Annotated in this window: 12 protein-coding genes and 2 pseudogenes; 3 read left to right on the top strand and 11 right to left on the bottom strand. The window is 70.8% G+C overall.

The window, feature by feature from the left end; all coding sequences use genetic code 11:
* The 5 genes from NQU54_RS30030 to hemA form a co-directional block, all read right to left on the bottom strand.
* A partial coding sequence (locus NQU54_RS30030) for a type I polyketide synthase (protein WP_441005757.1) occupies positions 1-14,971 on the bottom strand: 14,971 nt, incomplete at its 3' end.
* A 91-nt stretch (positions 14,972-15,062) separates the two neighbouring features.
* Entirely contained in the window at positions 15,063-33,257 is an 18,195-nt protein-coding gene (locus tag NQU54_RS30025; protein ID WP_257633785.1) for a type I polyketide synthase, read from the bottom strand.
* 249 nt (positions 33,258-33,506) lie between these two features.
* Positions 33,507-34,574, bottom strand: coding sequence for an arylcarboxylate reductase (locus NQU54_RS30020; protein ID WP_257633784.1), 1,068 nt, complete (start codon positions 34,572-34,574; stop codon positions 33,507-33,509).
* Positions 34,571-35,200: a hypothetical protein gene (locus tag NQU54_RS30015; protein ID WP_079153254.1), complete on the bottom strand. Its 630-nt coding sequence runs from the start codon at positions 35,198-35,200 to the stop codon at positions 34,571-34,573. Before NQU54_RS30015 ends, NQU54_RS30020 begins: the two co-directional genes overlap by 4 nt.
* Before the next feature lie 538 nt (positions 35,201-35,738).
* Positions 35,739-36,965 carry a 5-aminolevulinate synthase gene (hemA, locus tag NQU54_RS30010; RefSeq protein ID WP_257633788.1) on the bottom strand — a complete coding sequence of 409 codons (1,227 nt, stop codon included), beginning with the start codon at positions 36,963-36,965 and terminating at the stop codon, positions 35,739-35,741.
* A gap of 281 nt (positions 36,966-37,246) precedes the next feature.
* Between hemA and NQU54_RS30005 the strand changes: the two genes are divergently transcribed.
* Both NQU54_RS30005 and NQU54_RS30000 read left to right on the top strand, forming a co-directional pair.
* Complete coding sequence (locus NQU54_RS30005; protein ID WP_257633783.1) at positions 37,247-38,788, top strand: class I adenylate-forming enzyme family protein; 1,542 nt, start codon at positions 37,247-37,249, stop codon at positions 38,786-38,788.
* Entirely contained in the window at positions 38,785-40,326 is a 1,542-nt protein-coding gene (locus NQU54_RS30000; RefSeq protein ID WP_257633782.1) for a long-chain-fatty-acid--CoA ligase, read from the top strand. Before NQU54_RS30005 ends, NQU54_RS30000 begins: the two co-directional genes overlap by 4 nt.
* A 171-nt stretch (positions 40,327-40,497) precedes the next feature.
* Here NQU54_RS30000 and NQU54_RS29995 read toward each other — a convergent pair.
* The 6 genes and pseudogenes from NQU54_RS29995 to speB all read right to left on the bottom strand — a co-directional run.
* Positions 40,498-41,418, bottom strand: a pseudogene (locus NQU54_RS29995) (extracellular catalytic domain type 1 short-chain-length polyhydroxyalkanoate depolymerase); the annotation flags it as partial.
* A gap of 107 nt (positions 41,419-41,525) precedes the next feature.
* The gene (locus tag NQU54_RS29990) at positions 41,526-42,308 is read right to left on the bottom strand and encodes an SGNH/GDSL hydrolase family protein (protein WP_257633781.1); all 783 of its coding nucleotides are present in this window, start codon (positions 42,306-42,308) and stop codon (positions 41,526-41,528) included.
* Between the two features lie 168 nt (positions 42,309-42,476).
* Positions 42,477-42,992, bottom strand: coding sequence for a GNAT family N-acetyltransferase (locus NQU54_RS29985; protein ID WP_257633780.1), 516 nt, complete (start codon positions 42,990-42,992; stop codon positions 42,477-42,479).
* A 176-nt stretch (positions 42,993-43,168) separates the two neighbouring features.
* Positions 43,169-44,617, bottom strand: coding sequence for a gamma-aminobutyraldehyde dehydrogenase (locus tag NQU54_RS29980; protein ID WP_257633779.1), 1,449 nt, complete (start codon positions 44,615-44,617; stop codon positions 43,169-43,171).
* A gap of 49 nt (positions 44,618-44,666) precedes the next feature.
* A pseudogene (locus NQU54_RS29975) lies at positions 44,667-44,897 on the bottom strand (cytosine permease); the annotation flags it as partial.
* A complete protein-coding gene (gene speB / locus NQU54_RS29970; RefSeq protein WP_174884425.1) occupies positions 44,890-45,852 on the bottom strand; it encodes an agmatinase in 963 nt (320 codons plus the stop codon). The gene speB and the pseudogene NQU54_RS29975, both read right to left, overlap by 8 nt.
* A 111-nt stretch (positions 45,853-45,963) precedes the next feature.
* Here speB and NQU54_RS29965 point away from each other — a divergent pair, with 111 nt between their 5' ends.
* Entirely contained in the window at positions 45,964-47,424 is a 1,461-nt protein-coding gene (locus NQU54_RS29965) for a PucR family transcriptional regulator (protein WP_257633778.1), read from the top strand.
* Positions 47,425-47,485: the final 61 nt, after the last annotated feature.

The following is a 47,485-nucleotide window of genomic DNA, read 5'->3' as shown; positions in this document are numbered from 1 at the left end:
TGATGAGCAGTTGCCACAGCTCTTCGGGCGTACGCACACCGCCCGGGAAGCGGCAGCCCATTCCGACGATGGCGATCGGCTCGTCGTCGGTCGTGCCCTTGCGCACCGACGGCGTGACCCGGGCCCGGTCGACGGCCGAGGTCCCGGCCTGTTCGGAGCCCATCACCTCGCCGAGGATGTGGCGAGCGACGGCGATCGGTGTCGGATAGTCGAAGACCAGCGTGGCCGGAAGCCGAAGCCCAGTGCCGGCGTTGAGGCGGTTGCGCAGTTCGACCGCGGTGAGCGAGTCGAAGCCGATCTCGCTGAACGCACGGTCGGGAGCGATCGCGTCCGATTCCGTATGGCCGAGCACCGCTCCCGCGTGCTCGGTCACCAGCTCCAGCAGGACGTTCTCCCGCTCGGACGGGGGCAGTCCCGTGAGACGCCGTACGAGGGCGGTGGCGCCGTCCTGGCCCTCGACAGTGGCGTCGATCACTCGGCGGGCCGGGGCACCGATGAGGTGGCGCAGCAGTGCGGGTGTGGTGCCGGGACGGGCGTGTTCGCGGAGCACCGCGACGTCCATGCGCGTCGGCACCAGCAGGGCGTCACCGGCCGTGTGTGCCGCGTCGAAGAGGGCCAGCCCCTCGTCGGCGGACAGCGGGGTCATCCCGAACCGGGCCATCCGGGCCATGTCGACCTCGTCCAAGTGGCCGGTCATATCGCTGCGCTCGGCCCAGAAGCCCCAGGCCAAGGAAACCCCCGCAAGCCCACGCGCCCGACGACGCGCCGCCAGAGCATCCAGGAACATGTTCGCCGCCGCATAATTCCCCTGCCCCGCCGCACCGAACGTCGCAGCCGCCGACGAGAACACCACAAACGCCGACAGATCCACATCCCGCGTCAACTCATCCAGATGCACCGCCGCATCCACCTTCGGCCGCAACACCGCGTCCATGCGCTCCGGCGTCAACGACTCGACCAGACCGTCATCCAGCACACCGGCCGCATGCACCACACCACGCAACGGACGATCCACCGGAATACGCGCAAGCACACCGGCCAACGCCTCACGGTCCGCGACATCACACGCTTCGAACACCACGTGTGCGCCGATTTCGGTGAGATCGGCCTCCAGCTCCGCCGCACCCGCCGCGTCGCGGCCGCGTCGCGACACCAGCACCACGCTGCGCACCCCATGGCGGGCGACCACATGACGCGCCACCAGCCCACCCAGCACACCGCTGGCGCCCGTGATCAGTACCGAACCGTCGGGCTCCCACACCGGCTCGCGCTGAGACGCCACGGGAACCAGGGCCCGGGTCAGCCTGGGGGCGGACAGACCTCCCCCACGCACCGCGATCTGAGGCTCTCCGGTGGCCACCGCGGCACCGATCGCCTCGGCGGCCCACTCCAGGCTCTCCAGATCCACCAGCACGAATCGGTCGGGATGTTCGGCCTGCGCCGAGCGCACCAAACCCCAGACCGTGGCGGCCGCCGCATCCGGCACATCCTCGTCCGGCACGGCCGCCACCGCACCGCGCGTCACCACCACCAGTCGCGCGTCGGCGCACCGCTCGTCGGCCAGCCATGCCTGGAGCGCGTCCAGTGCGCGATGCGTCGCCTGGTGTGCCACGGACACGAGGTCGCCGTCCGCCTCGACGGTGTCGGTGGCCGAGGCGGTGAGGAACGGCAGGAGTACGAGGTCGGGGACGGCCGTGGCCGATGCGTCGGACCGGAGCAGTGGGCCCATGTCGTCGTACTCGTCGATCCGGCCCCCGCCGGATTCGAGTGCGGTGCGCAGCTCTGCGCCGTCAGGGCCGACGACCGTCCAGTGGGCCCGGTCCGGCTCGGCCCCGGATGAGCCTGCCGGGACGCTCAACCACTCCACCCGGAACAGTGACTCATGGGGTATCCGGCCCCCGGTGAGCTGCTCCGCCGTGAAGGTACGGGTCACCATCGCGGCCACGTCGGCCACCGCGTGGCCCGATTCGTCCGCCAGCAGGATCGACACGCCGTCGGGCCGTTCCGGCTCCGTGGCGAGCCGTACGCGCAGGGTCGTCGCGCCGGTGGCGTACAGGGACATCCCGGTCCAGCGGTACGGGAGCCGGACGCGGCCGCCACCGTCGTCGGCCGTCAGATCGGCCACGGCGTGCAGGGCCGCGTCGAGCAGCACCGGATGCAGACCGAAGCGGCCGGCCTCCGAGCGCATGTCCTCCGCCAACGCCACCTCGGCAAAGATCTCCTCACCGCGACGCCACGCATGGCGCAGGGCCTGGAAGGCGGGTCCGTACTCCACTCCGCCGAGCGCGGCCGCGCTCGGATACCGTTCGGCGATATCGATCGGCTCGGCGTCCGCCGGTGGCCACTGACCGAGCCCGGTTTCCGTCGGCGTGGTGGGCCCCTCCGTGATCAGCACACCGGTGGCATGGTGCGTCCACGGCAGGTCGGCGGGCCCGTCCTCGAAGCGCGAGTAGAGGTTCACGGTGCGTCGTCCGGAGTCGTCCGGGCCGCCGACCGTGACTTGCAGCTGAACGGCGCCGCGCTCGGGAAGGGCGAGGGGCGTTTCCTGCGTCAGCTCCCCCAGGTGGCCGCAGCCGGCCGCGTCACCGGCTCGCAGCGCCAACTCGACCAGGGCGGACCCGGGGAGCAGCGCGGTGCCGTGGATGGTGTGATCGGCCAGCCAGGGGTGCGACCGGAGGGAGAGTCGACCGGTGAACAGATGTCCGCCGGACTCGGGCAGCTCGACCGCCGCGCCGAGCAGGGGGTGGTCGGCGGAGACCAGCCCGGCCGAGGACACATCGCCCGCCACCGCCGAAGGCTCGACCCAATAGCGCTGGTGCTGGAAGGCGTACGTCGGCAGATCGACCCGCCTCGCCGTCGTGTCCGCGAACACCCCAGGCCAGTCGACGGACGCGCCGCCCACGTACGCCTCGGCCAAGGAGGTGGCGAAGCGGTCGAGACCGCCTTCGTCGCGGCGCAGGGACCCGACAGCCGTGACCCGGGTGCCGTGGTCCTCGGCGGTCTGCTCCACGCCCATCGTCAGGACGGGGTGTGCGCTGGCCTCGATGAACGTATCGAAGCCGTCAGCCAGCAAGGCGCGGACGGTCTCGTCGAAACGCACGGTCTGACGCAGATTGCGGTACCAGTACCCGGCGTCCAACGCGGTCGTATCCAGCGCCCCACCGGTCACCGTCGAATAGAACGGCACCGACGACGACCGAGGGCTGATCCCCGCGAGCTCTCGCAGCAACTCGTCCTCGATGGCTTCGACATGGGCGCTGTGGGAGGCGTAATCCACAGGGATACGGCGTGCCCGGATCCCCTCGCCCTCGCATACGGCCAGCAGCTCGTCCAACGCGTCCGCGTCACCGGAGACCACGACCACCGACGGCCCGTTCACCGCCGCCACCGACAGCCGCTCACCCCATGGGACCAGCCGCTCCCGCACCTCCTCCACCGGCAGCGACACCGATACCATGCCGCCACGCCCCGACAACGCCCGCAACGCCCTGCTCCGCAGAGCCACCACACGCGCCGCATCCTCCAACGACAACGCACCCGCCACACACGCCGCCGCGATCTCACCCTGCGAATGGCCGATAACAGCGGCAGGCTCGACACCGTACGAACGCCACAGCCCCGCCAACGACACCATCACCGCGAACAGAGCAGGCTGCACCACATCCACCCGCTCCAACGCCACCGCAGCACCCTCACCACCCCGCAACACATCCCCCAGCGACCAGTCCACAAACGGCGCCAACGCCGCCGCACACTCACCCACCCGCTCCGCGAACACCGGCGAAGACTCCAGCAACCCCGCCGCCATCCCCACCCACTGCGACCCCTGACCAGGGAAGACCAACACCGCACGACCATCAGCACCGGCCATGCCCCGGATCAGCCCCGAGGCGTCCCGGCCCTCCGCGAGCGCCGCCACACCGTCGACCAGTCCATCCCGGTCCCCGGCCAGCACCACCGCACGGTGCTCGAACGCACTGCGCGTCGTCGCCAGCGACAGCCCGACGTCCTCGGCCGAGAGCTCCGCCCGCTCACGCACATGGGCCAGCAGCCGGTCCGCCTGGGTGCGCAGGGCGGCCTCGGACTTGCCCGACACCAGCCATGGGGTGCCGGGTATCTGCCCCACCCCGCCGACCGGCCCGTCCACCACGGGCCGCTCGGGCTCCGGATCCCGCGGCGGAGCCTGTTCGAGGATGATGTGCGCGTTGGTGCCACTGACGCCGAAGGAGGACACACCCGCCCGCCGCAACCGACCGGTCTCGGGCCACGGCGTGGCCTCGGCCAGCAGTTGGACGGTGCCGGGCGACCAGTCCACGTACGGGCTGGGCTCGTCCACGTTCGGCATCCCGGGCAGCAGACCGTGCCGCATGGCCAGCACCATCTTGATCAGACCCGCTACGCCGGCGGCCGCCTGGGTGTGCCCGATGTTGGACTTGATGGACCCCAGCCACAGGGGCTGGTCGTCGGTGTGTTCACGCCCGTACGTGGCCAGCAGTGCCTGCGCCTCGATCGGATCGCCCAGTGTCGTACCCGTACCGTGTGCCTCCACGACATCCACCTGCCCGGCCGTGAGCCCGGCGTTGGCCAGCGCCTGGCGGATCACCCGCTGCTGGGACGGCCCATTGGGCGCGGTGAGGCCGTTGCTGGCACCGTCCTGGTTGACGGCGGAGCCACGTACCACCGCCAGCACCTCATGGCCGTTGCGGCGCGCGTCCGACAGCCGTTCCAGCAGCAGCATGCCCACGCCTTCACCCCAGGCCGTGCCGTCGGCGGCGGCCGCGAACGGCTTGCACCGGCCGTCGGGCGCCAGGCCCCGCTGGCGGCTGAACTCGACGAAGCCACGTGGGGACACCATCACCGAGACGCCACCGGCGAGCGCGAGGGAGCACTCACCCTGCCGCAGCGACTGTGCCGCCAGGTGCAGCGCCACCAGCGACGACGAGCAGGCAGTGTCCACCGTGACCGCCGGGCCCTCGAAGCCGAAGGTGTAGGAGATGCGGCCGGAGACGACGCTGGCCGCGTTTCCGGTGGCCACATAGCCCTCGGTGGTCTCGGGGGCACGGTCGAGCAGGGACACGTACTCCTGGCCGTTGGTGCCCATGAACACACCGGTACGGCTGCCGCGCACCGTTTCGGGGTCGATTCCGGCCCGTTCCCACAGCTCCCACGACGTTTCCAGCAGCAGCCGCTGTTGGGGGTCCATCGCCAGCGCCTCGCGTGGCGAGATGCCGAAGAAGGACGCGTCGAAGCCGCTCACCTCGGAGAGGAACGCGCCCTCGCGTACGTAGCTCTTGCCGAGCGCGTCCGGGTCCGTGTCGTACAGCCCGTCGAGGTCCCAGCCACGGTCCGTGGGGAAGGCCGAGACGGCGTCCTCTCCGGCCGCCAGCAGCCGCCACAGATCTTCGGCGGAGCGTACGTCGCCGGGGAAGCGGCAGCTCATCGAGACGATCGCGATCGGATCATCCGTCGCGGTGGACTCGGTCGTGGCCACGTCGGCGGTCGCGCCGTCCGTCTGCTGGTGGCTGCCGAGCAGTTCGGTGAGCAGATACCCGGCGAGCGCGGTCGGTGTGGGGTAGTCGAAGACCAGGGTGGCCGGGAGTTGGACGCCCGTGGCCTCGCTGAGCTGGTTGCGCAGGCCCACCGCGGTCAGGGAGTCGAAGCCGATCTCCATGAAGGCGCGGCCGGGCCCGATGGCGTCCACACCACTGTGCCCGAGTACGGCGGCCACATGGGCACGCACGAGCTCCAGCAGGCTTCGCTGCCGTTCGGCTTCGGGCAGTGTCTCCAGACGGCGGACGAGTGCCGAAGCCCCCTCGGTGTAGGCCGTTTCGGTGTCGCCGGGCCGGGTGGCCGCGGCCAGCTTCCGGACTTCCGGGACTCCGCTGAGCAGCCGGGAGAGCCGCCGCGCCTCGAAGGTATCGGCGAAACGCTCCCAGTCGGCGTCGACAACGGCGAGTGCGGCGTCCGAGTGGGTGATGGCGCGCTCCAGCGCCGCCAGAGCGAGCCGTGGATCCATCGCGGTCATGCCATTGCGCCGGATGGTGCGGCTGACTTCGGCGCTGCTGACGGCCATGCCGTTGTCGGCCCAGGGCCCCCACGCCACCGAAGTGGCCGGCAACCCCGCACCACGCCGCCACTCCGCCAACGCATCCAACACCGCATTCGCCGCCGAATAATTCGCCTGCCCAGCAGCACCCACCACCCCCGAAAACGACGAAAACAACACAAACGCCGAAAGACCCAACTCACACGTCAACTCATGCAGATGCCACGCCGCCTCCGACTTCGCCCGCAACACACCCTCGAACCGCCCCACCGACAACCCATCCAGCACCCCGTCATCCAGCACACCCGCCGCATGCACCACCGCCGTCAGCGGAAACTCCACCGGCACCCGGGCCAACACCCCGGCCAACGCCTCACGATCACCCACATCACACGCCACCACCGTCACCCGAACACCCACCCCACGCAACTCGGCACACAACTCATCCACACCCTCAGCCCCAGGACCACGACGCGAAACAAGCAGCAGATGCTCCGCACCCGAACCCGCCAACCACCGCGCCACATGCCCACCCAACGCACCCGTACCACCCGTCACCAACACCGTCCCCGACGGCACCCAACCCCCAACACCACCACCACCGCCGACCGACGCCCGGACAATACGACGCGCAAACACCCCCGACGCCCGCACCGCCACCTCGACCTCACCCACACGACCACTCACCACGCCCACCAGACGATCCGCCACCCGCGCATCCCACACCTCGGGCAGATCCAGCAGACCGCCCCACCGCTCCGGCACCTCCAAACCGGCCACCCGGCCCAGCCCCCACACCGCCGCCTGCTCCACCTCGCGCACGTTCTCGGAACCAGACACAGCGACCGCGCCGCGCGTCACGGACCACACCGGAGCGGCCACACCCACATCGCCCACCGCCTGCACCAGCGACAGCGTCAATGCCACGCCCAGGGGCACCGACCGGTACTGGTCATGTCGGCCCTCGGCCAGCGCCAGCAGGGACAACACCCCTGCGACAGCGGTCGCTTCGGACCCGGCCAGCGCTTCGCGCAGCCGCGCCGCCACCGCCTCACGGTCGGTGTCATCGGGCCCCAGCTCGACCCTCACCGGCCACACACCACGCCCGGTGAGGGCATCCACACATGCCGACACCCATGGGTCGGCGGCCATCCCCGCGGGGACCGCCACCAGCCACGTCCCCGTCAGCGTCCCCGCTCCATCGGACACCGGCGACCACGACACGCGGTAGCGCCACCCGTCCACCGTGGCGCGCTCACGTCCACGGCGACGCCAGGTCGAGAGCACCGGCAGCACCGCCGCGAGCGATTCGCCGGCGCCGCTTTCACCCGTCACCGCCAGCGTGTCCGTGAGCGCGGGCAGATCCTCACGCTCCACCGCGTCCCAGAACTCGGCGTCCACGGCATCCGTGCCCCCCGTCTCAGTCGTCGAGACGGACGACTCCAGCCAGAAGTGCTCCCGCTGGAAGGGGTACGTGGGCAGCTCGACGGGCCGGGGGCCCGCCGGTGCGAGCAGCGCGGCCCAGTCCACGGAGCGGCCCCGCACATGGATCTGTGCCAGCCCCTCCATGACCGAGGCGGTCTCTTCTCGACCGGTGCGGAGAACAGGGGTGAATACGGCGTCCGGGACGCACTCCTGCCCCATCCCGGAAAGGACTCCGTCCGGGCCCAACTCCAGGTAGGTGACCGCTCCTTGTCCGGCCAGGGTCTGCACCCCATCGGCGAAGCGCACGGTCTCTCGGACGTGCCGCACCCAGTACTCGGCCGAGCACAGCGCCTCGACGTCCGCGACCTGGCCCGTCACATTCGACACGACCGGGATACGCGGAGGCGCGTACGACAGTCCCTCCGCCACCTGCCGGAACTCCGCCAGCATCGGCTCCATCAACGGCGAATGGAAAGCATGCGAAACACGCAACCGCTTCGTCTTGACGCCCGCGGCCTCCAGCAGCCCAGCGACCTCCATCACCGCGTCTTCCACACCGGAGATCACGGTCGAGCGCGGACCGTTGACCGCCGCCACACTCACCTCGGCCTCACGACCGACCAGCAACGGCAGGACATCCGCCTCGGCGGCCTGCACCGACACCATCACCCCACCCGACGGCAACGCCTGCATCAACCGCCCACGAGCCGCCACCAGCACACACGCATCCGCAAGCGACAACACACCCGCCACATACACCGCCACCAACTCACCAATCGAATGCCCGGCCACAAAATCCGGCCGCACACCCCACGACTCGACCAGCCGGAACAGCGCCACCTCCACCGCGAACAACCCACACTGCGTAAACCCGGTCTCATCCAACGCATCCGTGTCCGCATCCCCGAACACCACATCCCGCAGCGGATGCGCCAACTCCACGTCGAACAGCGCACACACCTCGTCAAACGCGTCGGCGAACACCGGGAACGCCTCATACAGCTCCCGGCCCATCCCGACCCGCTGACTGCCCTGCCCCGAGAACAACACCGCCAACTTCCCCGGCACCACCGAACCCCGCACCACACCAGCCGCCGGAACGCCCTCCACCAGCGCCCCCAACCCAGCGGCGAACCCCTCACCATCACCCGCCAGCACCACCGCCCGCTCTTCAAGGGCCGACCGGGTCGTGGCCAGCGACAGCGCCACATCGGCCACCGACGCCTCCGTCCCGGCCTCACCCCGGGCGTAGGGCAGCAACCGCTCCGCCTGCGCCCGCAGCGCACCCTCGGACTTCGCCGACACCACCCACGGCACCAGCCCCGGCTCCTCGGGGCCCTCGGTCACAGGCTCGGCGACCGGCTGCTCCTCCGGAACGTGTTCCAGGATCACGTGTGCGTTGGTGCCGCTGATACCGAACGACGACACACCCGCACGCCGCGGGCGATCCGCCTCCGGCCACTCCGCCGCATCCGTCAGCAGCCCCACCGCGCCCGCCGACCAGTCCACATGCGACGAGGGCTCATCAACATGCAGCGTCCTCGGCAAAACCCCATGCCGCATCGCCAGCACCATCTTCATCACACCCGCCACACCCGCGGCCGCCTGCGTATGACCGATGTTCGACTTGATCGAGCCCAGCCACAACGGCCGGTCCTCGGCCACCCGCTCCTGGCCGTAGGTCGCGAGCAGCGCCTGCGCCTCGATGGGATCGCCCAGCTTCGTCCCCGTACCGTGCGCCTCCACCGCGTCCACCTCGGCGGCCGACAGCCGGGCGCTCTCCAGCGCCGCCCGGATCACCCGCTGCTGGGAGGGGCCGTTCGGCGCCGTCAGACCGTTCGACGCACCGTCCTGGTTGACCGCGCTGCCCCGTACCACCGCCAGCGCCCGGTGCCCGTTGCGCCGTGCGTCGGACAGCCGCTCCAGCAGCAGCACACCGACGCCCTCCGCGAGCCCCATTCCGTCCGCGGCCCCCGCGAACGCCTTGCAGCGGCCGTCGAGCGCCAGGCCCCGCTGGCGGCTGAAGCCGATGAGGGCGCCGGGGTTCGGCATGACGGCGACGCCACCGGCGAGCGCCAGCGAGCACTCCCCGTTCCGCAGCGCCTGGGCCGCCAGGTGCAGCGCCACCAGCGACGACGAGCACGCGGTGTCCACCGTCACCGCGGGGCCCTCGAAGCCGAAGGCGTATGCGACGCGTCCGGACACCACGCTGGCCGCACTGCCCGTCATCAGGTGGCCTTCGGAGCCCTCGGGCGCCTCGTGCACTCGCGGTCCGTACTCCTGGTAGTTGGAGCCGATGAAGACGCCGGTGCGGCTGCCGCGCAGCGCGAGCGCGGGCACACCGGCGCGCTCGAAGGCTTCCCATGAGGTCTCCAGCAGCAGCCGCTGCTGGGGGTCCATCGCCAGCGCCTCACGAGGCGAAATACCGAAGAACGCCGGGTCGAACTCGCCCGCGCCGTAGAGGAATCCGCCCTCGCGCACATACGTCCTGCCGGGCGCGTCCGGGTCCGGGTCGTAGATGCCCTCGATGTCCCAGCCCCGGTCGGTGGGCAGCCCGCCGATCGCGTCACCACCGGACACGATCAGCTGCCACAGCTCCTCGGGGGAGGCCACTCCGCCCGGGTAGCGGCAGCTCATCGCCACGATGGCGATGGGGTCGTCGTCGGAGTCCGCGGGCACGGCCCGGGTCGCCGCCACCCCGGCCGCCGTGTTCGTGAGGGCGGGGACGTCGGCCTCGCCGTCGGTCGCCGCCCCCGTCAGCTCGGTGAGGATGTGCTCGCTCAGTACGGCGGTGCTGGGGTAGTCGAAGGCCAGCGTGGCGGGCAGGCGCAGCCCGGTGGCGGCGTTCAGCCGGTTGCGCAGCTCGACGGCGGTCAGCGAGTCGAATCCGAGGTCCTTGAAGGCTCGTTCGGAGTCCACCGCGTCCGAGGTGGCGTGGCCCAGGACGGCCCCCACCTGCGCGCGCACCAGTTCCAGGACGGTGTGCTCACGCTCGGTGGGGGTCAGTCCGGCCAGCCGCTGCCGCAGGCCCGAGGAGGCGTCGGCCGAGGCGTTCGCGATCGCCCCGGCGCCGTCGGCGCCCTCCTGGATGCGTCGCATCGCGGGCAGTTCGTCCAGCAGCGGGCTGGGGCGGGCGGAGGTGAAGACCGGGATGAAGCTGTCCCAGTCGATATCGGCGATCGCCAGGTGGGTCTGGTCGTGGTCAAGTGTCTGCCGCAGTGCGGCAACGCCGAGCGCCGGGTCCATGAACCGCAGTCCACGCCGCCGCAACTGGTCCAGGTCCAGGGCCTCGGGCATGTTGTCGCCGGTGGCGTCCCACACTCCCCAGGCCACCGAGGTGGCCGACAGGCCGTTCGCCCGCCGTCGCTCGGCGAGCGCGTCCAGGTAGGCGTTGGCGGCGGCATACGCGCCGTGGTCGCCCACACCCCACAGCCCGGAGACCGAGGAGAACAGCACGAAGGCGTCCAGTGGGGTGTCGCCCAGCAACTCGTCCAGATGGGCCGCGCCCGCCACTTTCGCGTCCATGACCTGGGCGAACTCCGCCGAAGTCGTGGCGCCCAGCCCGGCCAGGTCGATATGGGCCGCGGCATGGATGACGGCGGTCAGCGGCTGGTCGTCCGGTATGGCCGCGAGGACGCGCTGGAGCGCGGCGCGGTCGGCCACATCGCAGGCGGCGACGGTGACCGGGGTGCCCTGTTCGGCCAGTTCGGCGACCAGGTCTTCGGCGCCGGGGGCCGCCAGCCCGCGACGGCTGGTCAGCACCAGGTGTTCGGCGCCGTTGTGCGCCAGCCACCGGGCCAGATGAGTGCCGAGGGCACCGGTGCCACCGGTGATGAGGACCGTGCCACGGGGCTTCCAGGCGCGCCGCGCGGGGGTGTTCCCGAGGGGCGCGGGTTCGAGCCGGCGCAGCATCACGCCCGAGCCGAGGATCGCGACCTGGTCCTCGGGGCCACCGCCCGCGAGTACTCCGGCGAGCCGGGTCCCGGCCCGGGTGTCCATGGTCCGCGGCAGGTCGATCAGCCCGCCCCAGCTGTCCGGGTACTCCACTCCGGCCACCCGACCCAGGCCCCACACCGCGGCCTGGGCGGGGCTGGTGAGCGGGTCGGAGCTGCCGATGGACACCGCGCCCTGGGTGGCGCACCACAGCGGTGCCCGGACACCGAGGTCGGCGAGGGCCTGGATCAGCGCGAGGGTCAGGGTCAGGCCGGTGGTGGCCACCGGATGTGCGGGGTGCGGGTGCTCGTCCAGCGGCAGCAGCGACAGCACCCCGGACAACGTGTTCAGCGGGTGGTCGGCGGTGGCGGCGCGCAGCCGCTCGGCCACCGTGGCGCGGTCCGCGTCGTCTTCGCCCAGTTCGACGAGGACGACATCGGCGCCGTGTGCCACGAGTGCCTCGCGGGAGGCCGTGACCAGCGGGTCACCGGTACGGGAGCCGGGTGCCAGCAGCAGCCATGGCCCCGTGAGCGAGGGGGCCGGGGTGCCGCTCGTGGGGCGCCAGATCACACGGTAGCGCCACTCGTCCACGGTCGATTCGGAGCGCCGCTGACGGCGCCACTGTGCGAGGGCGGGCAGGACGGTGCCCAACGAGGTGTGCTGCTCGGTGGATTCGACCTGGAGCGTGGCCGCCAGCGCCTCGGCGTCCTCGCGCTCCACGGCCTGCCAGAAGTGCGCGTCCGCGGCGTCTTCGGCCGAGGTGCCGTCGATGGGACGCGCCGTGGTGGCCGAGGTGAGCCAATAGCGCTTGTGCTGGAAGGCGTAGGTGGGCAGGTCGACGGGGTGCGCACCGGTCCCGGCGAAAACCGTCCGCCAGTCGACGGCGATGCCGCCGACGTGCGCCTCGGCCAGGGAGGTCAGGAAGCGTTCCAGCCCGCCTTCGTCGCGGCGCAGCGAACCGATGGCCGCCACCGGAGTGCCGTGGTCGTCGGCCGTCTGCTCGATGCCCATGGTCAGCACCGGATGCGCGCTGGCCTCCACGAACGTCTGGAAGCCCTCGTCGAGAAGCACCCGTACGGTGTCGTCGAAACGCACGGTCCTGCGGAGGTTGCGGTACCAGTAGCCGGCGTCCAGCTCCGTGGTGTCCAGCACACCGCCGGTCACCGTCGAGTAGAACGGCACCGAGGAGGGTCGCGGGGCGATCCCGGCGAGGGTGCGCCGGATCTCGTCCTCGAGGCTCTCGACGTGGGCGGAGTGCGAGGCGTAGTCGACGGGGATGCGGCGCGCCCGGATCTCCTCCGCCTCACAGGCGGTCAGCAGCTCGTCCAGCGCGTCGGCGTCGCCGGAGACCACGGCCGCCGAGGGGCCGTTCACCGCCGCCACCGACAGCCGCTCACCCCATGCGGCGATCCGCTCCCGTACGCGTTCCACGGGCAGCGACACCGAGGCCATGCCGCCGCGCCCGGACAGCGCCCGCAGCGCCTTGCTCCGCAACGCCACGACGCGTGCGGCGTCCTCCGGGGAGAGCGCCCCGGCGACACACGCGGCGGCGATCTCGCCCTGTGAGTGGCCGATGACGGCCGCGGGCTCCACTCCGTACGAGCGCCACAGCTCCGCCAGCGAGACCATCACCGCGAACAGGGCGGGCTGCACCACATCCACCCGCTCCAACGCGGCCGCGGCGCTCTCCCCGCCGCGCAACACGTCCACGAGTGACCAGTCCACATGCGGGGCCAGGGCCGCCGCACACGCGTCGATCCGCCGGGCGAACACCGGGGAAGAATCCAGCAGCCCGGCCGCCATCCCCACCCACTGCGAACCCTGGCCGGGAAAGACGAACGCGACTCCGGCGCTGCGCCTGGCGACGCCTTCGACCAGCCCGGAGGTCGCCCGGCCCGCGAGGTGATCGGCCAGGGTACGTACCGCGTCCGCACGGTCGGATGCCAGCACGACCGCGCGGTGGTCGAAGGCGGTCCGTGCGGTGGCAAGGGAGAGTCCGATGTCCCCTGCCGTGGCCTCCGGGTGCTGCTCCGCGTGGTCCAGCAGCCGCCCGGCCTGGGCGCTCAGCGCCGCCTCTGACTTGCCCGACAGCGGCCAGGCGACGAGCGGCAGCACCGTCCGGGGCGCCTCCGCCGGCTCCGCCACGTCCGTGCCAGAGGTGGCATCGGTGGCGGCCGGTGGCGGCGCCTGCTCGATGATGGCGTGGGCGTTGGTGCCGCTGATGCCGAATGAGGACACACCGGCCCGGCGCGGTTCCTCACCTTCGGGCCATGGGGCGGCCTCGGTGAGGAGTTCGACGGTGCCCGCCGTCCAGTCCACATGCGGCGACGGCTCGTCGATATGCAAGGTGCGGGGCAGCACTCCGTGCCGCATCGCCAGCACCATCTTCATCACACCGGCCACACCGGCCGCCGCCTGCGTATGCCCGATGTTCGACTTGACCGACCCCAGCAGCAGCGGTTGGTCCGCGGTGCGCTCACGGCCGTAGGTGGCCAGCAGTGCCTGGGCCTCGATCGGGTCGCCCAGTGTCGTACCCGTCCCGTGTGCCTCCACGGCGTCGACCTGCCCGGCCGTCAGCCCGGCGTTGGCCAGCGCCTGGCGGATCACCCGCTGCTGGGACGGCCCGTTGGGCGCGGACAGCGCGCTGCTCGCACCGTCCTGGTTGGTCGCCGTGCCACGGACGACGGCCAGCACGGGGTGCCCGTTGCGGTGTGCGTCGGAGAGCCGCTCCAGGAAGAGCATGCCCGCGCCTTCGGCAGGCCCGAAACCGTCGGCCGCCGCCGCGAAGGGCTTGCACCGGCCGTCCGGTGCGAGTCCGCGCTGCCGGCTGAAGCCGATGAAGGTGCCGGGCGTGGCCATGACGGTGACACCACCGGCCAGGGCGAGGGAGCACTCCCCCTGCCGCAGGGCCTGTACGGCCAGGTGCAGGGCGACCAGCGACGAGGAGCACGCGGTGTCCACCGTGACGGCCGGGCCCTCCAGGCCCAGGCTGTAGGCCACGCGCCCGGACACCACGCTGATGGCGCTGCCGGTCACCAGATGGCCCTCGACACCGTCGGTGGCCTCGTGCACCCGCGGCCCGTAGTCGGGGGCCACGGCCCCGACGAAGACTCCGGACCGGCTGCCCCGGAGCGAGTCCGGATCGATGCCCGCCCGCTCGATGGCCTCCCACGAGGTCTCCAGCAGCAGCCGCTGCTGGGGGTCCATCGCCAGCGCCTCACGTGGCGAGATCCCGAAGAAGGAGGGATCGAAGTCGCCGACGTCGTGCAGGAATCCGCCCTCGCGCGCGTAGGAGGTGCCCGGCCGGTCGGGGTCCGCGTCGTAGAGCGAGCCGAGGTCCCAGCCGCGGTCCTCGGGGAACGCCGTGATGGCGTCCTCGGCCCCGCTCAGCAGCCGCCAGAACTCCTCGGGGGAACGCACCCCGCCGGGGAAGCGGCAGCTCATCCCGACGATCGCGATCGGCTCGCGGGCCGCGGACTCCACGTCCTGAAGGCGCTGCCGCGTCTGGTGCAGATCAGCCGTCACCCGCCGGAGGTAACCGAGCAGCTTTTCTTGTTCCGACATCAGAACCTCTCGGGGTCGCGCTTCGGGAGCGGGGTGGTCGGCGGGCAGGTGGTGTGGCTGCGTGGGTGCGCCGTGGTGGCGGCCGCTACTCGGATCACGACGACCCGAACTCCTGGTCGATGAAGGCGAAGAGCTCGTCGGCCGCCGCCGTCTCCAGATGGTCGGCGACGTCGTCCGGCCCTCCGGGAGCGGTGGCGGGGGCCGTGTCGCCGGAACCGTTGGCCGTGGCCGTGTCGCCGGATGCGGTGGCGGGGTCCGCACTGCTGGGAGCGTTGGCCGCGCCATTCGGCGCCGAGCCGCCACGGTCGCCGTCCCATCGAGACAGAAGGCGCTTCAGCCGTCCGGTCACCATCGCGCGGGTGGCGTCATCGGCGGCCGTGTCCGTGCCGAGCAACGCGGCTTCCAGCCGGTCGAGTTCGGCGGCCATGTCCGACTGGTCGCCCACCGCCACGGGTGCGATCTCCTCACCCAGGTGTCCGGCCAGCGCGGCAGGGGTCGGGTAGTCGAAGATGAGGGTCGCGGGCAGCCGCAGCCCGGTGGCGGCGTTCAGCCTGTTGCGCAGTTCGACCGCGGTGAGCGAATCGAAGCCGAGCTCCAGGAAGCCACGGTCGGTGGCCACCGACGACGGTGTCCCATGGCCGAGGACCGTGGCGGCGTGTTCCTGGACCAGACGCAGCAGCGTCCGCCGCCGCTCCCCCTGGCCGAGCCCGGCCAGACGCCTGGCCAGCGGCACCTCCTTCGCCCCGGGGTCGTCCTGGGCCGAGGCGCGCCGCGGCGGGGCGGGCCGCCGTACGAGTCCGTTGAGCAACGGGGGTACGGGCGTGGTGTCGGCGGCGGCCGCCAGGTGGCCCAGGTCGAGCCGCGCGGGCACCACCACGCCCTCGGCCAGCCGGCCGGCCGTGTCGAACAGCCGCAACCCCTCCTCGGACGGGAACGGCACCACTCCGACCCGTGTCATACGCGAGAGGTCCGCCTGGCCGAGGTGTTCGGTCATCCCTGTGCGCTCGGCCCACATGCCCCAGGCGAGCGACACTCCGGGCAGGCCCATGGCCCTGCGCCGCTGGGCCAGCCCGTCCAGGAAGGTGTTGGCGGCGGCGTAGTTGGCCTGCCCGGCGGATCCCAGGACACCGGCGGTCGACGAGAACAGGGCGAACATGGCCACATCGAAGCGGCGTGTCAGCTCATGCAGATGCCACGCCCCGTCGACCTTGGCACGCAGCACCGCGTCGAGCCGCTCCGGTGTCAGCGAGGCCACCGTTCCGTCGTCCAGGATGCCCGCGGCGTGGACCACACCGGTCAGACCCCGTCCATCGGGCAGCTCCGCCAGCAGATCGGCCAGCGCCTCACGGTCGGCGACATCGCAGGCGGCGACGGTGACCGAGGCCCCCAGCGCCGTCAGCTCCGCCTCGAGCCCCGCCAGGCTCTCGGCCGCGCGGCCACGGCGGCCGACCAGCAGCAGCCGGTGTATGCCGCGCTCCGCCACCAGATGCCGGGCGATGATTCCGCCCAGGACACCTCCGGCGCCGGTGATCAGTACGGTGCCCTGCGGATCCAGCGCGGCCGGAACGCTGAGCACCAACTTGCCCACATGGCGCGCCTGGCTCATGAACCGGAACGCCTCGGGAGCCCTGCGCACATCCCACACACGGGTGGGCAGCGGCTCCAGCACACCTCGTTCCAAGAGGGCCACGATCTCCGCGAGCATCTCGCCGATGCGCTCGGGGCCCGCCTCCGCAAGGTCGAACGCCCGGTACAGCACGCCCGGATGGGCCGCGGCCACCGCGTCGGCGGACCGTACGTCCGTCTTGCCCATCTCGATGAAGCGCCCGCCCTCGCCGAGCAGCCGCAGCGACGCGTCGACGAACTCACCGGCCAGCGAGTCCAGGACGACATCCACCCCACGACCGGCCGAGGAGTCCCTGAACCGCCGCTCGAACTCCACCGTCCGCGACGAGGCGATATGCGCCTCGTCCAGCCCGAGGTCGCGCAGGACGTCCCACTTGGTCTCGCTCGCGGTGGCGAACACCTCGACGCCCCAGGCCCGCGCCAGCCGCACCGCCGCCATCCCCACGCCACCGGCGGCGGCATGGACCAGCAGCGATTCACCGCGCCGTACGCCCGCCAGCTCCCGCAGCGCGTACAAAGCCGTCACGAAGACGATGGGGACGGACGCGGCCTCGGTGAAGGACCAGCCGTCCGGGATCCGCACCAGGGTGCGGTGGTCCACCACCGCCAACGGCCCGAAGCCACCGGACCACAGCCCCATCACCCGGTCGCCGACGGCGAGGGATGTCACACCGGGGCCGATGGCCACGACCACCCCGGCCCCCTCGCCGCCCATCATGGCCTCGTCCGGATACATGCCCAGGGAGATGAGGACATCGCGGAAGTTCAGGCCCGTGGCGCGAACGGCCACCCGCACCTCGTGCTCGCCGAGCTCCCGGGTGGCGTCCGTGGCCGTGGCCAGCGTCAGCCCCTCCAGCGTGCCCGTCCCGGACGCCTCCAGCCGCCACGCCTCCGCGCCGTCCGCGGGCGTCAGCACACCCATCGCGGCTCCGGGGACCAGACGCGGCACCAGCACCTCGGCACCGCGTACCGCGAGCTGAGGTTCGCCGGTCGACACCGCCTGGTGCACCACGGCGAGCGACGCCTCGCCACCGTCCACGTCCAGCAGGACGAACCGGTCCGGATGCTCGGCCTGCGCCGACCGCACCAGCCCCCACACCGGGGCCGCCGCCAGGTCACGCGGGTCCGCACCGTCCTCGGTGGCCAGCGCGCCCCGGGTGACGAACACCAGTCGCGCCCCGGCGAACCGGTCTTCCGCCAGCCATTCCCGTACCAGGTCCAGGGTGCGGTGGGCCACCGTCCGCGTGGCCGGGACGATGTCCTCGCCGGGGCCGGAGGACACCGTGACGAACACCAGGTCCGGCGTGGGGGCCCCGGATCGCACATGCGCTTCGAGAGCGGCCAGGTCGGCGTGTTCCTCCACCGATCCGTCGGCCACCTTCAACGCCCTGGCCAGGCCGAAGGCGTCCGGTCCGGCCACGGCACACCGATCGGTGGCGAGGGTCGCGGCCGGAGCCGGGTCGGTGGCGGGCGTCGCGACCCACTCCACCCGGTACAGCGACTCGCCGTCGTCGGTGGACGCTGCGAGCTGTGCCTCCGAAACCGGTCGGGTGACCAGCGCGTCCGCCGTGGCCACCGGCGTTCCGGCGGCGTCGGCCACCAGCACGGACATCCCGTCGGCGCCCGCGCGGGCCAGCCGTACCCGCAGGGAGGTCGCGCCGGTGGCGTACAGCGACACACCGCTCCATACGAACGGCAGCCGGATCCCGTCCGCGGCCCCGTCCTTCTTCGCGGCGGCGCACACCAGCCAGGCGTGCAGCGCCGTGTCCAGCAGCGCGGGGTGCAGCCCGAACCGGGCCGCGTCCGCCCGCGACTCCTCCGGCAGCGCCACCTCAGCGAAGACGTCGTCGCCCTTGCGCCAGACGGCGCGCAGCCCTCGGAACACCGGTCCGTACGCAAGCCCGGTGGCCGCCACATCCTCGTAGAAGTCCGCGGTCTCGACCGCCTCGGCCCCCGGCGATGGCCATGTGGTCAGGTCCGCCGGGTCCGTCGTCCCGGCGACGGCGCCGGACGCCAGGGCCAACATGCCCTTCGCATGGCACATCCACGACGCGTTCGGAGCATCGTCACGGCGGGCATACACGCTGAACTCGCGCTGCCCGTCCTGCGCGGGCCCGCTCACCACCAACTGCACCTGGACCGCCCCCTCGTCGGGCAGTACCAGGGGCGCCTCCAGCGTCAGCTCCTCCAGCCGGTCGCAACCGACCGCGTCACCGGCCCGCGTCGCGAGCTCGACAAACGCCGTACCGGGCAGGATGGCCCGGCCCAGCACCGCGTGGTCGGCGAGCCAGGGATGGGTACGGAGCGACAGCCGGCCGGTGAGCAGGAAACCGTCGGAGCCGGGCAGCGGCACGGCGGCCCCCAGCAGCGGATGCCCGGCCGAGTCCAGCCCCACCGATGACACATCACCGGCCTCCGCGGTCTCGGACTCCAGCCAGAAGTGCGTGCGCTGGAAGGCATGCGTCGGCAGATCGACGCGCTCCGCCCCGGTCCCGGTGAAGAGCCCTGCCCAGTCGACGGACGCGCCGCCGACATACGCCTCCGCCAGGGAGGTCAGGAACCGCTCCAGGCCACCTTCATCGCGGCGCAGCGAACCAACGGCGGTGACCCCGACGCCCTGATCCTCGGCCGTCTGCTCCACACCCATCATCAGGACGGGGTGGGCACTGGCCTCGATGAACACCTGGAAGCCATCGGACAGCAGGGCACGTACGGTCTCATCGAAACGGACTGTCTGGCGCAGGTTGCGGTACCAGTACCCGGCATCCAGCGCGGTCGTATCGAGTACCCCACCGGTCACCGTCGAATAGAACGGCACCGACGACGACCGAGGACCGATCCCCGCGAGCACTTGCCGAAGCTCGTCCTCGATGGCCTCGACGTGAGCACAGTGCGAGGCGTAATCCACGGGCACACGACGCGCCCGAATCCCCTCCGCCTCGCACAGCGCCAGCAACTCCTCCAACGCGTCCGCGTCACCGGAGACCACCACCGCCGAAGGCCCATTCACCGCCGCCACCGACAACCGCTCACCCCACATCGCAAGCCGCTCCCGAACCGCCTCCACCGGCAAGGACACCGACACCATGCCGCCACGGCCTGATAGCGCCCGAAGCGCCTTACTCCGCAACGCCACCACCTTCGCGCCGTCCTCCAACGACAACGCACCCGCCACACACGCCGCCGCGATCTCACCCTGCGAATGACCGATAACGGCCGCGGGCTCCACGCCGTACGAACGCCACACCTCCGCCAACGACACCATCACCGCCCACAACACCGGCTGCACCACATCCACCCGCTCCAACGCAGGGGCATCACCCAACACATCCACCAACGACCACTCCACAAACGGCGCCAACGCCGCAGCACACTCACCCACCCGCTCCGCGAACACCGCCGAAGACTCCAACAACGCCGCCGCCATCCCCACCCACTGCGACCCCTGACCAGGGAAAACAAACACGGCATGGTCCCTGGCGGCCGCCGTCCCTCGCACCACACCGGGTGCCGCATGCCCCTCGGCCAGCGCGCCCAGGCCGTTCATGAGGCCGTCCCCGTCTCCCGCCAGAACCACCGCGCGGTGTTCGAACACACTGCGTGTGGTCGTCAACGACAGCCCGATATCGGTGGGCGACAGCTCTCGGCGCTCGCGCATGTGTGTCAGCAACCGCTCCGCCTGTGCCTCGACCGCGGTGTCCGACCGTCCGGAGATCACCCATGGTGTGATCTCCGGCAGTTCCCCGGCCGGGGCGTCGTCATCGACGCCAGCGCTGGGAGCCTCCTCGAACGGGGCCTGTTCCAGCACGGCGTGGGCGTTGGTTCCGCTCATCCCGAAGGCGGAGACCGCCGCGCGCCGCGGCCGTCCCGTCTCCGGCCAGGGCATATCGTCCGTCAGCAGGCGCACTCCGCCCGTGGACCAGTCCACATGCGGCGATGGCTCGTCCAGGTGCAGTGTGCGCGGCAGCAGCCCATGTCGCATACCGAGCACCATCTTGATCACACCGGCCACGCCCGCCGCCGCCTGTGTGTGCCCGATGTTCGACTTCACCGAGCCCAGCAGCAGCGGCCGTTCTTCGGGGCGGCCCTTGCCGTATGTGGCCAGCAGGGCCTGTGCCTCGATCGGGTCGCCCAGCTTGGTCCCGGTGCCATGTGCCTCGACCGCGTCCACCTCGGCCGCCGACAGCCGCGCGTTCGCCAGCGCGGCGCGGATCACCCGCTGCTGGGACGGCCCGTTGGGCGCGGTGAGACCGTTGCTCGCACCGTCCTGGTTGACCGCGGTGCCGCGTACCACCGCCAGCACCTGATGGCCGTTGCGCCGCGCGTCCGACAGCCGCTCCAGCAGCAGCACACCAACGCCTTCCGCCGGGCCGAAGCCATCGGCGGTGGCGGAGAAGGGCTTGCAGCGCCCGTCCGGTGCCAGCCCGCGCTGGCGGCTGAAGCCGACGAAGGTCCAGGGGGTGGACATGACGGCGGTGCCACCGGCCAGGGCCAGGGAGCATTCGCCCTGCCGCAGCGACTGCGCGGCCAGGTGCAGCGCCACCAGCGACGACGAGCACGCCGTGTCGACGGCGACGGCCGGCCCTTCGAAGCCGAACGCATAGGCGAGCCGACCGGAGGTCACGCTGAGGGCGTTGCCGGTGAGCAGGTAACCCTCGACACCGCTCGACGGCCTGATCGGACCCGCGCCGTACCCGTGTGATCCGGCGCCCACGAACACACCGGTCTGGCTGCCACGCAAGGAGGCCGGGTCGATACCCGCACGCTCGAAGGTCTCCCATGACGTCTCCAGCAGCAGCCGGTGCTGCGGATCCATCGCCACCGCCTCGCGCGGGGAGATACCGAAGAACGCCGCGTCGAATTCACCGGCGCCGTCGACGAAGCCACCGTGCCTGGCGTAGGTCTTCCCGGGCACGTCGGGGTCGGGGTCGTAGAGCCCGTCGAGCTCCCAGCCGCGGTCCTCGGGGAAGCCGGATATCGCATCACGGCCCTCGGTCAGCAGGTCCCACAGGTCTTCCGGGGAGTGGACACCGCCGGGCAGACGGCACCCCATCGCCACGATGGCGATCGGATCGTCGTCCGGCTCGGCCCGGGTGACGGGTGTGGGTACCGAGGGGACATCGCCTTCCCGGAGGCCGAGCGGTTCCGTGCGGAGGTATTCCGCGAGCGCCGCCGGGGTCGGGTAGTCGAAGACGAGCGTCGCGGGCAGCCGCTCCCCCGTGGCCACGTTCAGCCGATTCCGCAGCTCCACCGCCGTGAGGGAGTCGAACCCGTGCTCCTTGAAGGAGATCTCCGGCTCGACCGCGTCCGGTGCGCTGTAGCCGAGGACGGTGGCGGCCTGATCCTGGACCATGCGCAGCACCATTCGCTCGCGCTCCGCGTCGCCGGCCACGCTCAGCAGCCGCTGCCGCAGCGACGCCTCCTCCGCTCCGGGCGCCACCTGAGCCAGTGCGCGCCGGACCACCGTGGCCCGTTCCGGCCGAACGTCGCCGGGCTCCGCTGTCGCGGCCGTGAACTGCTCCTCCGTCACCGGTCGCGCCACCAGCGCGTCCACCGTGGCCACCGGTGTTCCGGCCGGGTCGGCGACCAGCGCGGACAGGGTGTCGGTGCCCTTGCGGATCAGCCGCACACGGAGCGTGGACGCCCCGGTCGCATGCAACGACACACCGCTCCAGAGGAACGGCAGGCGGATACCGTCCGCATCGCCCGAGAGGGGCGCCAGGCCCGGCTGCAAGGCGGTGTCCAGCAAGGCCGGATGGATGCCGAACCGAGGCACCTCACCACGCGCTTCCTCCGGCAACACCACCTCGGCGAAGAGCTCGTCACCGCGGCGCCACACCGCACGCACACCACGGAACACCGGGCCGTACACCACCCCGGCGTCGGCCAGCCGCTCGTAGAACCCGGCGGTGTCCACGGCCTCCGCTCCTGTCGGCGGCCATACGCTGAGGTCGGCGGCCGGGTTCGGGGCCGTGGCAGGGCTATCGGCCTCGCCGTGGGCTTCGCTGTGAATCAGCGTTCCCGAGGCATGCCGGGTCCAGGGCCGGTCCGCGGTGTCCTCCGCCCTCGCGTACACCCGCAAGGGGCGCCCGCCGCCCTCGTCAGCCGCGCCAACGGTCAACTGGATCTGTACGGCGCCCTGTTCATGAAGCACCAGAGGCGCCTCCAGCGTCAGCTCCTCCACCCGGTCGCATCCGGTCGCGTCACCGGCCCGCAGCGCCAACTCGACGAACGCGGACGCGGGCAGCAGGGCCCGGTCGAGTACGGCGTGTTCGGCCAGCCAGGGATGCGTACGGAGCGAGAGGCGGCCCGTCAGCAACCACCCGTCCGAGTCGGGCAGCGCGGTCGCCGCACCGAGAAGAGGGTGGTCGGCGGAGACCAGTCCGGCGGAGGACACATCACCCGTCGCGGGTGAGGGCTGGACCCAGTAGCGCTGGTGCTGGAAGGCATACGTCGGCAAGTCGACGCGTCGGGCGCCGGTGCCCGCGAACATCACCGCCCAGTCGACAGCGGCACCGCCGACGTACGCCTCGGCCAGGGAGGTGGCGAAGCGGTCGAGACCGCCTTCGTCGCGGCGCAGCGACCCTACGGCGGTGATGTGCGTGCCGTGGTCCTGAGCCGTCTGCTCCACGCCCATCGTCAGAACAGGGTGGGCGCTGGCCTCGATAAACGTATCGAAACCATCGGCAAGCAGGGCGCGGACGGTCTCCTCGAAGCGCACCGTCCGGCGCAGATTGCGGTACCAGTACCCGGCGTCCAGTTCCTGGGTGTCCAGCACACTTGCCGAGACCGTGGAGTAGAACGGCACCGACGACGAGCGCGGAGCGATCCCCTCAAGAGCCTGCTGAAGTTCGTCCTCGATGGCCTCGACGTGAGCGCAGTGGGAGGCGTAGTCCACCGGGATACGACGCCCCCGGGTCCCCTCCGCCTCGCACGCCGCCAGCAACTCGTCCAAAGCGTCGGCGTCACCGGAGACCACGACCGCCGAGGGCCCGTTCACCGCCGCCACCGACAGCCGCTCACCCCATCGGACCAGCCGCTCCCGAACCACCTCCACGGGCAGCGACACCGACACCATGCCGCCACGACCCGACAACGCCCGCAACGCCTTGCTCCGCAACGCCACCACACGCGCCGCGTCCTCCAACGACAACGCACCCGCCACACACGCCGCCGCGATCTCACCCTGCGAATGACCAATAACAGCGGCAGGCTCGACACCGTACGAACGCCACAACTCCGCCAACGACACCATCACCGCGAACAAAGCGGGCTGCACCACATCCACCCGCTCCAACGCCACCGCAGCACCCTCACCACCCCGCAACACATCCCCCAGCGACCAGTCCACAAACGGCGCCAACGCCGCCGCACACTCACCCACCCGCTCCGCGAACACCGGCGAAGACTCCAGCAACCCCGCCGCCATCCCCACCCACTGCGACCCCTGACCAGGGAAGACAAAGGCGACACGGTCCGAAGGACCAGAGGCCACCCCGTGCACGACGCCTGCGGTCTCGCGGCCCTCCGCCAGCGCAGACAGACCGTTTCTCAGGACGGTGCGGTCACCGCCGAGCACCACCGCCCGACGCTCGAAGAGCGCGCGTGTGGTCACCAGCGACAGACCGACGTCCACAGGCGCTAGACCGGCCTCGTCGCCCACCATCGCCAGCAGGCGTGCGGCCTGATCCCGGAGCCCCGCGTCGGACCTCGCCGATACCACCCACGGCACCACGGCCGGTTCGGAAGTGGTCTCCGTGGCGGCGTCGGGCTCCAACGGCCCCTGCTCCAGGATCACATGGGCGTTGGTGCCGCTCACGCCGAAGGAGGAGACGCCCGCCCGGCGCGGCCTGCCGGTCTCGGGCCATGCGATCGGGGCGGTCAGAAGCTCCACCGCGCCCGCCGACCAGTCCACATGCGGCGACGGCTCATCGATGTGCAGGGTTCGCGGAAGCACGCCGTGGCGCATGGCCAGCACCGACTTGATGATCCCGGCCACACCGGCCGCGGCCTGGGTGTGCCCGATGTTGGACTTGATCGAGCCCAGCCGCAGCGGCCGCTCCTCCGGCCTCTCCTGCCCGTACGTGGCGAGCAGTGCCTGCGCCTCGATCGGATCGCCCAGCGTCGTGCCCGTACCGTGTGCCTCGACCACATCGACATCGGCGGCCGACAGTCCGGCGTTCGCCAGGGCGGCCCGGATCACCCGCTGCTGCGATGGTCCGCTCGGCGCGGTGAGACCGTTGCTCGCACCGTCCTGGTTGACGGCGGAGCCACGTACCACCGCAAGGATCCGGTGGCCGTTGCGGCGCGCGTCCGACAGCCGCTCCAGCAGCAGCAAGCCCACACCCTCGCCCCAGCCCGTACCGTCCGCGGCCGCCGCGAACGCCTTGCACCGACCGTCGGCCGCCAGTCCGCGCTGTCGGCTGAACTCCACGAAGAGCTCGGGGGTGGACATGACGGTGACACCGCCGGCGAGCGCGAGCGAGCACTCGCCCAGGCGCAGGGACTGCGCCGCCAGATGCAGGGCGACCAGCGATGACGAACAGGCGGTGTCCACCGTGACCGCCGGACCCTCGAAGCCGAACGTGTAGGAGATACGGCCGGAGACGACGCTGGCCGCGCTACTGGTGACCAGGTGCCCCTCGACATGCTCCGATGGCGCCTGGCGCAGGCTGGTCCCGTAGTCCTGACCGTTGCTGCCCACAAAGACCCCGGTCCGACTGCCCCGGAGCAGCGTGGGATCGATCCCCGCCCGCTCGAACGCCTCCCAGGATGTCTCCAACAGCAGCCGCTGCTGCGGATCCATCGCCACCGCCTCACGCGGCGAGATGCCGAAGAACTTCGGGTCGAAGTCGCCCGCGCCTTCGAGGAATCCGCCCTCGCGGACATAGCTCTTGCCGTGCTCGTCCGGGTCCGGTCCATAGAGCGTGTCCAGGTCCCATCCGCGGTCGGCGGGGAACTCGGTCAGCACCTCGCGTCCGGTGAGCAGCAGCTGCCATAGGTCTTCGGGCGTTCGTACCTCGCCGGGAAAGCGGCAGCTCATGGCCACGATGGCGACGGGTTCGTCGCCGATGGCCACGGCGGCGGGCACCGCGGCGTCCGCGCCGTTTCGCAGCCCCAGTACCTCGGTGCGCAGCAGTTTCACCAGCGCCGTCACGGTGGGGCGGTCGAAGAGCAGGGTGCTCGGCAGGCTCAGCCCAGTGGCCGCGTTCAGCCGGTTGCGCAGGGTCACCGCCGCGAGGGAGTCGAAGCCCAGTTCCTTGAAGGCCCGGTCGGCATCGATGGCCTCGGGACGGCGGTGGCCCAGGACGGCTGCCACATGCGAGCGCACGAGCTCCAGGAGGACACGGTCTTGTTCGGCCGTTCCCAGCCCGGCGAGTCGTCGGCGAAGCGACCCGTCAGCGGTGGTCTCCTCATGGGGGGCGTCGGATGAGCCGTGGGCCGTCAGGTCGTTCAGGAGTCGGCGCGAACGCGTGTCCGCCATGGTCCGGGCCAGGGTGTCCCACTCGACATCGGCGAGGATCAGCGACGCTGCCGCCGGGTGGTTGACGCTCTTCTCCAAGGCGGCGATGGCGGACTCGGGATCCATCGCGGGAAGGCCATGGCGCCGCCACCGATCCGCGACGGCCCCTGCCATGCCGTTGTCGGCCCAGGGCCCCCACGCCACCGAAGTGGCCGGCAACCCCGCACCACGCCGCCACTCCGCCAACGCATCCAACACCGCATTCGCCGCCGCATAATTCGCCTGCCCAGCAGCACCCACCACCCCCGAAAACGACGAAAACAACACAAACGCCGAAAGACCCAACTCACACGTCAACTCATGCAGATGCCACGCCGCCTCCGACTTCGCCCGCAACACACCCTCGAACCGCCCCACCGACAACCCATCCAGCACCCCGTCATCCAGCACACCCGCCGCATGCACCACCGCCGTCAGCGGAAACTCCACCGGCACCCGGGCCAACACCCCGGCCAACGCCTCACGATCACCCACATCACACGCCACCACCGTCACCCGAACACCCACCCCACGCAACTCGGCACACAACTCATCCACACCCTCAGCCCCAGGACCACGACGCGAAACAAGCAGCAGATGCTCCGCACCCGAACCCGCCAACCACCGCGCCACATACCCACCCAACGCACCCGTACCACCCGTCACCAACACCGTCCCCGACGGCACCCAACCCCCAACACCACCACCGCCGACCGACGCCCGGACAATACGACGCGCAAACACCCCCGACGCCCGCACCGCCACCTCAACCTCACCCCCACGACCACTCACCACATCCACCAGACGATCCGCCACCCGCGCATCCCACACCTCGGGGAGATCCAGCACACCGCCCCACCGCTCCGGCACCTCCAAACCGGCCACCCGGCCCAGCCCCCACACCGCCGCCTGCTCCACGCTCAACGGACTCTCCGAACCGCCGACCGCCACCGCACCCCGCGTCACACACCACACACGGCCACCCACACCCGCATCCCCGACCGCCTGAAGCAGGGCCAACGTCAGCGCCACACCCAACGGCACCGCCCCGTACTCGCCATGCCGCCCCTCCGCCAGCGCCAGCAGCGACAGCACACCCCCGGCGTCGGAGACATCGGCCTCATCCAGAGCCCCGCGCAGCCGGTCCGCCATCACCACACGGTCGGCATCGTCATGCTCCAGCTCGACGACAACGGGCAGCGCACCTCGCCCGGCCAGCGCGGCCACACAGGCCACAACCCACTCATCCCCGGCCAGTCCAGCGGGTATCGCCACGAGCCACGTGCCCGTCAGCGCACCCACCACGTCCGAAACCGGCGACCACGACACCCGGTGGCTCCACCGGTCGGCCGCGGGCGCCGCCGCCGGAGCCGTGCCGGTACGGACCGGCTCCAGCCAGAAGCGCTCCCGTTGGAACGCATACGTCGGCAACTCCACACGGCGAGGGCGGGCCGGTGCCAACACAGCAGACCAGTCGACCTGCCGCCCCCGTACATAGATCTCGGCGAGCGCTTCCTGTATCGACGCAACTTCGCCCCGGCCATCGCGCAGCGCGGACGCGAAGACGGCGTCGGACACACATTCCTGACCCATCCCGGACAGCACCCCATCCGGACCCAGCTCCAGGAAGGTGGTGACTCCCGCGTCCGCCAGACTCCGCACACCATCCGCGAACCGCACGGCCTCATGGACATGCCGCACCCAGTACTCTGCCGAGCACAGCGCCTCGACGTCAGCGACCTGGCCCGTCACGTTCGACACGACGGGGATGCGCGGAGGCGCGTACGACAGCCCCTCCGCCACCTGCCGGAACTCCGCCAGCATCGGCTCCATCAACGGCGAATGGAAGGCGTGCGAAACGCGCAACCGCTTGGTCTTGACGCCCTCGGCCTCCAGAAGCCCGGCAACCTCGGACACCGCCGCCTCGGCACCGGAGATCACGGTCGAGCGCGGACCATTGACCGCCGCCACACTCACCTCGGCCTCACAACCGACCAGCAACGGGAGCACATCCGCCTCGGCGGCCTGCACCGACACCATCACCCCACCCGACGGCAACGCCTGCATCAACCGCCCACGAGCCGCCACCAACACACACGCATCCGCAAGCGACAACACGCCCGCCACATACGCCGCCACCAGCTCCCCGATGGAATGCCCGGCTACGAAATCCGGCCGCACACCCCACGACTCCACCAACCGGAACAGCGCCACCTCCACCGCGAACAACCCACACTGCGTAAACGCCGTCTCGCCCAACACGCCCGCATCCCCACGGATCACCTCCCGCAGCGAACGCTCCAGCAAGCCGTCAAACCGCCCACACACCTCATCGAACGCCTCCGCGAACACCGGGAACGCCTCATACAACCCCAGGCCCATCCCAACCCGCTGACTGCCCTGACCCGAAAACAACACCGCCAACTTCCCCGACACCACCGAACCCCGCACCACACCACCCGCCGGAACGCCATCCACCACAGCTTCCAACCCAGCGGCAAACCCCTCACCATCACCAGCCAGCACCACCGCCCGGTGCTCGAACACCGAGCGTGTGGTCACCAGCGACGAAGCCACGTCCACGACCGACGCCTCGGCGGCCATGCCACCGCTCACCGCCGACAACAACCGCTCCGCCTGCGCCCGCAGCGCACCCTCGGACTTCGCCGACACCACCCACGGCACCGACGCCGGGGCCTCGCGCCCCTCGTCCACCGGCTCGACAACGCCCAGTTCTGCGGGAGCCTGCTCCACGAGGACATGGGCGTTCGTTCCACTGATGCCGAACGACGACACACCGGCACGCCGCGGACGCGCCGTCTCCGGCCACTCCACCGCGTCCGTCAGCAGCTCCACCGCACCCGCCGACCAGTCCACATGCGGCGAGGGCTCATCGACGTGCAGCGACTTGGGGAGCACCCCATGCCGCATCGCCAGCACCATCTTCATCACACCCGCCACACCGGCGGCCGCCTGCGTATGACCGATGTTCGACTTCACCGAGCCCAGCCACAGCGGCCGGTCCTCGGCGCCCCGCTCCCGCCCATAGGTCGCGAGCAGCGCCTCGGCCTCGATCGGGTCGCCCAGGGCCGTGCCGGTGCCGTGCGCCTCGACCACGTCCACATCGGCGGGCGAAAGCCGCGCGTTCGCCAACGCCGCCCGGATCACTCGTTGTTGGGAGGGTCCGTTCGGCGCGGTCAGACCGTTTGACGCGCCGTCCTGGTTGACGGCGCTGCCCCGCACCACGGCGAGCACCTGGTGACCGTTCCGCCGCGCGTCGGAAAGCCGCTCCAGCAGCAGCATCCCGGCGCCCTCGGCAAAGCCCGTGCCATCCGCCGCCGACGCGAACGGCTTGCACCGGCCGTCCGGGGCCAGCCCTTGCTGCCTGCCGAACTCCACGAACAGCCCCGGCATCGACATCACCGTCACCCCACCGGCGAGCGCGAGCGCGCACTCCCCCTGGCGCAACGACTGGACCGCCAGATGCAGCGCCACCAAAGAGGACGAGCAGGCGGTGTCCACCGTCATCGCCGGGCCCTCGAATCCCATGGCGTAGGAGATACGGCCCGAAGTGACGCTGACGGTGTTGCCGGTCAGCAGGTATCCCTGTAGCTCATCCGAAGCGTCGTGCATACGCGGTCCGTAGTCCTGGGCCATCGCGCCCACGAAGACACCGGTCCGGCTCTTCTCCCGCCCGGCCGGGTCGATACCGGCCCGTTCGAAGACCTCCCAGGAGGTCTCGAGCAAGAGCCGCTGCTGCGGGTCCATCGCCAGTGCCTCGCGCGGCGAGATCCCGAAGAAGTCGGCGTCGAAGTCGCCTGCCTCGTAGAGGAATCCGCCCTCGCGGGTGTACGTCGTCCGGGCTCGTCCAGGGTCGGAGTCGTACAGGCCGGACAGGTCCCAGCCCCGGTCCGCGGGGAACGTCCCGATGGCGTCGCCGCCTGCGGCGATCAGCTGCCACAGCTCCTCCGGCGACCGCACACCACCGGGGTAACGGCAGCTCATGCCGACAATCGCGATCGGCTCGTCCGGGGCCGCGCCGGCCGGCACCGACGCGGCTGTCTCCCGTCCGTCGTCGCCCAGGAGCGCGTCCCGCAGATGGCGTACGAGTGCCTGGGGCGTGGGGTGGTCGAACAGCAGAGTCGTCGACAGCCGCAGTCCGGTGGCGGTGTTCAGACGATTGCGGAAGTCGACGGCGCCGACCGAATCGAAGCCCAGTGCCTGGAAGGTTCGGCCCAGATCGACGGCTTCCCGACCTTCGTATCCCAGGGCTGTGGCGACCTGGTCACGCACCAGATCGGCCAGCATCTCGCCTTGCTGGAGGTCGTTCAGCGCGACGAGACGTGTCCGCAGGAGGGACGCCGTATCGGTCGCCGATGTGTGGTTCTCTCCGCCCCTGGGGTCGGTCGCATCGGCCTCGATGTGCGGGCTCGGCTGCGTCAGCGCCTGGACGTCCAGCCAGTGCCGCCGGCGCTGGAAGGCGTACGTGGGCAGCTCGACCCGCCGCGCACCCGTCCCCGCGAACATCCGCGCCCAGTCGACAGCGGCCCCGCCCACGTATGCCTCGGCCACGGAGGTCAGAAAACGGCCCAGACCGCCTTCGTCACGGCGCAGCGAGCCGACGGCGGTGACCCGGGTGCCGTGGTCCTCGGCCGTCTGCTCCACACCCATCGTCAGCACCGGATGGGCACTGGCCTCGACGAACACCTGGAAACCGTCAGTCAGCAAGCAGCGTACGGTCTCTTCGAAGCGGACCGTGTGGCGCAGATTGCGGTACCAGTACCCCGCGTCCAGCCCGGCTGTATCGAGCGCCCCACCGGTCACCGTCGAATAGAACGGCACCGACGACGACCGAGGGCTGATCCCCGCAAGCTCCCGCAGCAACTCGCCCTCGATGTCCTCGACATAAGCGCAGTGCGAGGCGTAATCCACGGAGATGCGGCGCGCCCAGACCTCCTCCGCTTCGCACCATGCCAGCAGCTCGTCCAACGCGCCCGCGTCACCGGAGACCACGACCACCGACGGCCCGTTCACCGCCGCCACCGACAACCGCCCACCCCACGCCACGAGCCGCTCCCGCACCTCCCCCACCGGCAACGACACCGACGCCATGGCCCCGCGCCCCGACAACGCCCGCTGCGCCTTGCTCCACAACGCCACCACGCGGGTCGCATCCTCCAACGACAACGCACCCGCCACACACGCCGCCGCGACCTCACCCAGCGAATGCCCCACCACCGCCGCAGGCTCGACACCGTACGAACGCCACAACTCCGCCAGCGACACCATCACCGCGAACAGAGCAGGCTGCACCACATCCGCCCGCTCCAGCGCGGCCGCGGCACCTTCCCCGCCGCGCAACACATCGACCAACGACCAGTCCACAAAAGGCGCCAACGCGGCCGCACACTCATCCACCCGCTGGGCAAACGCCGGCGACGACTCCAACAACCCCGCCGCCATCCCCACCCACTGCGACCCCTGACCAGGGAAAACCAACACCGCACGGCCATCAGCGCCCGCAACCACACCCCGCACCACACCCGCCGCGTCCCGGCCCTCCGCCAGCGCCGCCATGCCACCGACCAGACCGCCCCGGTCGTCGGCCAGCACCACCGCACGATGCTCGAACGCACTGCGTGTCGTCGCCAAGGACAGCCCGATGTCCTCGGCCGACAGCTCGGGCCGCTTCTCCGCGTACGACGCCAGCCGGCCCGCCTGGGCCGGCAACGCCGCTTCGGAGCGTCCGGATACCACCCAGGGGATCCGGTCCGAAGCACCCTCCGGCGCGGATTCCACGGCGCCCGGGGCCGCGGCCGGTTCCGGGGCTCCGGAGAGCACTACATGGCAGTTGGTGCCGCCCACTCCGAAGGAGCTGACCCCGGCGGTCAGTGGCTCCCGCGTGTCCGGGTCGGCGGTCCACGGTTCGGAGGTCGTCTGCACACGCAGGTTGAGCTGGTCCAGGGGAATGTCCGGGTTGGGCGTCCGGAAGTTGAGGCTGGGGAAGAGTTCGCCGTGTTTGAGTCCCAGGGCCGTCTTGATGAAGCCGACGACACCGGCCGCGCCTTCCAGATGACCCACGTTGGTCTTCGCCGACCCCACCCGCAGCGGGGCTCCGGTGGGCCGAGCGGCACTCAGAACCGCGCCCAGGGCCGCCGCCTCGGCCGGGTCGCCGACCTTCGTGCCGGTGCCGTGGAGTTCCACGTACTGAACATCGGCGGGGTCCACTCCGGCCTGCTGGTAGGCGCGGCGCAGGAGGTCCTCCTGGGCGGCCTGGTGGGGGGCGGCGAGGTGGTCCCCGCCCCCGTCGTTGTTGAGTGCGCTGCCACGGATGACGCAGTACACGGGGTCCCCGTCGGCAAGGGCGTCCGCGAGGGGCTTGAGGACGACGACGCCGCCACCCTCGCCGCGTACGAAGCCGTTGGCGCGGGCGTCGAAGGCGTAGGTGACGCCGTCCGGGGACAGCGCGCCGAACCGGGCGGCGCTGACGTCGCTTTCGGGGGCGAGGTTGAGGTGCACGCCACCGGCGATGGCGATGGATGTCTCGCCGCGACGGATGCTTTCGCAGGCCAGGTGGATGGCCGCGAGCGATGACGCCTGTCCGGCGTCGAGGGTGAGGCTCGGGCCGCGCAGGCCGAGGTGGTGGGAGACGCGGTTGGCGATGATGCCGCGGTGGAGTCCGGTGAAGCTGTGCCGGTCGATGGCCGCGGGGCCGCCCCGCCGGATCAGCGTGGCGTAGTCGTCCGCGATCACTCCGATGTACACGCCGGTTTGGCTGTCGCGGAGCCGGTCCGGGATGATTCCGGCGTCTTCGAGGGCCTCCCAGGCCAGTTCCAGGGTGAGTCGCTGTTGGGGGTCCATGGCCGCGGCCTCGCGCGGCGATATGCCGAAGAAGGCGGCGTCGAAGTGGTCGATCCGGTCCCGGTCCAGGAATCCGCCACGGCGGGCGGCGACCGTGCCGGTACCCGTATCCCTGTCGGTACCCGTGTCCGCGCCCGCGCCCCATCGTCCCTCGGGGGCTTCCGTGATGGCGTCGGCGCCGTCGTGCAGGAGTTGCCGGAACGTGGCGGGGTCGGGTGCTCCGGGGAGGCGGCAGGACAGGCCGACGACCGCGATCGGCGCGTCCGTCGTGCTCGGCGAGGTGCCGTCGGAACCCTTCATGAGCGTGACTCCCTGGATCCAGGAACGTAGGACGCCGGGCGCACACCAGCGCAAGGCGGAGGTGTGCGCCGCGTCCGGGCAGGACAGCGGGACAGGAGAACAAGATGGCGAAGTGGGGAGGAATGGGATGGGGCATGGGTGGGCAGGGCCCTCCCCGTGGCGCATGCCACGCGGGTCGTTCGTGTCCCGTGTCCGGTGTCCCGTGTTCCCCGGGCTTCGTGGAGGCTGTTTTCGGGGTGTGGGCAGGGGCTAGTAGATGCCTTCCGGCGCCGATCGCACGACCTGGAGTGGCTTCACGTTGGCGACGCCGTCACATGGCCACTCCGCGCCGGTGTCGTACCGCACCGCGAGGTCGCGCTCCAGCACATTGGGCAGGAAGAGGTCGTCGTGCAGGACGGTCAGCCGGACCTGGCCCTGTTCGCCGTATGCGACGACCTTGGACCAGTCGTCCTTGTCGACGACCGCCATGGTGACCTGCGGGTAGTTCGGCAGGTACGGCATGAGGGCACCGTCGTTCTCCACGGGCAGGCCCACGGTGTTGCCGAAGGTGTTGGCGTAGGTGACGACGACCAGTCCGCCGCCCAGGGCGTTGTGGAACGACCGGCGCATGGCGGGGGTGGCGTGTGTCCCGCTGAGCCGTACGCCCTTCAGCCGCGCCACCAGCTCCGGCCTGCTCTTGATCAGGGCCTGGAGCAGGGCCGGGGTGGTGACGAGGTAGTCCACCGGCTGGTGCTCCAGGACGGCCGCGATCTGCTCGGTGACGTGGGCCGAGTACTCCTGCGCTTCCTTCAGCCTGCCGTCGCGGAGCAGCCGCTTGACCCAGCGGGGGTCGAAGTCGATGCCGTACACGCGGCCGTCGTACAGGTCCGCCAGGTCCACGGCGCCGTGTCCGATGAGGTGCGGGCCGGTGGGGGTGGCTTGGAGCCAGTTGCGGCCCGGTTCGAATCCCTCGCGCGCGATCACCCAGCGCCGCCATGCGGCGCGGTGCTCGAGCATCGGCTTGGTGTAGTAGACCCGGCAGGGGTTGCCGGTCGTGCCTCCGGAGTCCCACACGCGGCCGGTCAGCGGCCGGGGCACGGCCTGGGGCACGAGTTCGGCCGGGTCCAGGGTGCGCAGATCGCCCAAGGGCATCGGGCCGAACGCCGAGAGCTCGTCGTGGCGGGTGATGTCCCGTGGATCGATGGCGAGTTCGGCGGCGCGCTTGAGCCAGTACGGGGTGCCGGTGCCGGGGTCGAAGTGGCGGCGGACGACCCGGCGTGTCCAGGCGTCGATGTCCTGCGACAGCCACTGGTCGATCTGCTCGGTCACGTCCTTCACTGGGCCACCCCGGCTTCCGTGGAGGGAAGTTCGATGCCGAAGTCGTAGACCGCGGTCATCGCCTCGAAGACGTGGTCCGGCGATTCCACGTGGACCACGGGGAACGACGCGTTCTGGAAGGTGCCGAACGCGGCGGGGCCGAGCACCAGGCCCAGTTCGGTGCCGCTGTCCTCGAGTCCGCCGATCATGTGCGGGACGCTCACGGGGGCGGTGGGGTTGCGGTGGAAGAGATCGCGGATCTCGTCGGCGGTGGTGAGGGCCTTGCGCTCCATGCACGAGTGCACGGGCACCCGTGGGTCGTGGAAGGTCATGGCGTCCAGCGTGGGCTCGAGGAAGTCGCTGATGTGCCGCTGGAGCGGGGAGTGGAAGGCGGCGCCGTGGTCTTCGGACACATGCAGCGCGCCGGCCGGGAGCCCTTCCCCGAACCGCTGGAGTGCGGAGCGGTAGCCGCCGAGCAGCACCATGCGCTCCTGACCCGTGCCGACTCTTCCGAGGTCGGCGGAGAGATACACATCCGGAACGTCGTCTAGCAGGTCGCCGGGAGCAGTGTCATACGGGATCCGCAGCATGGCGACGGCCTGCGGACCGGTGTCCGCGGCGGGCGGGGGGACTTCCCGCAATCGCATCAGAAGCGTGAAGAGATCCCGACGTTCGACGGCTCCGGCGAGACTCGCACCGACCAGCGCGCCGAAACTCAGTCCGCATACCGCTGCCGGTGTTATGCCGTATTCCTCGGCGAGAACATCCGCGATTCCTAATACGGCCGCGGCCTGACGAATGGCGCCTACGCCTTGTCGATGCTCCTGCCCGGGTTGCCGTTCTTCCCCGAATATGCGCTGGACGTCGATGCCCGTCCATTCCGCGATTCGTTGATAGGTGTGCTGCACACTCGGAAAGAGTTCATACAGCTCTGCGCCGGCTCCCGGCTGATCGTTCATACCACCGTCGAGGACATACGCAAGCGTCACCCCGAAACCCCCGTTTCCGCCCGTTCGCACCGTGCCAAAGCGTGCTGCGTCGACGCGACACCAAAGCGACTGCTCCCCCGAGCTCCCCGTTACGCAAGCGGGTCTCAAGAATCGCCCAGCTGTTCGCGTGGTGTCATCAAACCTCTCGCCGCCAAGGCGTGTCAAGCAAGATCGACATGCCTTGTGTCATCTGTGCCTAACCCTGGTCGCCCTCATTGGGCAACTCTATTTCGGCCTCCGCACGGGGGCCGCCGAACTCCTCCCAGACCTGGTCAAGGGCGCTCACGAACATCTCCACCTCGGCGGTGGAATGCACCGCTCCGGGCGCGACCCGCAGGATCTCCTCACCGGCCCGTACGCTCGGCGCGTTGATCGCCTGTACGTAGACGCCGTGCCGCTCCAGCAGCGCCGTGGACATGCGCTTGCACATGGTCTCCTCCCGCACCAGCACGGACACGATGTGGGTCAGGTCGGAGATGAAGGGGATCCGGCGCTCCTTCAGTAGTCGGTGCATCAACTGTGCGTTATCCCACAACCGTTGCCTTTCGGCCTCGGAGGAGCGCAGATGACGGACGGCGGCGAGGGCTGCCGCGGCCACGGCGGGCGGCATCGCGGTGGTGAAGATGAAGGAGCGGGAGAACATCCGTACGGCCTCGATCACCTCGGCCGGGCCGGCGATGTACCCGCCGTTGGTGCCAAAACCCTTGGCCAGCGTGCCCATGATGACGGTGAACCGGTCGGCCAGTCCCTCGCGTGCCGCGATGCCCGCGCCCTGCGGGCCGTACATGCCCACGGCGTGCACCTCGTCGAGGAAGGTCATCGCGCCATGGCGCTTGGCGATGTCGGCGATCTCCGCGAGTGGCGCGATATCGCCGTTCATCGAGTAGACGGACTCGGCCACGATCAGCTTGGGCGCGTCGGGGTCGGCGGCCGCGAGCAGCTCTTCGAGATGCGCGGTGTCGTTGTGCCGGAAGATCCGCTTCTGGGCACCGCTGTGGCGCAGGCCGTCGATGATGGAGGCGTGGTTCAGCGCGTCGGAGAAGACGACGCATCCCTCCATACGGCCCGCGATGACCGACAGCGCGCCGTCGTTGGCGGTGTAGCCGGAGGTGAAGAGCAGGGCGTCGTCCTTGCCGTGGAGCGCGCTGAGCTCCTGTTCCAGCAGCACGTGGTAGTGGTTGGTGCCGCCGATGTTGCGCGAGCCGCCGGCGCCCGCCCCGTACCGGTCGACGGCTTCCTTCATGGCGTCCAGGACGGCGGGGTGCTGGCCCATGCCGAGGTAGTCGTTGCTGCACCAGACGCTGATGCGGGAGGCGTCCTCTACGCCGCTGACGCTGGCGGCGGGGAACTGACCGGCGAGCCGTCCGATCTCCAGGAACTCTCTCTTGCCACCGTCAGAACCCTCGGTGAGGCGCGAAAACATGTCCAGATATTGGGTCGTCACGTCCACTCACTTCGCTTTTCGGCTACTTGGGGAGCGCGCAGAAAACGGGATGAGCCGTGTCGGCCCCCCGCCAACGCCAATCTACATGCGGCCGACCGTCAATCGGTATGCCGAAAGGCAACCTCCGCACACCCAACCCGGTTTCACGGCAAGAAAGTGACGGGCGGTTGGAAGAAGGTTGCCATGCCGAGGGCGGGGTGTCATCCTTCAGCGGGAAACGGCACCTTGAACTCATCGGCACACGGCGAACTGGAGTTTCGATGTCTCCGACCGACAATTACGTCCGACGGGTCCTCGAGGCTCTATCCGCCGATCCGGAGCGGGTGGCCCTGCTCCGGGAGGATGAGCGGTTCACCGCCGGTGAGTTCACCCGGACCGTGGCCGCGGCCGCGGAATTCCTGCGCCGCCAGATAGTGGAAGATGAAATTCCGGTCGTGGCCGTGCTGACGGTCGCCAACACCCCGGCCACCATCATTCTGCGCTATGCGGCCAACCTGATCGGCGCCACGGTGGTCCATTTGCACTCCACCAACGCGGTGGATCCCACCGATCAGCTGGCCACCCGCGAGCGGTACGAGATCCTCAAGAGGACGGGCGCCACGTTCCTCGCCGTCGACGAGGAGAACCTGGGCCTGGCCCGGGAGCTGTGCGAGCGGCTGCCGGAGCCGCCCCGGCTCGCCGCGCTGGGCTCCTTCGGCCCCGATGTGCTGGACCTGACCACCGGCGACGCTGACGCCGTCGATCTGAAGGTCATGGAAACCGACCCCGAACGTCCGGCCGTGGTGCTGTTCACCAGTGGCACCAGCGGCACCCCGAAGGGTGTGACACTTCCCTTCCGGGTCCGAACTCTCTATCTACGGGCGGGACTTGACGCGCCCGGACCGATCACCTACCTGTCGACGCTGCCGGTGAGCCACTCCAACGGCTCGGGCGCCGACCTCGCCCTCGCCTCCGGCGGCACGGTGGTCCTGCACAACGGCTTCGACGCGAGCGCGGTGCTCGGCGCGGTGGAGCGCCACCGGGTGTCCGCGCTCACCCTCACCCCTCCGCAGCTGTACATGCTGGTGGACCACCCGGCCATCAAGGACACCGATCTGTCGAGCATCCAGATCATCTCCTACGGCGGCTGTCCCGCCTCCCCGGCCCGGCTGGCCGAGGCGGTCGAGGTGTTCGGCCCGGTGCTGCTCCAGTTCTACGGCACCACCGAGACCAGCGGTATCAGCGTGCTCGCCCCGCCGGACCACTTCGACCCCGAGCTGCGGATGACGGCCGGCCGGCTGACCGCCGAGGTGCGCGTCCGCGACCAGGACGACGACCGCGATCTGCCGGTGGGCGAGATCGGCGAGATCTGCGTACGGTCGCCGTTCAACATGCTCGGCTACTGGCGCGAGCCGGAGCTGACCGCGGAGAGCGTACGCGACGGCTGGGTGTACACCGGCGACCTCGGCTCCCTCGACGAGCGTGGCTATGTGCGTCTGCACGGCCGGGTGGGCGAGGTGATGAAGACCAACGGCATCAAGGTGCATCCCACCGCGGTGGAGAACGCGTTGCTGACCCACCCCGATGTCGCCCAGGCCGCGGTGTACGGAGTGGCCGACGGGGACCGGGTGGAGCACATCCACGCCGCCGTGGTGCTCCGGCCCGGTGGCGCGGCCGACTTCGCCGCGCTGCTCGGCCATGTGGCCGGTGAGCTGTCGCCCCAACATGTGCCGGCCGCGATCACCTTCCATGACGACCTTCCGCTGACCGGTGCGGGCAAGCCCGACAAGCAGCGGCTGGCCGCCGAGCGGACCGGGGCATGACGCTCACCGCGGCGGCGGTGCTGGCCGAGTCCGCGCTGCGGCGCCCGGACCACCCCGCACTCGTCTTCGGCCCGCGGCGCATCACCTACCGCGAGCTGTGGGACGCCACGCGGCGGTACGCCGCCGTACTGCGCGACCACGGCATCGGCCCCGGCGACCGGGTGGCGCTGCTGCTGCCGAACACACCGCACTTCCCGATGGTGTACTACGGCGTGCTGGCCCTGGGCGCCGTGGCCGTCCCGGTGCACGGTCTGCTGCGCGCCGAGGAGATCGTCCATGTGCTCCGCGACTCGGAGTCGAAGGTGCTGGTGTGCGGGGCGCCGATGCTCACCGAGGGTGCCAAGGGCGCGGAGGTGGCCGGGGTTCCGGTGATCACCGTTCTGGAGGAGCGTCACGGCGGCCGCCCGCGCCTGGACGCCCTCGCCGAACACACCGGGCCCATCGACGGCTGCGTTCCGCGCGAGCCCGGCGACCTCGCCGTGGTCCTGTACACCTCGGGCACCACCGGCCGGCCCAAGGGCGCGATGATCACCCACTTCAACCTGGTGATGAACGTGAGCACCACGATGCTCTCGCCGTTCGACCTCGGCCCCGACGATGTGCTGCTCGGCTGTCTGCCCCTGTTCCACACCTTCGGGCAGACCTGCGGAATGGGCACCACTTTCCTGGCCGGCGGCACGATGGTGCTGATGAGCCGGTTCGACGGCCCCGGGGCGCTGGACCTGATGGTCACCGAAGGGTGCACCGTCTTCATGGGCGTGCCCACCATGTATCTGGCCCTGCTCGACGCCGCCACCAAGGACCCACGCCGCCCCGCTCTGGACCGCGCCTTCTCCGGGGGCTCGGCGCTCCCGGTGAAGGTGCTCGAGGACTTCCAGGAGGTCTTCGGCTGCCCGATCTACGAGGGGTACGGCCTGACCGAGGCGTCACCGGTGGTCGCTTACAACCAGAAGGCGTGGCCACGCAAACCGGGTACGGTCGGGCGCCCGATCTGGGGCGTCGAGGCGGAGATCGCCGCGGCCGAGGTGGAGGACCGTATCGAGCTGCTGCCGAAGGGCGCGGTCGGCGAGATCGTCATCCGCGGCCACAATGTGATGGCCGGATACCTCAACCGCCCGGAGGCCACGGCCGAGGTCCTGGTCGACGGCTGGTTCCGCTCCGGCGACCTCGGCGCCAAGGACACGGAGGGCTATCTCACCCTCGTGGACCGCAAAAAGGACCTGGTGGTACGCGGTGGATACAACGTCTACCCACGCGAGGTCGAGGACGCACTGATGCGCCACCCGGCCATTGCCCAGGTGGCCGTCATCGGACTGCCCGACGAGGTGTACGGCGAGGAGGTGTGCGCCGTGGTACGGCCACGCCCCGGAACCGCTCCGGACACGGCACTCGGCTCCGCGATCGTGGCGTGGGCCAGAGAGCGACTCGCCGGGCACAAGTACCCCCGCCGGGTGGAGTTCATCGACACGTTCCCCCTGGGCCCCAGCGGCAAGGTGCTCAAGCGCGACCTCGTCAGCCGCTTCACCCTCGGCCGGTAGAGAATCAACTCGCCATGGGGCGATTCCGCCGATCCCGGGGCGCGTTTTCTCTGGCGGGTGTCGGAGGGCGGACCGTGGGGGCGCGGAGGACCGCTTCCGCATCGTCGCGGAAGCGGTCCGGCCTGATGGCCTTGCCCGCGGCTCTCCCTGCCGGCTACTGACCTCCGTTCAGCCGGCGTCCAGGCCGAAGAAGGTGATGGCCCGTGCGGCCATTCCGGCGGTCGGGAGGGAGTGGCCCGCGCCCTGGATGCTGATCGCCTCGACGGGGGCCTGGTTGCCCGTGGCGCCATAGCGGGTGCGGGTCCAGGAGGACTGCGGACGGTCCGTGAAGGCGGGGGTCTGGCTCACCCCGAGCACATTGGTCCACTGCTTGATCTCCTCGCCGAAGTTCGGATAGCGCAGGGTGCCGTCGCTGGTGCCGTGCCACAGCTGCATCCTCGGCCGGGCGCCTTGGTATCCGGGGTGGGCCCCGCGAACGAGATCGCCCCACGCCTGCGGGGTCTTGGTGATGGTGCCGTTGGCGCAGGCGCTGTTCCAGCTGGATCCGTCGGTGGTGGCGAAGCAGCCGAAGGGCACGCCCGCGAACGCCGCGCCCGCCTTGAACACATCCGGGTAGTCGCCCAGCAGGACGTTGGTCATCATGGCGCCCGACGAGGCGCCGGTGACGTACACCCGGTCGGGGTCGGCGTTGTGGCGTTGCTGGGCGCAGCGGACCATCGAGACGATGCCCACCGGGTCGCTGCCGCCGTCGTGCCGCAGCGCCTGCGGGGAGGAGACGTCGAAGCAGGCGCCGCTTCTGGTGGCCGAGGGGTAGATGACGATGAAGCCGTACCGGTCGGCCAGGGAGGCGAACTCCGTACCGGAGTGGAACGCGGGGCCCGAGCCGGTGCAGTAGTGCACCGCCACGAGAACGGCGGGCCGTGCCGCGACGTTGTTCGGCACGTACTCGTACATACGGAGGTTGCTCGGGTTGTTTCCGAAGCCCGTCACCTCGGTGAGCGATGCGGCCGCCGCGGGGGTCGGTGCGAGCAGGAACAGTGAGGCGAGCAGCGGCAGTACGCCGCCGAGTAAGCCGCGTAACGCCGTGGCCATCGACCTCGGTGTGTTTCGGCGTCGGCCGGGCGTGGATGTGGTTCCCACAGGCGCGGGGGTGCGGTTCATGGGCTGTCCTTCCTGGGGCTGTGACGGTGAACGGCGGCTCATGCCGCCCGTGCGGCCGACCCGTTGCCATGCGCCGTGGACCCGGCGGTGCCGGACGAGGGCGTGGCGGACGAAGGAGTGCCGATGCTGCCCGGCACCGACAGCAGCCCCCGCCACCAGACGTCGGCCATCTTGTCGTAACCACCGGCGTTCGGGTGCACTCCGTCGGCCAGGTCCGCGGGGGTCAACGCGCTGTACATGTCAACCAGATGGACACGCTTGCCCGCGTTGGCCTTGCTCCGCACGATGCCCGGGATCGCCGCGTTGTAGGCCCGCACGGTCGAGTCCATGAAGCCCAGCGGGGTGATGGTGGCGACGAAGAGCTCCGCGTTCGGCGCCTGGGCGGTGATGTGGTCGACCAGCGTGGAAAGCCTGGCCGGGGCCCCGGCGGGGTCGCTGCCGTAGATGTCGTTGGTCCCGATGTGCAACAGGATGGTGTGCGGGTTCTGGGTGCGCAGCCAGTTGACGACGTTGTCGTCGATCTGCTGGATCGTCCAGCCCGAGTGCCCCTCGTGGTCGTGATCGCCGAGCCCCGCCGGGCCGTTGAAGAGCGAGCCGACGAAGTCGACCTTGTAACGGCCGGCCGTGAGCTTCTGCCACAGGCCGACGCGGTAACCGCCCGGAACGTTGAACCCGTCGGTGATCGAGTCGCCCAGCGGCATGACCTTCACCCCGCCGTTGGACTCGGCGTGGGCCGTACCGGCGCCGAGCGGGACGAGGACGGCGAGGAACGCGAGCAAGGGGATCAGGGCGGCGAGCGGATGTCTTCCGGTGCGTGCCATGGGCTTTCCTTTCGGCGGTCCACTAGGTATGGGAGCGCTCCCATACGGTGATAGGGCAGCCCTCGACCACCGTCAAGCCCTCTCGTGCTCCTCGGGTACGCCCGCGTATGGACATCAACGCTGGGAGCACACCGAGCACACCGCTACAACGAGCGGTGTGCTCCCAGCTCAGAACGGCTGAACGGCGAGGTGCCGGCGGAAGCACACCCGGTGCTGTCCGGGGCCGTCGTAATCGCCGTGCACCGGAAAGCCGTTGACCTCACGGTCGCCCTCTTCGAGCGTGAACCCCATGGCCCGGTGGAAGGCCACGGATCCGGTGTTCGTGGGCGAGGTGATGGAATGCACCTCCCGACGCCCCGCCTCGGCGGCGCGCTCGAAGAACGCCGTGTAGAGCCTGCGGCCCACCCCCTGCCCCCGCAGCTCGGGGGCCACCCCGACGAAGTGGATATACGCCTCGTGGTCGTTGTCCGCGGCGTGGAAGCCCACGAGGAACGCCTTGATCCCGTCGTCGTCCTCCAGCACCAGGCTGGTGCCGGAGAAGAACTGGAGAAACAGCCTGGGCAGCAGCAGGGACAGCTCACGGGCCTGGACGGGGGTGCGTGAATCGCCCCACCAGTGCCGCACCCTCTCGACGATGGTTCCGTGGTCGGAGACATGGGCCCGGCGCAGTGTCATCTCACTCATGCCGCCACAGACTAAGCGCTCCGCCGGAGGTGCCGCCCTGACACGCCGTCGATCGTCCGCGGCGCCGTCGTGGCCGATCGCCCACGCGGCGGAGCCGCATATCGACACAGCCCCGCGCCCCCTCAGGTCGCCCTCCGCGGCAGCCGGTCGGCGGGCGGCCGGGAGGGCGACCGATCTCAGAGGGCCGTCATGATGTGCTTGATACGGGTGTAGTCCTCGAAGCCGCACGCGGAGAGGTCCTTGCCGTAGCCGGACTTCTTGTAGCCACCGTGCGGCATCTCGGCGGCGAGGATCATATGGGTGTTGATCCATACGCAGCCGAAGTCCAGGGCCCTGGACATCCGCATCGCGCGGGCGTGGTCCTTGGTCCACACCGACGAGGCGAGGGCGTACTCCACACCGTTGGCGTAGGAGATCGCCTGCGCCTCGTCCGAGAACGGCTGCACGGTGATGACCGGGCCGAACACCTCGTTCTGGATGATCTCGTCGTCCTGCTCGAGCCCGGAGACCACGGTGGGCGCGTAGAAGAAGCCCCTCTCGCCCACCCGGTGGCCGCCACTCTCGACCGTGGCGTGTGCCGGGAGCCGGTCGATGAAGCCCGAGACCTGGGCCAGCTGATCGGCGTTGTTCAACGGCCCGTACAACACGTCCTCGTCATCGATGCCACCGCCCGTCTTCGTCCCGGCGGCAGCCTTGGCAAACGCGCTCACGAACGCGTCATGGACCGACTCGTGGACCAGCACCCGGGTGGCGGCCGTACAGTCCTGGCCCGCGTTGAAGAATCCGGCGAGGGAGATGCCCGCCACGGCCTCCGCGACATCGGCGTCCTCGAAGACCACCGCCGGGGCCTTGCCGCCCAGTTCCAGATGGACCCGCTTGATGTCCTTCGAGGCCGACGCGGCGACCTGCATGCCCGCGCGCACCGAGCCGGTGATGGCCGCCATCGCCGGGGTGGGGTGCTCGACCATCAGCCGACCGGTCTCGCGGTCGCCGCACACCACGTTGAAGATGCCGGCCGGAAGGCCCATCTCCGCGAGGATGTCGCCGATGATGCCCGCGAGCAGCACGGTGGAGGCGGGGGTGGTGTCCGACGGCTTGAGGACGACGGTGTTGCCCGCGGCGAGGGCGGGGGCGAACTTCCACACGCCCATCATCAGCGGGTAGTTCCACGGCGCCACCTGCGCGCACACCCCGATCGGCTCCCGCCGGACGATCGAGGTCATGCCCTCCATGTACTCGCCCGCCGACCGGCCCTCCAGCAGGCGTGCGGCACCGGCGAAGAACCGGATCTGGTCGACGATCGGGGCGATCTCCTCGGTGAGGGTGAGGGCGCGCGGCTTTCCGGTGTTACGGCACTCAGCATCGGCGATCTCCTCCGCGCGGGCCTCGACCGCGTCCGCGATCCTCAGCAGCAGCTTCTGCCGGGTGGACGGGGTGGCGTCGCGCCAAGTGGGGAAGGCGGCCGCGGCGGCGGCCATCGCGGCGTCGACGTCGGCGGCGCCCGACAGGGGCGAGGAGGCGTACACCTCGCCCGTGACGGGGTCGGTGACCTCGAGGCGGCGGCCGTCGGCCGCGTCGGTGTACTCGCCGTCGATGTGGTTGCGCAGTACGAGAAGCTCGCTCATCGTTCCGTCTCCGTGGTGGTGCCGGGCGCTGCCGAGAGATGTTCGTGCACGGGGCGAGGATCAGGGAGCCTCCCACCACACCGAGCAGGGTGGCCGCCAGGCCCTGCCAGAAGGAGAGCCCGAAGAGGATCGGAAAGGCGCCGAGCACACAGGTGGCGAAGGTGTTGGCGCCGCCGAACGCGACGCGGAACAGGTCGAAGGGGGTGGCGCTGCGGTCCGCGTCGGGGATGCGCTCGACACCGTAGCTCTCGACCTCGGTCAGTGCCGGGGATTCACTCATCCGTCTTCTCTCGCTTCTTCTGAAGGGCCAGCAGGCTGATCAGGTCGTAGGCGACGTGGGAGGCCGCGACCGAGGTGATCTCGGCGTGGTCGTAGGCGGGCGCCACTTCCACCACGTCCGCGCCGACCAGCCGGCATCCGGCCAGTCCGCGCAGGATCTCCAGAAGCTCGCGCGAGGTGAGACCGCCCGCCTCCGGGGTGCCGGTGCCGGGGGCGTGGGCCGGGTCGAGGCAGTCGATGTCGATGGAGATGTACAGCGGCCGGTCGCCGATGCGCTGGCGCAGCTGGTCGGCCACCTCGTCGGCGCCGCGCCGGTAGACATCGGCCGAGGTGACGATGCCGAAGCCCAGCTTCTCATCCTCGGTGAGGTCCTCCTTGCCGTACAGCGGGCCGCGGGTGCCGACGTGCGAGAGGGCGGAGGTGTCGACGATGCCCTCCTCCACGGCCCGGCGGAACGGGGTGCCGTGGGTGTGCTCGGCGCCGAAGTAGGTGTCCCAGGTGTCCAGGTGTGCGTCGAAGTGGAGCACCGCCACGGGGCCGTGCCGCCGTGCGGCGGCGCGCAGCAGCGGGAGCGCGATGGTGTGGTCGCCGCCGATGGTGACCAGGCGGGCGCCGTCGGCTTGCAGATGGCCCGCGGCGTCCTGGATGGTCTCGATGGCCTCGCCGATGTCGAAGGGGTTGACGGCGATGTCACCGGCGTCGGCCACCTGCTGGGTGGCGAACGGCGACACGTCCAGGCCCGGGTTGTACGGGCGGAGCAGCCGGCTGGCCTCGCGGACCGCGGCGGGCCCGAAGCGGGCGCCGGGGCGGTAGGAGACACCGCCGTCGAACGGGACGCCCACCACGGCCACGTCCGCCCCCGCCACCTCGTCGAGGCGGGGCAGCCTGGCGAAGGTGGCCGGGCCGGCGAAGCGCGGGACCCGGGAGGAGTCGACGGGTCCTCGGGGTTCGGTCATGGTGATGGCAGTCCCTTCTTGATGTGCGCCGGAGGTGTCCGGTCGGGCGAGTCTGCACAGCGGAGGAAGCGCGCGACAATCGTTGCTGAGACAAAGAGTTAGGCTCAATTTGTGGTGAACAACAAAGAGCAGGGTGTGACGGTCGGCGATCTGCTGTCGTATCCGGCGCTCCAGCTACGGCTGATCGCGGGCGGCGCCGGGCTGCACCGCTCCGTGTCCTGGGCCCATGTGAGCGAGTTGGACGACCCCACACCCTGGCTGCTCGGCTCGGAAATGATCATGACGACGGGGATAGCGATGCCCCGTTCGGCGGCCGGGCAGCGCGGCTATCTGGAGCGGCTGGACGACGCCGGGGTGGCCGCCCTCGCCGTCTCCGCCCAGTTGCGGATGCCGCCGCTGCGCCGGGCGTTCTTCGACGCCGCGGAGGAGCGCGGCATGCCGGTCCTGGAGATCCCGCTGGCCGTGCCGTTCATGGCGGTGGCGCAGGAGGTGGCCGCCGCGGTGCAGGAGGACGCCCGCCACCGGCTGGGCGCCCAGCTTCAGGTGTTCGGCGCGCTGCGCTGGCTGACCTCGGAGAACCTGGACACCGCGACGCTGTTCAGCCGCCTGGAGAAGCTCTCCGGATACGACATCTACCTGTGCACCCCCCAGGGCCGGACACTGCTGCCCGGTGTGCCCGCGCCCGACGCGTCGGTGATCCCCGGCTCGGCTGACGCCCCGCCGACCATCCCCGGTGGCTTCGCCCTCCCGGTCCCCTCCCCCGGTGGCCCGGCGGGTTTCCTCATCGCCTTCGAACGGGAGGGCGCACGCCCGGCGGGGCTCGCCGTGGTGCAGCACATCGCCACGGTGGCCGCCCTCCAGCTCGCCATGGTGCGCACCGAACGGGAGACGCTGCGCCGCGAGGGCGCGGAAATCCTCGCCGAACTGCTCCAGGGCGCGCTCGAACCCGCCGTGGCACGGCGCCATCTGCTGCGCCACTCCATCGAGGGCGAGACCGTGCTGGCGGTGGTCAGGGGCGCCACCGAGGACGCCGTGCTGCGGGCGCTGGAGGATCAGCCGTGTCTGCTGCTCAAGCGCGGCGAGGACCGCTATCTGCTCGGCTCGCCCGATCTGGCGGAGGCGATCGAGTCGCTGCCGGGCGTGGCCGCCGGGATGAGCCGCCCGTTCAGCCCCGGCACCCCGCTGCGGATCTCCCAGCGCGAGGCGCTGTGGGCGGCCTCCCACGCCGTCGCGTCCGGCCGCGCCCTCGTGCGGTACGGCGACGATGTCACCGGCCGCTGGCTGCCCGACGACCCGGCCGCGCTCACCGACCTGGTGGAGCATGTGCTGGGCGAGGCGCTGCGCTACGACACGGGCCACGGCTCACGGCTGCTGACGTCGGTGCGCATCTGGATGGAGCGGGACCGCCGTACGGACGAGGCGGCCGCGGCGCTCCATGTGCACCCCAATACGCTCGCCTACCGGCTGCGCCGCTTCAGCGAGCTGACCGGCCGCGATCTGTCCTCCACCGCCGCGTTCGCCGAGGTCTGGCTGGCGATCCGGGCCGCGGGGCAGCTCGGTCTGCTCGACTGAGCAACGTCTCGACCGAGCAACGTCGTCGGCCCCGGTGTCATCGGCCCCGGGATCCGCTGGG

This window comes from Streptomyces malaysiensis subsp. samsunensis, from assembly GCF_024519315.1.
GTDB lineage: Bacteria > Actinomycetota > Actinomycetes > Streptomycetales > Streptomycetaceae > Streptomyces > Streptomyces malaysiensis.
This window is presented reverse-complemented; position numbering and strand designations above follow the sequence as displayed.

Coding starts and splice junctions, on each gene's coding strand:
- NQU54_RS30025 (WP_257633785.1), bottom strand. CDS start 33,257: ATGAAGGGTTCCGACGGCACCTCGCCGAGCACGACGGACGCGCCGATC.
- NQU54_RS30015 (WP_079153254.1), bottom strand. CDS start 35,200: ATGCGATTGCGGGAAGTCCCCCCGCCCGCCGCGGACACCGGTCCGCAG.
- hemA (WP_257633788.1), bottom strand. CDS start 36,965: ATGTTTTCGCGCCTCACCGAGGGTTCTGACGGTGGCAAGAGAGAGTTC.
- NQU54_RS30005 (WP_257633783.1), top strand. CDS start 37,247: ATGTCTCCGACCGACAATTACGTCCGACGGGTCCTCGAGGCTCTATCC.
- NQU54_RS30000 (WP_257633782.1), top strand. CDS start 38,785: ATGACGCTCACCGCGGCGGCGGTGCTGGCCGAGTCCGCGCTGCGGCGC.
- NQU54_RS29990 (WP_257633781.1), bottom strand. CDS start 42,308: ATGGCACGCACCGGAAGACATCCGCTCGCCGCCCTGATCCCCTTGCTC.
- NQU54_RS29985 (WP_257633780.1), bottom strand. CDS start 42,992: ATGAGTGAGATGACACTGCGCCGGGCCCATGTCTCCGACCACGGAACC.
- NQU54_RS29980 (WP_257633779.1), bottom strand. CDS start 44,617: ATGAGCGAGCTTCTCGTACTGCGCAACCACATCGACGGCGAGTACACC.
- speB (WP_174884425.1), bottom strand. CDS start 45,852: ATGACCGAACCCCGAGGACCCGTCGACTCCTCCCGGGTCCCGCGCTTC.